Here is a 57671-nt window from a genome sequence, read left to right as displayed (position 1 = left end):
TCCGCTGTGCCTGTTCAACCCGCAGGAAGATGCCAATATTCTGGAAAAAGAATACAACATCCCAACGCGTTATCTCGGCACCATTATGTCGCCGTGGGCAGCGAAGCGCCTGCATGAGTTCGGTGGTGATATCACCAAATTCAAAGTTGTGAAGGTTCGCCCTTCCATACTTGATCAGATTGCCATCGCCAAAACCGAACCGGGCGATGAGAACAACCAGGATATCTCCGCGCTGGTAGGTAAAGTGGATATCCGTAAACTGGAAAACCACGCGCAGAACGACCCTGATGCCTATGGCTATTCCGGTGCCCTGTGCCGGGCCAACCAAGGGATCATGGAGTTCGTCGAGATGTTTAAAGCACCGATTAAAGTGCTGCATCCTCTGCTAACTGCCACCCAGGAAGGTAACTACAACGGGACTGAGGGGATTTCTGCCCTGCCGTTCAGCGGTATTATTCTGGCGCACTCGAACGAATCGGAATGGGTCACCTTCCGTAACAACAAAAACAACGAGGCTTTCCTCGACCGTGTTTACATCGTCAAGGTGCCTTACTGCCTGCGGGTGTCGGAAGAGATAAAAATCTACGACAAACTGCTGGATCACAGTGAGCTGACCCACGCGCCGTGCGCCCCTGGCACGCTGGAAACGCTGGCCCGCTTTACCGTGCTTTCGCGGTTGAAAGAACCTGAAAACTCGAGCATCTACTCGAAAATGCGGGTTTATGACGGTGAAAGCCTGAAAGATACCGATCCGAAGGCCAAGTCGTATCAGGAATACCGTGACTATGCCGGGGTTGATGAAGGGATGAACGGTCTGTCGACCCGCTTCGCCTTCAAAATCCTGTCTCGGGTATTCAACTTTGATCATGTTGAAGTGGCTGCCAACCCGGTTCATCTGTTCTACGTGTTGGAACAGCAGATCGAGCGCGAGCAGTTCCCGCAAGATCAGGCTGAAAAATACCTGGAGCACCTGAAAGGCTATCTGATTCCGAAATACGCCGAGTTTATCGGCAAGGAAATCCAGACCGCCTATCTGGAATCTTACTCCGAATACGGTCAGAACATTTTTGACCGCTACGTGACCTATGCTGACTTCTGGATCCAGGATCAGGAGTACCGTGACCCAGATACCGGCCAACTGTTTGACCGTGAATCTTTGAACGCTGAACTGGAGAAAATCGAAAAACCGGCGGGTATCAGTAACCCGAAAGATTTCCGCAACGAGATCGTCAACTTTGTTCTGCGTGCCCGTGCCAATAACAGCGGCCGGAATCCGAACTGGACCAGTTACGAGAAGCTGCGCACGGTTATCGAGAAGAAAATGTTCTCGAACACCGAAGAGTTGCTGCCGGTCATTTCATTTAATGCTAAAACCTCAACGGATGAGCAGAAGAAGCACGATGACTTCGTCGACCGTATGATGGAGAAAGGCTATACCCGTAAACAAGTTCGCCTGCTGTGCGAATGGTACCTGCGGGTGAGAAAATCCTCATAACGTCTAATGCAGGTTAGCGTTATATACCCTGAGTAATGCGAGTTGCAGGCAGGCGGCAAGTGTGTAAATCCCCAGTCACTTAGACGAATAAGTGACTGGGGTTAGCCCATAAACCCACTATGCTACGGCTTGAAAGTAAAGGGTACGAAAGTTGGCAACGTCGTTTGGGGGAACTATGGCCTATTTCATTGACCGACGGCTGAATGGCAAAAACAAGAGCATGGTGAATCGCCAGCGTTTCTTGCGCCGTTATAAGTCGCAAATCAAACAGTCGATTGCCGAAGCCATCAATAAGCGTTCGGTCACCGATGTAGACAGCGGAGAATCGGTCTCGATTCCTGCTGGGGATATCAACGAACCAATGTTTCATCAAGGACGCGGCGGAACACGTCACCGCGTTCATCCGGGCAACGATCACTTCGTGCAAAATGACCGCGTCGAACGTCCACAAGGTGGCGGCGGCGGCGGTGGTAGCGGGCAAGGTAACGCCAGCCAAGATGGAGAAGGCGAAGATGAGTTCGTCTTCCAGATCTCCAAAGATGAGTATCTCGATCTGTTATTTGAAGATTTGGCGCTGCCAAACCTGAAGAAAAATCAATACAAGCAGTTAACTGAATACAAAACCCATCGTGCCGGTTACACCGCTAACGGTGTGCCAGCCAATATCAGCGTTGTGCGCTCGTTGCAGAATTCACTGGCGCGGCGAACCGCCATGACTGCCGGTAAACGGCGGGCACTGCATGAGCTTGAAGACACTCTCACCCAGTTGGAAAACACCGAACCGGTGCAATTGCTGGAAGAGGAGCGTCTGCGTAAAGAAATTGCCGAACTGCGCAAGAAAATCGCCAGCGTGCCATTTATCGACACCTTCGATCTGCGCTATAAAAACTATGAGCGTCGCCCGGAGCCTTCCAGCCAGGCGGTCATGTTCTGCCTGATGGACGTTTCGGGTTCAATGGATCAGGCCACCAAAGATATGGCCAAACGTTTTTATATTTTGCTCTATTTGTTCCTGAGCCGAACTTATAAGAACGTCGAGGTGGTGTATATTCGCCACCATACGCAGGCCAAAGAGGTAGACGAGCAGGAATTTTTCTACTCGCAAGAGACCGGCGGGACCATTGTTTCCAGCGCGCTGAAGCTGATGGCGGAAGTGGTTGAGGAGCGCTACGACCCGGCACAGTGGAACATCTATGCCGCGCAGGCTTCAGATGGTGATAACTGGGCAGATGACTCACCGCTGTGTCACGAACTGCTGGCGAAACAGATCCTGCCAATGGTGCGTTACTACAGCTATATTGAGATCACACGCCGCGCCCATCAAACGCTGTGGCGAGAATATGAAAACCTGCAGGCAACGTTTGAAAACTTTGCTATGCAGCATATCCGTGAGCCAGAGGATATTTATCCGGTATTCCGGGCACTTTTCCACAAACAAACGGCGTAAACCGATCTTAATCTCAATCAGCCAGATAACTCAGGTTTCTGGCTGATTTTATTTGTAGCTGAATATCTCAACCTAAGGTTAGAAATAATAAACCCCGGCGCAGAGGCCAGGGTTGAAATGTTTGCCGGTCGCTTTCCCGGCTGTCATGGTGTGGCGTAAGCGTTCATCGAACACTCCGGCGTTACACGGCCTGAGCACGGCCCTTTCACAACAGAAAAATATACTTTTTCAATAAACTTTTCTGTTGCTGAAGTATTGAATATTTTGGTGAGTACTTTCGAAGGAGGTGATATTCAACCCCGGTATAGTACCGGGATTGAATAGGTAGTGCGGATTATCGCTTGTCTGCTCCGGTCTGTGCCATCATCGCTATTGCAAGGTTCAACCGCCCTACTTACTGGTTCAGATTACAGCGCGGTAACGTTGCCTGCTGAAGGGCCTTTAGCACCATTTTCAATGGTGAATTCAACCTTCTGACCTTCATCAAGGGTTTTGTAATCGTTACCCTGAATGGCGGAAAAATGCACAAACACATCTTTGCTGCCATCAGCAGGTGAAATAAAACCAAAACCTTTACCAGCGTCAAACCATTTTACTAAACCAGTCATTTTATTAGACATAGATACTTCCTTCATTATTTTTTAGGCCGCCATAGTGGCGAATGAGGTCTGCTAATCAGTGGAAACTTATGGGGCACTAAAGAAGAGAATTCGCGGAAGAAGAGGTATCTGTCGGATATCACTAATACTGAGAACTGCTTTACTAAAACTGCTTTCATAAGGTCTGTGCTACAAACCGATGACGCTATTTACTCATAACCACCTGTTATTAGCAAACTATATTTATAATTATTTTTGATAAGCGCTTTAAAACCATCTTCAAAACCCCCTGAGGAGGCTTCATAAGCCCAAGCAAAGCGTTGCTTGTCGCGGGTTAACCCCCTAAAATGCGCGGCTGAAAAAACAACTAGGATCGGTTTAATGTCATCGCTGTGGGTAACAATGCAATATATTTACTTAATTGGCCTGTTAATTTCTATGATTTTTACCTACTTGGTCAGTCGAGACACCATTAAAATTCGCTGCATAAGTGCGATAGCCATCGGCCTGACTTGGCCACTGAGCCTACCCGTCGTCTTGCTATTTGCCTTGTTCTAGCGATGTAAAAACCCACCTTTTTGGCGTCATCCTACCTCTGAATATGAGGCTCAGAGATATCTACCATGCGGCAAATCTTACTGAAATTATTGGATTTCTCACAGATTTTATCGGTGACAAAAGCACCAAGGTAACCCAGTACCAGCAGATAACCGATCATGCATAAAATGAAGATAAGTGTTCTCAACGCTAGCTACCAAGCCGACAAAATGACGGTGAACATCATACCGTGACTCACTGGCTTTCACCTATTTCAAAGTATGAGCAGAACCTACCGGATTGCACCATGATGCTTCCACAGAGCCGTTTGGATTACTGCCGAGCATCTATCAGGCAGCGTTAACGGTGACCCGCGCCGCCAATCCGGTCAGCAATTCGTAACCCAGCGTGCCAGCCGCAGCAGCAACATTGTCCACTGGCAGGTTCCGCCCCCATAACTCCACCTGGGTGCCAATAGTGGCCTGTGGGCAAGGAGTCAGATTCACCATCATCATATCCATCGAAACGGTACCCAATGTGCCTGTCAGTACGCCATCTACCCACACCGGCGTACCGGTTGGTGCATGGCGCGGATAACCATCAGCATAACCACAAGCCACGATCCCGATACGCTGCGGCCCAGCAGCGGCATAGCGGCCACCATAGCCAACGCGATCGCCCTGCTTCAACGTCTGAATACCAATAATCTCACTACTCAATGTCATCGTCGGTTGCAGGCCCGTGTCAGCGATGTCACGCCAGTGCCCGGTGGGTGACGCACCATAAAGAATAATTCCCGGCCTCACCCAACTGCCATGGGTGACTGGGTGCCACAAAGTGGCGGCAGAGTTTGCTAGGCAGCGTGGCAGCGTGATTGCCGCTGCCGCACGCTCAACCGTTGCCATCTGTTGCGCGACACCTTCGGCACTGTCGGCCGTGGCAAAATGGCTCATCAACGTCATCGAACCGATATTGCGCAGTTCCTGTGCTTGCAGCCAAACATTGTGCAAACGCTCTGGAGCAAACCCCAAGCGATTCATCCCACTATTCAGCTTCAGATAAACATCGACAGGTGCTTGCAGGCGAGCTTCAGCCATTGCCTGCAACTGCCAGTCACTGTTCACGGCGGTAGTTAATCGATAACGGTCGATCAACAATAAATCCGCTGGCTGGAAAAAACCCTCCAACAGCAGAATCGGGCCGCTCCAGCCAGATTCACGCAGCAACACAGCCTCGGCCAGATCGAGCAAGGCAAAACCATCCGTCTGTGCCAGGCTACGCCAGATATTCTTCAAACCATGACCATAGGCATTAGCCTTAACCACCGACCAGACCTTTGCGGTAGGAGCATAACGGCGAACGACCTGTAAATTATTGGCAAATGCGTCTAAATGCAGCGTGGCAGTAATCGGGCGGGGCATCGGTTCTCCTTCGGCCTCCATGGCAAAAGCCGCAGGCAACACCTGCGGCACTCATCAATTTTTAGCGTGCCGGGTGCACGTCTTTCAGAGGGATAGTTGGCCTCTGGCGAAAACTGTTACTGTAACGCGCCACCGCCAAATCGTCAGATGGAATAGCCGGTGTGGTGCCCGAAATCAGATCGGCAAGCAACTGCCCGGAACCACAGGCCATCGTCCAGCCCAAGGTGCCATGCCCGGTATTCAGGTAGAGATTTTTCAGCGCAGTACGGCCAACGATCGGTGTACCATCGGGCGTCATCGGGCGCAAACCGGTCCAGAATGTGGCATCTTCAACCCTGCCACCGTTTGGATACAGATCGCGTACCACCATCTCCAGCGTTTCGCGCCGTTTCTGTTCCAGCTCGGTATTGAAGCCAACAATCTCGGCCATACCACCCACGCGGATACGCTGGTCAAAACGGGTAATGGCGATTTTATAGGTTTCATCCAGCACGGTAGAGAAAGGTGCGGCAGCCTCATCCGTGATCGGGATCGTCAATGAATAGCCTTTCAGCGGATAAACCGGAATGGAAACCAGATCGCGCAATAATGCGGTGGAATAAGCACCAAACGCGACCACATAGCAGTCTGCCTGGATCACTTCGCCATCACATTGCACCCCAGTGATTTTATCCCCCTCCACCAGCAGGCGGTCGACGCTGCGGTTGAACAAGAAATTGACGCCAGCCTGTTGAGCCAGCTTCGCCAATTGCTGCGTAAACAACTGACAATCCCCGGTTTCATCATTGGGTAACTGCAAACCGCCGGTCAGCTTGTGTGCAACCTGCGCCAGTGCTGGCTCAACCGTGGCCAATTGGCTGGCTTCCAGCAGTTTATAAGGCACCCCAGCATCTTCCAGCACGGCGATATCCTTGGCGGCATTCTCGAACTGCTGCTGAGTACGGAATAGCTGCAACGTGCCGCCTTGACGGCCTTCGTACTGAATACCGGTTTCCTGACGCAGCATTTTGATACAGTCACGGCTGTACTCCGCCAAGCGCACCATACGGCCTTTGTTGGTCATATAGTGGGCGGTGTCGCAGTTTCTCAACATCTGCCACATCCAACGTAACTGGAAGCTGCTGCCGTCAAGACGTATCGCCAGCGGCGCATGGCGCTGGAACATCCATTTAATCGCCTTCAGCGGCACACCCGGTGCAGCCCACGGCGCGGCATAGCCCGGTGAGATCTGCCCAGCGTTGGCCGCACTGGTCTCCATTGCTGGCCCCGCTTGACGATCGATAACCGTGACCTCATGACCGGCTTTTGCCAAATACCAGGCACTGGCAACCCCGACCACTCCACTCCCTAAAATGACCACACGCATCATTGACTCCAGCTAAAGTTCTCGAAAAGCATAATCATCTGTTCACAAGAAATTAACCCAGCGTAAAAAACTAGCAAACAACTTGATCGTTAATCGTGACAACATCCACAGTTAATTTATCATTCAAGTAGGTATCTTTTGCAATAGCCACCTATAAATAGCGATAAGCTGTGGCAATAAAGGGCATAAAAGAAGAAAACACACCTTTCACGCTGACATTGACAGCATTGATAGCGCTGCAATAACCTTTGCTGGCAACATTTATTTAACGGTACGTAAATATAAATCCAAGGATAAACACAGAATTTAACACCAGATAAACTTCATTTATTCAAAATATAGTATTGCAAGAATCCCAAGCCTACGCAGCAGAAAAAACTCGCTGCCAAAGAACAGCCTCTCTTATGCCACCAGTTGCACAGCCTTTTGGCCGGACTATACTCGAAAGAGAGAAGAAGCATTTAGCCCAGCACCTTCTCGGCTATAAATCAGCAGCAATAACCGCAGGCTATCCGGATGATCGCGGTAACGAGTAGGTTGAAACCTAAGCCGGTGATAAATCGATAGTGATATGTTGATTTTACTTTGCTGATATATAACGGTTTATTTCAACTTGAACTATGATTGATACAAGGCCTGCCGAAACGAGCAGAGTCCGCTAATAATGAGGGTGCGCTGATGACTACTTCGACACATAAAAAGGTTAAGGAAGATAAACGTCTGAGCGATGGACCGGACTGGACGTTCGAACTGCTACAGGTCTATCTGGAGCAGGTTGACCGGGTAGCCAAACATTACCGGCTCGACACCTATCCGCATCAAATCGAGGTCATTACCTCCGAACAGATGATGGACGCCTACTCCAGCGTCGGCATGCCGATTAACTATACTCACTGGTCATTCGGTAAAAAATTCATTGAAACCGAGCAGCGCTATAAACAAGGTCAGCAAGGCTTGGCCTATGAAATCGTGATCAACTCCAACCCGTGCATTGCCTATTTGATGGAAGAAAATACCATCACCATGCAGGCGCTGGTAATGGCGCACGCCTGCTATGGTCACAACTCGTTTTTCAAGAACAACTATCTGTTCCGCAGTTGGACCGATGCCAGTTCCATCGTGGATTATCTGCTGTTTGCCCGTCACTACATCAGCCAGTGCGAAGAGCGCTATGGCGTTGAGGAAGTGGAAAAACTGCTCGACTCCTGCCATGCGCTGATGAATTACGGCGTTGACCGCTACAAACGTCCGCAAAAAATCTCACTGCTGGAAGAGAAAGCACGGCAGAAAAACCGTGAGGAATACTTGCAGAGCCAGGTTAACTCGCTGTGGAAAACCCTGCCACGCGTAGACCGTGAAGCCCTGCCTGAAGAAGCTCTGCGTTACCCGCGTGAACCACAGGAAAATATTCTCTATTTTATGGAGAAAAACGCCCCGCTGCTTGAACCATGGCAGCGTGAAGTGTTACGCATTGTGCGCAAGGTAAGCCAGTATTTTTATCCGCAAAAACAGACGCAGGTGATGAACGAAGGCTGGGCAACGTTCTGGCATTACACCATTCTTAATCATCTTTATGATGAAGGGCGTGTGACGGATCGCTTTATGATGGAGTTCCTGCACAGCCATACCAATGTGGTGTTCCAGCCGCCGTACAACAGCCCCTATTACAACGGTATTAACCCGTACGCACTGGGCTTTGCCATGTTCCAGGACATCAAACGTATCTGCCAGTCACCGACTGAGGAAGATCGTTACTGGTTCCCTGACATCGCGGGCAAAGACTGGCTGGACACGCTGCATTTCGCCATGCGTGATTTCAAGGACGAGAGCTTTATCAGCCAGTTCCTGTCGCCGAAAGTCATGCGTGACTTCCGCTTGTTCACCGTGCTGGATGACGATCGTAACAATTATCTGGAGATCTCGGCGATCCACAACGAAGAGGGTTACCGCGCGATACGCCAGGAGTTGTCAGCCCAGTACAACCTGAGCAATCATGAACCGAATATTCAGATTTGGAATGTTGATCTGCGCGGCGATCGCTCACTGACGCTGCGTTATATTCCGCAGGATCGCGCGCCACTGGATAAGGGCCGCAGGGAAGTGATGAAGCATCTGCATCGCCTGTGGGGTTTCGATATCATTCTGGAGCAGAAAAACGAAGATGGCAGCGTCGAACTGCTCGATCGCTGCCCGCCAAGACCCACAACGTTATAAACTGCTAAAACAACAAAGGGGCGCATCGAGCGCCCCTTTGACTTGACGTGAAACCGGCTAGCGGCGAGCCTCGGCCAAATCACTCGGCATCGCACCCTGCATGCTGTGCCAGATTGCACCACTCTCTTTACCGTAGTTACGTACACAATCCATCACCTGATCGTACATTTTTTCATGGCACAGGGTAGAAAGCTTGTTGTAGAAGCTGAGCGCCAACTTGCGCGCCTCTGGGTTAGAGAAATAATAACGGCCAACACGCGTGTACAGCCCTTTCAACCCATTGAGAATCAAGCCATAAATCGGGTTACCCGAAGCAAACGCCAACCCACGGAAGATCTCATAGTCAAGGTGATTGAACGCATCAGCCTTATCTTCAACCTGAGTGGCTTTCGCCAGCACTTCCTGCGCCTGCTCTGGGTAGTTGCGCACGGCGGCACGGATAAAGATCGAGGCAATATTAGTGCGCACGGCTAACAGGTTGTCGATCAGTTGCGGCACGCTGTTGTGATCGAGGCGCGCCAGGGTTTCCAGGATATTAAGGCCTGAGGTTTCCCAAAAATTGTTTACTTTGGTGGGTTTGCCATGCTGAATAGTCAGCCAACCATCACGGGCCAATCGCTGTAACACTTCACGTAATGTGGTGCGCGTAACACCAATCAGTTCTGAAAGCTCACGCTCCGCGGGCAAAATAGAGCCAGGGGGGAAGCGATTATTCCAAATACTTTCAATAATATATTCTTCCGCGAAACCGGCAGGACTCTGCGCCTTTATAACCATGTGTTTGACGTTCCGTAGCGACGATAAGCAGTAATAGTAGTCGGCTGATCATACCAGATCGCCGGGGTATCACATAGCGGGAGCAAAAAACATTAAACGAAAGTGTGCATAACCTGGCAAAAAATATGCGAAAACACCGAGTTGCAGAAATATCCCCCGTAAAGCAAAGCTTGGATTGCATCATACCCATGGCCGTTGCTAGGGTATAGCGCGTTAACTCTTTTGAAGGTTCTGCGAAAACAGCATGGATATGACAATACGCTCGGCATTGATAAAAAATTTTCTCGGGTCATCTCCCGACTGGTACAAATTAGCCATCATCAGTTTTCTGGTGATTAATCCGTTAGTGTTCTTCCTGATCAACCCCTTTGTGGCTGGCTGGTTGCTGGTGATTGAGTTTATCTTCACGCTGGCAATGGCGCTGAAGTGCTACCCGTTGCAGCCGGGTGGTCTGTTGGCCATTGAGGCTGTTCTAATTGGAATGACCAGCCCCGCGCACGTCAGTGAGGAGATCAGTAACAACCTTGAAGTGCTGCTGCTGTTGGTGTTTATGGTGGCCGGTATCTATTTTATGAAGCAGTTGCTGCTGTTTGTATTTACCAAACTGCTGCTTAATATCCGCTCAAAAATGCTGCTCTCACTGGCCTTTTGCGTTGCGGCGGCTTTGCTTTCTGCCTTCCTTGATGCCCTGACGGTAGTTGCCGTCGTTATCAGCGTCGGCACCGGTTTCTATTCGATCTACCACGATGTCGCATCCAAAGGTGCCGACAATAATCTCGACGTCAGCGATGACAGCGCCATTGACAACCCAGACCATAAACAGACGCTGGAACAGTTCCGGGCCTTTTTACGCAGCCTGCTGATGCACGCTGGCGTCGGTACTGCTCTTGGTGGCGTCATGACCATGGTAGGTGAACCACAGAACCTGATCATCGCCAAAAGCGCTGGGTGGGGCTTTGGTGAGTTTTTCCTGCGGATGGCACCGGTGACACTGCCAGTGTTTGTCTGCGGCCTGGTGGTCTGTCTGTTGGTTGAACGTTTTGCAGTATTTGGTTACGGCACCAAGTTGCCCGAACGCGTGCGTGAAGTGCTGAAGGAGTTCGATCGGAAAGCTACCGCTAAACGTAACCGCCAGGAAAAGCTGAAACTGGTAATGCAGGCATTGATTGGCGTCTGGCTGGTGATTGCACTGGCTTTCCATTTGGCGGAGGTTGGGTTGATTGGCCTTTCGGTGATCATTCTGGCCACCTCACTATGCGGTATCACCGATGAGCACGCTATCGGCAAAGCGTTCCAAGAGGCCCTGCCTTTTACCGCTCTGTTGACAGTGTTCTTTACCATCGTGGCGGTGATCGTTGAACAACGGCTGTTTACTCCGGTGATTGAGTTTGTCTTGCAGGCAGAACCTTCCGCGCAGCTTTCGCTGTTCTATCTGTTTAACGGCCTGCTTTCATCCGTTTCTGACAACGTTTTTGTTGGCACGGTCTATATTAACGAAGCGCGTGCGGCACTGGAAAGCGGGACTATTTCACTCAAACAATTCGAAATGCTGGCGGTGGCCATCAATACCGGCACCAATCTGCCTTCGGTGGCCACACCCAATGGTCAGGCCGCTTTCCTGTTTCTGCTGACGTCCGCATTAGCACCGTTAGTACGCCTGTCTTACGGCCGCATGGTTTGGATGGCACTGCCTTATACGCTGGTACTGACGCTGGTCGGCCTGTTGTGCGTGCAGCATACGCTGGCTCCGGCTACCGATTTGCTGGCCCAATGGCACTGGTTAACGCTGCCATCGCTTGACGCAGTGGCTCCAACCACTGCACATTAATCACCATAACCGCCCCGCCGCCAGTGACTATTTTTCACTGAATAGCGTCCAGATAGCTGGCAGCGGGGATGAATTGGTTTACACTGCCGGTTCAATTGCTTACTGCATGGAAGAACAAATATATGTTGCAATTCTTTAACCGTTGCTCACAGGGGCGCGGTGCTTGGCTGCTGCTGGCCCTGACTGCATTGGTACTGGAGTTGGTTGCTCTCTATTTTCAGCACGTAATGCTGCTGGAACCTTGTGTGATGTGTATCTACGAACGCGTCGCGCTGTTCGGGATCCTCGGGGCTGCGCTGATAGGTGCAATAGCACCCAAAACGCCGCTGCGTTATGCCGCTATCTTGCTGTGGATATACAGTGCCTGGGCGGGCGTACAGTTGGCCTGGAAGCACACCATGATCCAACTGCACCCGTCACCGTTCAACACCTGTGATTTCTTCGTCAGCTTCCCATCCTGGTTACCGCTCGACAAATGGCTGCCAGCAGTGTTTCACGCTTCAGGTGACTGTTCCGTGCGCCAATGGCAGTTCCTGTCATTGGAAATGCCGCAGTGGTTAGTGGGGATCTTCGCTGCCTACCTGTTAGTCGGTGTACTGGTGTTAATCAGCCAATTTGTTCGTCAGCGCCGGCGTGACCTGTTTGGCCGCTAATAACTCATCTAGTAAAAATGGCGCCCTCTGGCGCCATTTTTAATGAATTGTCTATAACTTCAGAAATCCCCTCACATCAAGTGTGTGTGAAGAAGTAAACGAGCACAATCAGTGCCCCAGCCACGGCAAACAGACGTGCCATCTTCATCATTAAATTCTCATTACTGGGCGGGAGTAACCGACAAACTACCTAACATTGAGCTCAAAAAGAAGCTTAGACAGTGGATTTAGGGTGTAATTTACATAACATTAAGTTGTGCTTGAGTAGAGGTCTGTTTTTCCGCGATACATTTGCCCACCGAAGTATGTTTCAAAAATGTATCTATTTAGTGTTTAGTCATATAAACAGCCCGCAGTTTATTCATTGCAGATATATTTTTACGCAACCTGTTAAGATAAAAACTAATAATTAAGACTCATAACTCACCATCAGATTAACCCTAGGCTATTTATTTATAGCATTATTTACTCTTTGTTTAATCTCGTATAACGGGTATGTTTATAAACATCTATCATAGGTAAAATATAATGCCGTGCTCCAACCTGTTAGGCTATGTAGTCACCAAGCCAGACGCTGTCTTTTGGACAGATAAAACCCGTGAGAAAGGCACGGTACTTTCGTAAGGGAACAAAATGCCAGAAATTAAAATGAATCAGGAAGCTGCCATTATACAGCTTCCCTATCGGGATTGGAGTGCCACCTCTCCTTCCTCTATTGACGCCGTCGCCGCTCTTGAGCAAGGAAAGGTGCTGTTTTTTCCCCATCTGGCCTTTAATCTGACCGACGCTGAGAAAACCTTACTGACGCCTGCGTTGGTCGATCCTAAACGCAAAAATATCAGCTATCAGCCAGAACAACAGAAGTTGACTGGCGTGGCAGTTGAAGACAAACGTGAAGCCGTGCAGAAATTGCTGGCTCGCCATCATCGGGCCTGCCAGGAGTTGGTTATTTCGGTATTGCCTGAATATCGTCATACGCTACATACGCCAACCAACAGCCTGCGTCTGCACCCTATTTCTGCCTGGAAAGCCAGCAATTCATGGCGTAAAGATGACACTCGCCTTCATGTCGATGCTTTCCCTTCGCGCCCTAATTACGGTGAACGTATTCTGCGGATTTTCACCAATATCAATCCCCATGGTGAGAACCGCCTCTGGCGTGTCGGTGAACCGTTCCCAGAGTTGGCGCAGCGCTTCCTGCCTCGGCTCGGGCGTTATTCGCCCTTTATCAGTTGGTTACAGAATAAAGTCGGCATTACTAAAACCCGTCGCAGCCATTACGATCATTTGATGCTACAAATGCATGATGCGATGAAAGCCGATATGGAATACCAGAAGAATGGGCCACAGCAGGCGATTGAATTCCCACCAGGCAGCAGTTGGATTTGCTTTTCCGATCAGACACCGCACGCTGCCATGGCGGGGCAATTTATGCTGGAACAGACCTTCCTGCTGCCGGTGAAGGCGATGAAAACACCACAGAATGCGCCACTGAAAGTATTGGAAACGCTGCTTCACCAACCGCTGATTTAACCTGCGCCACAATGACCGATGCTGGGGAAAACTGACCTGTCAGTGATTACCTGGCCCAGCTTGGCTTATTTAAGATGTGTTCCTGCCAGTCCACCACTTCGCTTTCGCGTACGGCGATATGGCGCACCGTAATGCGTTCACCGTGCATCGCCGCCTTGGAACCGCTGATCAGCGGATGCCAGGAAAATAAAGGTTTGCCCTCACCAATCAGGCGATATGCGCAGGTTGGCGGCAGCCAGTCGAACGTGGTGAGGTTTTCACGTGTCAGCTTGATGCAATCCTCTTCCAGCTCAAACCGACGCTCGTAGTGGCTACACTGGCAGGATTTGATATTGAGCTGATCGCAGGCAACGTTAGTGAAATATATTTCGTCGGTATCTTCGTCGATCAGCTTATTCATGCAGCATTGGCCACAACCGTCGCACAGCGATTCCCACTCTGCTTCAGACATTTCATCCAGCGTTTTCTGTTGCCAAAAAGGGAGTTGTGACATATCTACATCCAAAATAGGTAAATGAACAGAGCACCTGCGTACAGGTTTCAAGGAGGGCACTATATAGACACTCAACGCAAAAGGAAATAAGCAGGCAGTTTCAGCTACCCCCTGCCTACTGCTTCGAGCTGATTCTGCCTGCAACGCCACAATTAACCTTGCAGGCAGCAAGAAATTAAATCACGCGGGTGCTGAGTGCTTTGCCATTAAGAGAGACTTTCAGCATGTCGCCGGAAACCATTGGCCCAACGCCCTGAGGGGTGCCGGTAAGAATGATGTCGCCCGCACGCAGTGTGAAGAAACGGCTCATATATGCGATCAGCGGTAAAATTGGGGTGATCATATCGCGGGTATTACCCTGCTGACGCAGTTGATCATTGACGCTCAACGACAGTTCGGCATTTTGTGGATCGCCAAACTCAGCCACCGGGATAAAGCCGGAGATTGGGCAAGAGCCATCGAAACCCTTGGCTTTCTCCCACGGTTGCCCGGCCTTTTTGAATCCGGCCTGCAACTCACGCAGGGTCAAATCCAGCGCTACACCATATCCGGCGATAGCGCGCGCCACGCGATCTTCATTGGCCTGTTTCAACGGAGTACCGATCAGTACCGCCAACTCGACTTCGTGGTGCACCGAGCCCAAACCTTTGGGGATCGCTACTGGCTGACGAATATCACACAGCGCCGTTTCCGGTTTGATAAATACCACGGGTTCAGGCGATGTCGCACTGCCCATTTCCTTGATATGATCGGCATAGTTGCTGCCAACACAGACCACTTTACTTACCGGGAAATCGAGCAACGCACCTTGCCAGTCTCTATGTTGATACATACCACCTCTCCCAACCACATGTAGGGGCTTAGCCTACAAGCCCATTTTCGAACGGGGCATCACTCCTGATCCCCCCTTTATGACATCGGCATCACTGCCCGATGCCGTCGGCCATCATCCCCACACTGATCGCAAAATAGTACGAGCGATTCCAGTGCATGAGGGTACGAAAATTATCATAAACCAGGAATGCTCGCCCTTGTAGATCATCCGGCGCAATCACCCAACTGGCTAAACGGGAGCGGGGCAACGCGGAACCATCCGGCAACATAACGCCGCGTGCAGCCCATTGATCCACGCGATGCGCCTGCGCATCTTGTAACCCTAGGCTATCGATATTGAATCCTGCGGGCAATTTCACCTCGCGACCCCAGTCAACGCCCGGCTTCCAGCCCTCTGTCGCCAGATAATTGGCCGTGGAGGCAAAGATATCATCAAGATTATTCCAGATATCAATGCGACCATCGCCATCACCATCCACGGCGTAAGTCAGGAACGAAGTCGGCATAAACTGACACTGCCCCATCGCCCCCGCCCACGAGCCTTTCAGTTCATCAGGATTGATATGCCCTTGTTCAATAATACGCAGTGCCGCCATCAACTGCTTACTGAAAAACGCCTCGCGCCGCCCTTCAAACGCCAAGGTCGCCAAGGCTGAAACGACGTCTTCCTTCCCTTGTATTTTACCGAAACCACTTTCCATGCCCCACAGCGCAACAAGATAGCGCTCCGGCACGCCATAGCGCGTGGCCGCTCGTGCCAGCTGTGGTTGATATTGCTGAGCCATTTCACGCCCGCGCTGGATTTTCCAGGCCGGTAATACGCGTTTCAGATAATCGTCCAGCGTGATTTTCTTTTCCAACTGATTGCGATCGGCGGTGACCACCCGATCAACAAAATGCGCGTTGGCAAAAGCGCTATCGACCGTGGTCTGGCTAATACCTTGTGCCAGCGCTTGATGTTTCAACTGTTCAAGATAAGACGGGAACTCAGCCGGATCGCGTCCGGTTTTTGCCAGCGTGCTGCCTTGCACTGATGGAGCCGCCTGCTGCTGCGCAGGCAGCGGGGCCGCGACAATCTGCCGAACGCAGCCACCGAGGATCAGCGCGGTTAATACTATCGACGCTGTCGATAACTTCATCATGACCTTCCCTAACTTTGGTGACCCGCAAGCTGAATCAGAATATTCAAAAAAACGGCGTTTAACTCCACGCTGAAAACCCGTTAGGGTTATTTCTTGCTGTCAGAAAGATGCAGGTTTAATAAGTTTTCCACCGGTGGCGGAAACTGCAGATAAAACCCATCCTGTTTCAACGCTTCTTTCACCGTTTCAATATCTGCCGAGGCCAATTTCTTGCGCCCGTCAAGTGACAGCATCATCGAGAACTGAGGCGTACCAAAGCTTTTCATCAGCTCTTCCGGCACTCGAGAGAAATCGTCTTTTTTTTCGACATAAAGATAAGTTTGATCACGTTTAGAGCTTCTATAGATCACACAAAGCATTTTTTTAACTCTATTTAATTGAGGCAGCGTCTTGCCTGGATATAACTCTGACTATAACATGCTTATAGTACTTCGGAATATCGCACCCCGAGTGGCATTCCGGGGATTTAAAGTTGCTGAGACTGAGTCAGGATAGATGTCACAATCGCCAATTGAGCTAAAAGGCAGCAGTTTTACCCTATCGGTTGTTCATTTGTATAATTCGGAACCCGAGGTAATACGTCAGGCATTGCAAGAGAAGGTGGATCAAGCTCCGGCCTTTCTTAAAAATGCCCCTGTTGTGATCAATATTGCAACGCTAAACGGCGACGCAAACTGGAAAGAAATTCAACAGGCTGTCGCTGCTGCGGGTTTACGTGTGGTCGGTATCAGTGGTTGCAAAGACGAACGGCAAAAACGGGCGATCGCCCGTGCCGGTTTGCCGTTACTGAATGAAGGTAAAGGTCAGAAGATGGCCGCCCCTGTCGCCGCGCCGGTGCCAGAAAATGCCCCCGCCAAAACGCGTATCATCAGTGCTCCTGTCCGTTCCGGCCAACAGATTTATGCCCGCAACAGTGATTTGATCGTCACCAGCAGCGTCAGCGCCGGTGCAGAACTGATTGCCGACGGCAACATTCATGTTTACGGCACGATGCGTGGCCGTGCACTGGCTGGTGCCTCCGGCGATGCTCAGTGCCAGATTTTTTGTACGCACCTGGGTGCTGAGCTAGTCTCTATCGCAGGGCAGTATTGGTTGAGCGATCAGATCCCGTCCGACTTCTTCGGGCAGGCAGCGCGGCTCAGCCTGTTGGATAACGCTTTAACCATACAACCTTTAAATTAAGCCCTTTTGACAAGGAATCCATTTCATGGCACGCATTATTGTTGTTACATCGGGTAAAGGGGGCGTTGGCAAGACCACATCAAGCGCGGCCATTGCTACCGGCTTAGCCCAAAAAGGCAAGAAAACCGTGGTGATCGACTTCGATATCGGTCTGCGCAATCTTGACCTGATCATGGGCTGCGAACGCCGGGTAGTTTATGATTTTGTTAACGTTATTCAGGGTGATGCCACGCTGAACCAGGCGTTAATCAAAGACAAACGCACTGAAAACCTCTACATCCTGCCCGCTTCGCAAACGCGTGATAAAGATGCGCTGACCTTCGAAGGCGTTGAGAAAATCCTCAACGATCTCGACGAGATGGGATTTGAATTTGTGGTCTGTGACTCTCCGGCTGGCATCGAAACCGGCGCGCTGATGGCGCTGTATTTCGCCGATGAAGCCATCATCACCACCAACCCGGAAGTGTCCTCAGTACGTGACTCCGACCGTATCCTTGGTATTCTGGCCTCCAAATCACGCCGTGCCGAGAAAGGTGAACCGCCTATCAAGGAACATCTGCTGCTGACCCGCTACAACCCGGGCCGCGTCAGCCGTGGCGACATGCTGAGTATGGAAGACGTACTGGAAATCCTGCGTATTCCGCTGGTTGGCGTCATTCCGGAAGATCAGTCCGTATTACGTGCCTCCAATCAGGGTGAACCTGTTATCCTTGATAATGAGTCAGACGCCGGTAAGGCCTATGACGATACCGTTCACCGTCTGTTAGGAGAAGAACGCCCATTCCGCTTCATCGAAGAAGAGAAAAAGGGCTTCCTGAAACGCCTTTTTGGGGGATAAACCATGGCTTTGTTAGACTTCTTTCTGTCCCGCAAAAAATCAACAGCCAGTGTAGCCAAGGAACGGCTGCAAATTATCGTCGCAGAACGTCGTCGTGGGGACAGCGAGCCCCACTATCTGCCTGATTTAAAACGCGACATTCTAGCGGTAATTTGTAAATACATTCAAATCGATCCTGAAATGCTGCATGTGCAGTTCGAGCATAAAGGGGACGATATTTCGGTACTTGAACTGAACGTGACGCTACCGGAATCGGAAGAAACACCTAAATGATTGCAGCGCATTAATTACCCCCTGTCTATTTTATGCAGGGGGTAACTGTATATATATCCATGCAATAAGGTAAGAAACACGAATAACGATCGTTCTTGTGTCGAGATAATTCACAATTAATCTGAAGGGATTATTTTTAGTGGTTGTTAAACTTTTCGACCATGTTATTTCTGCAAAAAAATGGAACAGCCTGGCTTACCCTGCCCCATTTTTCTGGCTAACGGTTAATAATTCTTCAAGATATCCTGCAAGGGTGCAGCCAATAAATCACCACGCCAACCACTGATTAATTCGGGCTGACTCTCGTTCCCCTTCAGTTTCCAATGCCAATTTAGCAATTGGTTAATCTGCCGACGTGAGGCCAGCAGTTCGCTGCTTAACCCGCTCTTTTCACTCACTTCGGTTATAACCGCTTTGATTTCCTTGAAGACTTTCTTGTAACCCGGCTGATCGATCAGATTAGTTATCGGTTCCGGCAATGCTGACTCATCAAGCGCGTTAGCTTCTGCCACTAAGGCAATCAGCGTTTTACCATGGTAACGAATCTCCGGCCCGCTCAACCCAAGTGCATCAAGTTCCCCCAGCGACGCTGGCATATAGCGGGCAACGGCCCACAGATTCTCTTCGCGTACCACAAAGTTCACCGCCAGATCGCGTTCACGGGCCTGGCGCAAGCGCCATTCAGCCAGTTTCTGCAAGCAGCCTAACTGACGCGGCCGCAATTGCCAGGCGTTAGTGATCTCGCGGTATGCCAATTCTGGCGCTAACGTTTCACTACGGCGCTGGCATAGCAATAAACATTCACTGTGTGCAGCGGCGGTGCAACCCGCCTCTTCGGTTTCCTGTACCAGTTGCTTGGCCATCGGCAGCAGGTAGAACACATCGGCAGCAGCATAAATACACTGACGCTCCGTCAATGGCCGCGCCAGCCAGTCGGTACGGGATTCACTTTTATCCAGATCGACCTGCATATACTCCGTTACCAGCTTGGCAAAACCGCAAGACAGCGCATGGCCGCTAAACGCCGCCAGGATCTGGGTATCAATCATCGGTGTCGGCAGCGTCTTGAAGGCATTCAGGAAGACTTCCAGGTCTTCACTACCAGCATGCAGGAACTTCACTACGCCGGTATCAGCCAGCAGATCGATAAACGGCTGCCATTGCTTGATGGGCAGTGGATCAATCAGGGAGAGTTGTTCACCATCGTATAACTGGATCAGGCCTAACTGCGGATAATAGGTACGCGTTCTTACGAACTCGGTGTCCAGCGCAATCTGGGCATGGTTTCTTGCCTGCTCGCAGACCTGCTGTAGGCCAGCGTCGGTAGTGATCAACTGATAATTCAAAACGTCATTCTCTTTATCGTTTACCCACTATCCTGCACGAAGGAAATGGGTATTTCATGATTCAAACACAACAACGCCGGCATAAACCGGCGTTGTTAATAAGGAGTTGCAACGACATCACCTAGGCAGCATCAGCTGCTTTCGGCTTTTTTTGCTCGTCACGCAGTTCCCGACGCAAAATTTTGCCAACGTTCGACTTCGGCAATTCGTCACGGAACTCAACAATTTTTGGCACTTTATACCCGGTGAGATGCCGACGGCAGTGGGTTAGCAACTCCTCACTGGTGAGTGAGGCGTCTTTCTTCACTACGCAAATCTTCACGGCTTCACCTGAGGCCCCGCTCGGCACACCGATCGCCGCACACTCCAGGACTTTCGGATGCTGGCTGACCACATCTTCGATTTCGTTCGGATAAACGTTAAATCCGGAAACCAGGATCATATCTTTCTTGCGATCGACGATGCGAATAAAACCTTCATCATCTACTGTAACGACATCTCCGGTCGCGAGCCAGCCATCTTTCAACACTTCATCTGTTGCATCCGGCCGCTGCCAATAGCCTAACATAACTTGCGGGCCTTTGACCCACAGTTCACCGGGTTTACCAGCAGGAACATCTTTGCCATCATCATCCACTAAACGAATATCCGTGGAAGGCACCGGCAGACCAATACTACCACTATAATGCTTCAGATCGTGCGGATTGCCTGACACCAGCGGAGAGCATTCGGTCAGGCCGTAGCCCTCAAGTAAATGCTTGCCAGTCAGTTTTTCCCACCGTTCCGCTACCGCTTTCTGTACCGACATACCACCGCCCACCGACAGCCGCAGCGTGGAAAAATCGAGTTTCTGGAAGTCTTCATTATTCAGCAACGCATTGAATAATGTGTTCACACCGGTCATGGCGGTGAATGGATATTTCGCCAACTCCTTCACCATTCCCGGAATATCACGCGGGTTGGTGATCAGCAGGCTGCGCCCTCCCAGCTCCACAAACAGCAAGCAGTTCACCGTCAAGGCAAAGATGTGATATAGCGGCAGCGCCGTCACCACCAGTTCCTGCCCGTCACGTAGCAAAGGAACATAGGCCGCTTTAGCCTGAGCCAGATTAGCCTGCATATTACGGTGAGTCAGCATTGCGCCTTTGGCCACACCGGTCGTGCCTCCGGTATATTGCAGAAAAGCCAGATCGGTATTGACGACATCCGGTTTGACGTATTGCAAACGACGACCACGCTGCAATGCACTGCGGAAAGAGATGGCGTCCGGCAGATGGTATTTAGGCACCAAACGCTTGATGTATTTCACCACAAAGTTCACCAGCGTGCCTTTGGCCGCAGAGAGCTGATCGCCCATGCGCGTCAAAATCACGTGCTTCACCTGGGTTTTGAACACCACTTTTTCCAGCGTATGAGCAAAGTTGGAAACAATCACGATGGCGCTGGCACCGCTGTCGTTCAACTGATGCTCCAGTTCACGCGGGGTATACAGCGGGTTGACGTTCACCACCACCATGCCAGCACGCAAAATACCAAACAGGGCGATCGGATATTGCAGCAGGTTTGGCATCATCAGCGCGACACGGTCGCCCTTCTTCAGCCCCAGTTCATTTTGCAGATAAGCAGCAAATGCCCGGCTGCGCTCCTCCAACTTGCGGAAGGTCATCACCTCCCCCATGTTGATAAAAGCGGGCTGATCCGCATAACGTAAGGCCGCATTTTCAAATACTTCGATCAAAGATGTGTAGTGATCGGCGTCAATCTCTGCCGGAACATCTGCCGGGTAACGTTTTAACCAGACCTTATCCAAGCTATTACTCCCGAAATTTTTGCTAATTTTCATCGCAGCCCCCCAACTTACGGCCAAGCATTAACAATATTTTAACTCAGCGTACCAGTTTGAGTTTTAAACAATACTCAGGTTGCGATGTAGGTCACTAATTGCTAATGCACACTTGCACAGAAAAGAACAAGGCGGCTATCAAGCCGCCTATCAGAATGACTAAACTCAGGGAACAACCAAGTTCTGTACCCGGGCTGGGCCAGGATTATACCAGCCAGGCCCTCCTCCCCAACCGGGTCCCCAAGGGTCATGACGCGGCCCCCAGGGGCCCCATGGCCCCATCGGTTGCGGTGGCATCACAATCTGCTGAGCAATGCGCCAGCGCTTGAAACCGGTGGCATTCATGGTGACAAAGCGATATGGCGTCATGCCGATTTTGCCTTCACGGACACCGGTAATCGGCCCCACCACCGTGATCAACTGCTGATTGAAATCGACCGGGTCAAGGAAGCCGTTAACCGAAGCCAGCAACCGCCCTTGCGAAGGTTCACCCAGAATAGGACGCGCACCAGCATCCAGCGGCACCGCAGCGATTTCTAGCACCGTACGGCCGCGTTCGTTGGTCATGGCGACTACCGTACCGCCAAAACGCGCTTCAGCACCGGTAAACAGGTGTGGCGCATTTTGCACCGACGACAGTTGATCCACCGGCGTAGCACTCGTTCCCTGAATAGCCTCTGGAATAGTGACACAACCGGAGAGCGCCAACACACTACTGGCAATCGCCAGAGTTAATCGTTTTTTACTCAAAGTGCGGGTCAGCATCGTCGCAATCTCCTGAATTGGCTGTAACTTTGACCGCATTCCTTAGCGCAAGTTGCAGGCGGGCGTATTTCCGACATCAATGACAACACTATAATAATAGTGCAATTATTCGCGCCCCGGCAGTTTCTTCCAGGTGACTTCATTGCGTAGATAGGTGGGTTCAGCGTTTTCGACGCTCACCGCCAGCCCCTGCTGCCAGGCTTGCAACGCCAATGGCAACATATCTTCGGCCTGTGGCAACAGCATTTGCCCATCAGTCAGCTTGAGAGAGCTGCCTGTAACCAGGTCCGGATAGGTTTGCCAACCGGTGCCAGCATGGGCCCAGTTGCCCTGCAAGCGTTGTGCACGCTCCAGCGCCTGCGGCGGCGACAGCACCGCTTCACCTTCGCTCTCCAACCAGCGGCCATCATGCTGACGCTCGAACTGGCCCCAGTAAACTTCGCCCATGCGTGCGTCGATCGCCGCCAGCACGCGCTGTGCACCGGTCATACGCCAAGCGCCTTGCGCCATAGTTTGCAAGGTAGAGATCCCGAGCATGGGGAGATCGGCACCCAGCGCCAACCCTTGGGCGATACCAATGCCGATACGCACACCGGTAAAGCTGCCCGGCCCACGGCCAAAGGCCAGCGCATCAAGCTGAGACAGGGTCAATCCGGCTTCGGCCAGCACTTGCTGCACCAAGGGTAAAATACGCTGAGTGTGTTCACGTGGACACAGTTCGAACAGGGCGTGGATTTCGCCTTGATTCCAGATAGCGACAGAACATGCTTCCGTCGCCGTATCGATCGCTAAAATTCGCGTGGACATGCCAAACCTCAGGCGGGAAAAGTCAGTGGTTTCATACAGGGCGCGCATTGTAGCACAGCCCTGAAGTCGCGCCTATCCGCTAGCGTTCAGCCTTGAGAAAGGCGATTGCCAGTGCCAGATCGCGGGTACGCGGTGTTGGCGGCAGGCTGTTAAGGAACACCTCACCATAGGGTCGCATCACCAAACGGTTGTCACAAATCACCAGCACGCCACGATCGTCGGTATCGCGAATCAAGCGGCCAACGCCCTGTTTCAGGGTAATCACGGCATCCGGTAGCTGCACATCGTTGAACGGATCGCCACCGCGCAGGCGGCAATCCTCAATGCGCGCTTTCAGCAGCGGATCGTCAGGCGAGGTAAACGGCAGTTTATCGATGATCACACAGGAAAGCGCATCACCCCGTACGTCCACCCCTTCCCAGAAGCTGCTGGTGGCCACCAATAGCGCATTGCCCGCTTCAACAAACTGCGCCAACAGCTGGCCCTTACTGGTTTCCCCTTGCAGCAGCACCGGCAGCGTCAGCGTGGCACGGAATTCCTCTGCCAGTTCGCGCATCATCTGGTGTGAGGTACAAAGGAAGAAACAGCGCCCCTGATTGGCTTCAATCAAAGGCCGCAGCATACGCGCCAATTGGCGCGCACCGCCGGGCTGATTGGGCGAAGGCAGGAAACGCGGCACGCACAGCAACGCCTGATTAGCATAGTCAAACGGGCTGGCTAGCAGCAGCGTCTTGGCTTTATTCAACCCCAGACGCTCGGTGAAATGGCCCATCTGCTCGTTAACCGACAGCGTTGCCGAGGTAAAGATCCAACTGCCCGGCTTATCGTCGAGCATTTCACGAAAACGTTCGGCCACCGTCAGCGGGGTCAGCGCCAACACAAAATGGCGCGAATTACATTCATACCAGTAGCTGAATCCTGGTTCGTTGACCTCTTTCAGCCGCTTGAGACGGGCACGATACTGCGTCGCCCGCTCAAACGCGGCATCCAGCAACGCCGAACGACCTAGGGAAAGTTTGACCACGTCGTAACAGAGTTCCAATGCGTCATCGAGCAATACCAGCGCACGCTGAACGTTCGGTTGTGCCAGCACTTCGCGCAGATTGCCGCGAAAACCCGGTTCCCCCAGCGCCAGACGAAAATCCTGGGTGCTTTGGCTGAGACGATCGGCACTTTTTTGCAACTGCGCCGTGTCACGCACTTCGGTACGGTAAGCGATGGTGATATCTTTCGCCAAGTCCAGCAGTTGGCGGCTGGTGAGTTGCTTGCCGAAATACTGGCTGGCGATATCCGGGATCTGATGCGCTTCGTCGAAAATCATCACGTCCGCTTCCGGGATCAGTTCGGCAAAACCGCCCTCTTTGACCACCATATCTGCCAAAAACAGATGGTGGTTCACCACCACGACATCGGCATCCATCGCACGGCGGCGCGCCTTGACCACGAAGCACTCTTTATACAGCGGGCAATCGCTGCCCAGGCAGTTGTCGTTGGTGCTGGTCACCAAGGGCCAGACGAAACTGTCTTCCGCCACGTCGCTACAGGAGCTGATGTCTCCTTCTTCCGTTTGTGACGACCAACTGCGCAAACGCACCAGATCCACCAGCGTTTGCCCCGCCAACTCACCACCGGCCATCGACTGCTGTTCGAGCCGTTCCAGGCACAGGTAGTTGGAGCGCCCTTTCAGCAGCGCCAACTTGCCTTTATATTTTAATGCCTTGGCAACGGTAGGAAGATCGCGCGCATAGAGCTGATCCTGCAAGGCCTTGGAGCCGGTGGAAATAATCACCTTGCGTTTGGAGCGCAGCGCCGGAGCCAGATAGGCATAGGTTTTGCCGGTACCGGTGCCCGCTTCCACCACCAGTTCTTGTTTGAAATTGATCGCTTCTGTCACCGCTTCGGCCATCAAACGCTGCGGTTCACGGGGTTTGAAACCTTTAATTGCCTGCGCCAATGCGCCTTCTGGTGCGAAATCGTCTGCCACGCTATCTCTCAGTTGGTATTATTCAGCGGTGATTATGCCAAGCCAGCTACGTCGCTACCATCGACTTTATTGCAGCACACATCCTGCGATGGCTATGTTACCCTTATGCGGTTGATGATAGGGAGATAATTGAATGAATATCGAACGTATTGATCCAGCGCAGCGCTGGTCTGAAGCCGTGATCCACAATGACACCATTTATTACACCAGCGTACCGGAAAACCTTGATGAGGATGCCATGGCGCAAACCGCCAACGCGCTGGCCGCTATTGATATTTTGCTGACTCGCGTGGGGTCGGACAAAAGCCGGGTATTAGATGCGACCATCTTCCTGGCTGACGGCGATGACTTTGCCGCCATGAATGCCGCCTGGGATGCCTGGGTGGTTGCTGGCAGCGCACCGGTGCGCTGCACCGTGCAGGCCAAGCTGATGAATCCGAAATTCAAAGTCGAAATCAAGATTATCGCAGCACTGTAAAAGAAAACCGCAGGCGACAAACCTGCGGTTTTCTGTTTTTGACTTCAGGCCAGTTTGATAATCACCATACCTACCAGCAGCAACGCTAGGCCAATCCAGCCCTTAGTATTTAACCGCTGCCCGAACAGGATCCAGCCTGCGGCGATCGTGGCGGCGATACCGAAACCACCCCACAGCGCATAGGCCACCGACAGATCGATCCCCTTAACCGCCTGCGCCAGCGCACTGAACGCCCCTAGTACTGTCAGCAGTGATAACAGCCCCAGCCAGACTTTACTGAAACCGTCTGACATTTTCAGAAAGATGTTAGCGATAATCTCAAGCACGATGGCCAATGCCAGGAACCCTATGTGATACCATTCAAGCTGTTGCATGGTTGTCACCTCGAGGGCTGACCTGTTTTCGTGCTTTGCGGGTGCCAGATTTCACCAGCAGGATCCCGGCTATCAATGTCACTAACCCCAGCACTTTCAGCGCAGAAATCGGTTCATCAAACAGCATCACGCTGAACAGGGTAATAAACAGAATGCCGATCCCTTCCCACAACGCATAAGCCACGCCCAGCGCCACGCGTTTTACCGCTAACGACAGCATCACATAGGAACCGGTAATCATCACATACATCACGATATGCCCGGTCATACCTCCGCTGACGCTGGCGTACTTCATGGACAGGGTACCGATAATTTCAGCAACGATGGCAAAGCCTAAAAATATCCAATAAATCATCATTTTTCTCCCAAACGGCGAATAACGCACGCTAAGGCGTATTTATCCCGATTTATCTCGTCAAACAGGCGCACAGCGGCGCTTGAGATGCAGAGATCCCTGGGGATAAACCTACCCGAATGCTGTAAGAACATTGGCCCGGTTACGCCAAATGAGCAGGAGTAAAACCTGTCATCAGCACCGGTTAAGGGAGAAAGACGCTATAGCTCGCTGCACCAGTGATGCTCACTGGCAAGGATGGCAGAAAGGAAAAGCTGGCAAGGAGAAGTTCTGAGGGTGATTCCATTAAGTTTCATCATAATTATTCTCTATCTTCAGCCGCACACCGTGCGATTTGCCCAATATCCTCATGAATGTAATATTTTCAACTACCTTAGTTTTACCACAGCAAAAATGATAAAGCAAACCGCCGTTTTCACAAAATGCAGTGAAAAACGGTTTAAAAATAAGAATGTTAATGTTTTTAAAAATTAAAAAAGCCCGGTATGACACCGAGCTTTGCAGAGGTTAGCAGCCTGAAAAACGCGCTTAGGCGCTAGCACCTTTGACGGCTTCACGCGCCAATTCGGTAATGCGAGCGTAGTCACCTTTTTCCAGCGCATCGGCTGGCACCAACCAGGAACCACCGATGCACAGCACGCTCTTCAGTGCCAGGTAGTCACGGTAGTTGTTTGGGGTGATCCCACCGGTCGGGCAGAAACGGATCTGCGGGAATGGGCCGCCGATCGCCTGCAACGCTTTAACGCCGCCATTGGCTTCTGCCGGGAAGAACTTGAACTCGCGCAGGCCGTGATCCATACCCAGCATCAGTTCAGAAACCGTGCTGATGCCTGGGATCAACGGAATAGTGCCTGCGGTCGCGGCCTTCAGCAGGCTCTCGGTCAAGCCTGGGCTGATAGCAAACTGCGCACCGGCTTCGGTTACTTCGTGCAACTGCTGTGTGTTAATCACCGTTCCCGCACCGATAATGGCGTCCGGGACTTCTTTGGCGATCGCACGGATTGCCTCCATTGCGCAGGCGGTACGCAGCGTCACTTCCAGTACGCGCACGCCACCCGCAACCAGCGCTTTAGCCAGCGGCACCGCATGTTCCAGTTTGTTGATCACAATAACCGGAACGACTGGGCCTGCCGTCAGGATCTGTTCTGCGCTGGTTTTCCAGTTTTTCATCGTCGTTATCTCCACTACTTTCGGTTTGTGTATGGCACGCCCCTGCCACAGGGCTCCGCATCACTGCGGATTCCGACCGTACCGCTAGCCCGCCTGAAGCGGGTAAAAAAACCGGCAGACCCGCTGCCGGCAAAGACTTTACTCGAACTCGTTCCAGGAACGGCCGTCGCGGGTGATCATCGCCACGGAGGCCACCGGGCCCCAGGTACCGGACTGATAAGGTTTAGGAGCTTCGTTGTCCGCTTTCCACGCATCCATGATGGAATCCACCCATTTCCAGGCCTCTTCCACCTCATCGCGGCGCACGAACAGCGCCTGGATACCGCGCATGGTTTCCAGCAGCAGGCGCTCGTAGGCATCCGCCACGTGTTCCTGGTTGAAGGTTTCTGAGAAGCTCAGATCCAGCTTGGTGGTTTGCAGGCGGTGTTTGTGATCCAGACCCGGTACTTTATTCAGCACCTGAATTTCGATCCCTTCATCCGGTTGCAGGCGGATGGTCAGTTTGTTCTGCGGCAACTGCTGGTACGAATCACGGAACAGGTTCAGCGGCGGGTTCTTGAAATACACCACCACTTCCGAGCATTTGGTTGGCAAACGCTTACCGGTACGCAGATAGAACGGCACACCGGCCCATTGCCAGTTGTCGATATCCACACGGATAGAAACGAAGGTTTCGGTGTTGCTGCTCTTGTTGGCGCCTTCCTCTTCCAGATAGCCCGGCACTTTTTTGCCCTGCACAAAACCGGCCGTGTACTGACCGCGCACGGTAGTTTCACGCACATTGGTCTGATTGATACGGCGCAGCGAGCGCAGCACTTTCACTTTCTCGTCACGAATGCGGTCAGTAGTCAAATCTGCCGGCGGTGACATGGCGATCATGGTCAGGATCTGTAGCAGGTGGTTCTGGATCATGTCGCGCATCTGCCCGGCCTGATCGAAATAGCCCCAGCGCCCTTCAATCCCCACCTCTTCTGCCACCGTGATCTGCACGTGATCGATGGTACGGTTATCCCAGTTTGACGCAAACAGGGAGTTGGCAAAACGCAGCGCCAACAGGTTCAGTACCGTTTCTTTACCCAGATAATGGTCGATACGGTAGACCTGACATTCGTTAAAATATTCCGCTACCTGATCGTTGATCACCCTGGAAGAGGCCAGATCGGTACCCAGCGGTTTTTCCATCACCACGCGCGCAGGCTCTTTGTTCAGCTTGGCTTCGCCCAGCCCTTTGCAGATGGCACCAAAGGTGCTTGGCGGCATGGCAAAATAGTTAATGGTGGTGCGATGTTTCTGGTCCAGCATTTTGCCCAAGTTGGCGAAATGTTTGCTGTCATTGACGTCCAGATTGCAAAAATCCAGGCGAGCGCTCAGCGTGGCCCACAGCTCATCGTTCAATTCTTCTTTCATAAAGGTGCCAAGCGCTTCCTTGACCACCTTGGTATAAGCTTCTTTATCCCACTCGGCACGGCCGACACCGATAATACGGGTATCCGGGTGGATGTGACCGGCTTTCTCTAATTGATACAGGGAAGGCAGCAGTTTACGACGCGCCAAATCGCCTTTCGCGCCGAAAATAACCAGGTCGCATGCCTGGGCTGTAGAGGTTACCGCCATGTTCATCTCCTCGTTGCAGGATATTTGTAATTTTCTTACATTACTAATGTACTCTCTTTGACTACGGCCAGTAAACCCAGATCAAAAGCAGAAAAAAAGCCCCATAAACTGCGGTGTTAACCCTGGCATAGCGCGAAGGCCGCTGGCAACAGGAGAAACTGTAATTTTCTGTCTTTTTTGACGATCTTTTACCATTATGAAAGTTAGACACAGGTCATGTTCTGATGAAAAAAACCAGCTTATCCCTGGTCGACACTGCCAACGCTTACCGGCACGTAGTATATTTTCACCAAACTGACATTGATTTCTCCTTTGAATGAAATCGACAAACCCTATGAGTGACTCTCGTTATATGAATACGCTGGAAAAAATCCAGAGCCATCTGGAAATCCTGAGCAAATCTGAAAGGAAAGTCGCCGAGGTGATCCTAGCCTCCCCACAAACCGCCATTCACTCAAGCATCGCCCGGCTGGCCAAAATGGCCGATGTCAGCGAACCTACCGTTAACCGTTTTTGTCGCCGTCTTGATACCAAAGGGTTCCCGGATTTTAAACTGCATCTGGCACAAAGCTTGGCCAATGGCACGCCCTACGTAAACCGTAACGTGGAAGAAAATGACAGCGTCGATGCCTACACCAATAAAATCTTTGAATCCGTAATGGCCAGCCTGGATACAGTAAAGGCAAATCTCGACATTGCCGCGATTAATCGTGCGGTTGATCTGCTGACCCAGGCAAAAAAAATCTCTTTCTTCGGTTTGGGCGCATCGGCCGCCGTCGCGCATGACGCAATGAACAAGTTTTTCCGCTTCAATATCCCGGTGGTGTATTTCGACGACATCGTGATGCAGCGCATGAGCTGCATGAACTCGACGGAAGGCGACGTGGTGGTGCTGATCTCCCATACCGGACGCACCAAAAATCTGGTGGAAATGGCGCATCTGGCGCGTGAAAACGACGCCACGGTCATCGCTATCACTTCACGCGATACCCCACTGGCCAAAGAAGCCACCCTCCCCCTGCTGCTCGATGTGCCGGAAGATACCGATGTTTATATGCCAATGGTGTCGCGGATTGCTCAGTTAACGCTCATCGACGTGCTGGCAACCGGATTTACCTTGCGCCGCGGGGCTAAATTCAGAGATAACTTGAAGCGGGTCAAGGAAGCATTAAAAGAATCGCGCTTTGATAAGGACGTCGTCATTCCCAACAATTTTGATTCATAACGGATTTGAAAACCGCTGTTCAGAGCAATGATTTAAACGGCGGAATTTAAAGTTGTACCGTGTTTTTACACTCATAAGGATAGCCTGTGTGAAACATCTGCCCGCTAAAGTAGCTGTTCTCATCCAGTTTCGTTATCCTAACGTTTAGCAACGCCAATATTTGCTTTACCAGTCAACGGAGTAATACATGTCCAGACGGCTCAGAAGAACCAAAATCGTTACCACACTGGGTCCGGCTACCGACCGCGACAATAATCTGGAAAAGATCATTGCCGCCGGTGCGAACGTAGTTCGGCTTAACTTTTCCCATGGCAGCGCAGAAGACCACCAGGCTCGTGCGAATAAAGTGCGCGAGATTGCTGCTAAATTGGGGCGTCATGTCGCTATTTTAGGCGATCTTCAAGGGCCAAAAATTCGTGTTTCCACCTTTAAGGAAGGCAAAATCTTCCTTAACGTCGGGGACAAATTCCTGCTTGATGCCAACCTGTCGCTAGGCGAAGGTGATAAAGAAAAAGTCGGTATCGACTATAAAGGCCTGCCTGCCGATGTGGTGCCGGGCGATATCCTGCTGCTGGATGATGGCCGCGTACAGCTGAAGATCCTCGAAGTTCAGGGCATGAAAGTGTTCACCGAAGTCACCGTCGGTGGCCCACTGTCGAACAATAAAGGCATCAACAAACTGGGCGGTGGCCTATCTGCTGAAGCCCTGACCGAGAAAGACAAGGCCGATATTATTACCGCCGCCAAAATTGGCGTCGACTATCTGGCTGTATCCTTCCCTCGCACCGGCGAAGACCTGAACTACGCTCGCCGCCTGGCGCGCGATGCAGGCTGTAACGCCAAAATCGTTTCGAAAGTCGAACGTGCCGAAGCGGTGGCCAGTGACGAAGCCATGGACGATATCATTTTGGCTTCCGACGTGGTGATGGTTGCACGTGGTGATTTAGGGGTGGAAATCGGCGATCCGGAACTGGTCGGTATCCAGAAGAAACTGATCCGCCGTGCCCGTACGCTGAATCGCGCCGTGATCACCGCGACCCAGATGATGGAGTCGATGATCACCAACCCGATGCCAACCCGTGCCGAAGTCATGGACGTGGCAAACGCCGTGCTGGATGGTACCGATGCGGTGATGCTGTCTGCCGAAACCGCGGCTGGCCAGTATCCTGCCGAAACCGTCGCCGCGATGGCGCGTGTCTGCCTGGGTGCTGAAAAAATCCCAAGCATCAACGTTTCCAAGCACCGTCTGGATGTGCAGTTCGACAACGTCGAAGAAGCCATTGCCATGTCGACCATGTATGCGGCTAACCACCTGAAAGGGGTTACCGCCATCATCGCCATGACCGAATCTGGCCGCACCGCGCTGATGATGTCACGTATCAGCTCCGGCCTGCCGATCTTCGCCATGTCACGCCATGAACACACGCTGAACCTGACCGCTCTGTACCGTGGCGTTACGCCAGTGTATTTCGGCAGCCACAGTGATGGCGTAGCCGCCGCTAACGACGCGATCACTCGCTTACGTGACAAAGGCTTCCTGGTGTCCGGCGATCTGGTGCTCGTTACCCAAGGTGACGTCATGAGTACCGTTGGCACCACCAATACCACCCGCATCCTGCGCGTAGAATAATTACGCCAAATGCTTCAAGGCCAGTCAGTTAGCTCTGACTGGCCTTTTGTTTTCTTGCTCGCCAACTATCCTACAACCTTCGGAGTTCTTTCATGCTGCATCAACATCATCCGCAACCACTGCCAGAAAACCCTGAAGTGCTGGATCTGGATGGTCAGCGGTTGGAAAAGCTCAATGATGAGAGCCTCTCAGGAACCGCTCTGCAAAAAATCAGCCTGTATAATAATTGCCTGACCACTTTTCCAGAGCAGATCTTCCACCATCGCCATCTGCAGGTGCTGAATATTTCCTGTAATAAAATCACCCAACTGCCAGCGGAGATCGGGCTATTAACTCAATTGAAAATGTTTGATTTCGGCCATAATCAGGCGCGGTTAGTTCCTGCTGAGATAGGGGCGCTATGTGAATTAAACTATCTGTATCTGAGCGATAATAGGTTCAGCGATTTGCCTGATTCAGTGCGGCAGTTGCAAGCACTGCGCTATCTGAATCTGACCGATAATCAACTGGCGATGATACCGGCCGCCGTATTCTCACTGAACGCCTTGCAGGAACTTCGCCTTTACAACAATCAAATTTCTACCATTCCGGCCGAGATCGGCATGTTGCGCCAACTGCGTGAATTACATCTGATGAAGAACCGTATCGAAACACTGCCCGCCGAAATCGCTCAACTCAGCAAACTTATGGTGCTCGATCTGGAAAACAATGCCGTTTCGTGCTTGCCGGATGCCTTTTGCCAGTTGCCTAGCCTGACCACGCTGAATCTGCGCTTCAACAAGCTGGCACAGCTGCCTGATGACTTCGGTGCTTTGGATTCGCTGGTATCATTGGATCTGCGCGCTAACCACTTGAGCGAGTTGCCATCAAGCATGGCGCAAATGAAAAATCTGCGTCGGCTGGATTTACGCTGGAATGACTTTAGCCACTACCCTCAGGTGATCGATCCTCTGATTCAGCAAGGCTGTATGGTTCATTTGTAATTGCCGTAACAAAAAAGCCGAACGGTAACTCCCATTCGGCTTTCGGCAAATAAAACCAGGCTGACACTTAACGATACAAATCGTCGCGCGAGTAAGGTTCAATCTCCCCTTCTTTGCGCGTTTTCAGCAATTTCAGGATCCAGGTGTATTGCTCCGGATTCGGGCCAACCAGGTTCTCAACCTCTTCATTCATGCGGCGGGCAATACGGTTATCGTCCGCTTCTGCCAAGTCGTCCATCGGTTCCCGAATATAGATATCCAGCATGCTGGTTTTACCGTCATACACCGGGAACAGCGGCACAATCGCCGCACGACACACCTTCATCAAACGACCCACTGCTGGCAGCGTGGCTTTATAGGTGGCGAAGAAGTCGACAAATTCACTGTGCTCAGCACCGTGGTCCTGATCCGGCAGATAGTAGCCCCAATACCCTTGACGCACCGAGCTGATAAAGGGCTTGATACCGTCATTACGCGCATGCATGCGACCACCAAATTTGCGGCGCACGGTATTCCACAGATAATCCACCAACGGATTGCTCTGATTATGGAACATGGCGGCCATCGGCTGACCACGCGCAGCCATCAGCATGGCAGGCACATCCACCGCCCAACCGTGCGGCACCAGGAAGATCACGTTACGGCCTTCCTGACGAATTTTATCCAGCACTTCTTCACCGTGCCAACGCACGCGCTTAAGCACTTTTTCCGGATTGGTGCAGGCCAGTTCAGCCATCAGGATCATTGACTGCGGGGCGGTGGCAAACATTTCATCAATAATGTGTTCGCGCTGGTTTTCCGGCACCTCAGGCAGGCAATAAAGCAGGTTGATGCGCGCGCGGCGGCGAGCCCCTTTGGCCACTTTCCCCGCCAGTTTACCGATAGCGCCCAACACCGGATCGCGCATGCGCGCCGGGATCAGAGAAACCCCCGCCATCAATCCGGTTCCCAACCATACTCCCCAATAACGCGGGTGGAAGAAAGCTTTCTGGAATTGTGGAATAAACTCTACGTTCGATTTTTTTTCGTTTTGCATGTACTAACTCTTCACTTAACGCGTTAGGCATAACCATTATTGCAGAAGGCAATTGGGTAATTTACACCGAACAGGCGCCAATATAAAAAACATCGGCCCGAAATCAGGCCGATGTATGATCAAACGTGGCTGAAAGTGTTAATCCAGTTGCAACTGTGGCACCACTTCTTTCACTTGTGCCAGATAATCGCTGCGATCCTTGCCACTTAAACCTTCAGAGCGCGGCAGTTTGGCCGTCACCGGGTTCACCGCCTGCTGGTTAGTCCACAGTTCATAGTGTAAGTGCGGGCCAGTGGAACGACCGGTGTTACCGGAAAGCCCAATGCGATCGCCACGCTTAACTTTTTGCCCTGGCTTAACCAGCCCCTTCTTGAGGTGCATATAGCGGGTGGTGTATTGGCGACCATGGCGGATAGCAACATAGTTACCGGTATCGCTACCGTACTTGGCAGCCACCACTTCACCGTCGCCTACGGCCAACACCGGAGTACCGACCGGCATCGAGAAATCGACCCCTCTATGCGGTGCCACACGCCCGGTGACCGGATTCAAGCGGCGCGGATTGAAGTTGGAAGAAATGCGGAACTGTTTCATGGTTGGGAAACGCATAAAGCCACGCGCCAGACCGGAACCCTGACGATCGTAAAACTTGCCGTCGTCAGCGCGGATCGCATAGTAATCTTTGCCACCGCTGCGCATACGCACACCCAGCAGTTGGCTTTGTTCGCTCTTGCCGTCAAACTCTTCGCGCGACATCAAGACGGCGAATTGATCGCCCTTGCGCAGCTTGCGGAAATCGAGTTGCCATTGCAGTGCTTTGGTCACCGCATTGATTTCCGCACGGTTAAGGCCAGCAGCAGAAGCGCTGCTGACAAAGCTACCGTTCAACTCGCCGCTCAGCACGCTGTTACGCCATTCACCCTTTTGGGTTTCCTGAGATTCTTTGAAGTTGTTACCCACGCGTTCGTAGGTGCGCGTCTCACGGCGCGAAACTTCCCAGGTCAGACGTTGCAGATCGCCATTATCATTCAATGTCCATGACAGTTGCTGACCAATCTTCAGGTTACGCAGATCGCGGTTTTGCGAAGAGAGCAGCGACACATCCGACATTTCGACGCCGTACTGAGTCAGAATGCTGCCCAGCGTATCGCCTGTTGAAACCACATACTCATGCACACCTTCCTCACCGGCGACCTTCTGGTCCAGCTCATCCTGCGGGATGTCATCATCGGGGGTTGGCTGTTCAACATCCATCGGTTCACTGGCCTCTGGTGCCAGAGAGCGTACCTGATTGGACTCTAACTCAACATTTTTAACGATTGGGGTATGTTCTGGGTGATAAACCGAAGGCCGCCAAACGGCGACGGCCAAGGTGACAACGGTCAACGACCCCAGCATAACGCGGTGGGGCCGAGGCAGGTTGTTATACGCCAGAGCGATAGTTCGGACTATCTTCTGCACTCAATAATATCCTCATGATCTTTACTTCAGGCAGCTCACGTACTGGTTAGACAGCGCTGTCAGGAAATTCCCGTAGCTGTCTTTCCCCAGTGCGATGCCGGTGCCTAACGGGTCCAGCGTTCCAGAACGCACCTTGGTACCCTTGGCAACGGCATTGATTACGGCCGGCCTGAATTGTGGTTCAGCAAAAACACAGACTGCTTTCTGCTCAACCAACTGTGTTCGAATTTGATGTAAGCGCTGCGCTCCAGGCTGAATCTCGGGGTTGACGGTAAAATGGCCCAATGGGCTCAAGCCGAAGTGTTTTTCAAAGTAGCCGTAAGCATCATGAAAAACAAAATATCCCCTACCTTGCACAGGCGTAAGCATCTTAACAAGATTTTTGTCGGTTTGCGCTAGCTGATCCTCGAACTGGCGCAGGTTTGCGTCTAATTTGTCCTTCTTTTGCGGCATAAGTTCCAATAATCTGTCGTGAATCGCGATCGCAGTCACTTTCGCCACTTCCGGCGACAGCCAGAGATGCATGTTATATTCGCCATGATGATGGTCATGGCCACTTTCATTCGCTTCATGCTCATGCTCGTGATCGTCGTCGTCGCCTTTCATCAATAGCGGTTGCACGCTGGCCAGTTCACTGATCGACAGCTGCTTATTGGCAGCAACCTGCGTCAATGATTTAGTCAGAAATGCTTCCATATCCGGGCCGACCCACACCACCAGTTCGGCATCTCGCAGGCGTTGAATATCCGACGGGCGCAGGGCGAAGTCATGGGGAGATGCACCATCGGGCAACAACACTTCCGTTGGCGTTACCCCATCAGCAATGGCTGAGGCGATAAAACCCAATGGGCGAATCGAAGTCACTACCGCCGCCGTTGCCTGACCTGCCACCATCAGTGCGCTGGCAAGCAGTGCGCGCTGTAACCATTTATTTTTCTGAATCATCATGAGTTATCCCGTCGTTTTCAACCTAGGAACGTGATATTATAACATTCGGTTAGTTCTGCAAAATGTAATCACAACATGTCTACACTGACAACGCTAAAAAACATTTCTGTTACATTCGGTACCCGACGGGTTCTGACGAATATCTCACTCAGCCTGCAACCGGGCCGTATTCTGACGCTGCTTGGCCCCAATGGCGCGGGCAAATCTACGTTGGTGCGCGTGGTGCTTGGTCTGATCGCGCCCACAGAGGGCACTCTTGAGTGCCAGCCCAACCTGCGTATCGGCTATGTGCCGCAGAAGCTGCACCTTGATGCCACGCTGCCCTTGACCGTCAGCCGCTTTATGCGCCTCAAGCCCGGCGTGAAGAAGGCCGATATTCTGCCAGCGCTGAAACGCGTCCATGCTGCTCATCTGCTGGATCAGCCGATGCAAAAGCTGTCCGGTGGTGAGAACCAGCGCGTATTGCTGGCGCGTGCGCTATTGAACAAGCCACAACTCCTGGTGTTGGATGAACCGACTCAGGGGGTTGACGTCAATGGTCAACTGGCGCTGTACGATCTGATCGACCAACTGCGCCAGGAATTTGGTTGCGCCGTGCTGATGGTGTCCCATGATCTGCACCTGGTGATGGCAAAAACCGACGAGGTACTTTGCCTGAACCAGCACATCTGTTGCTCCGGTACGCCAGAAGTAGTCACCATGCACCCGGAGTTTATTGCCATGTTCGGCAACCGCGGTGCCGAACAACTGGCGATTTATCGCCATCACCATAATCACCGTCACGACCTGCAAGGCAGAATTGTGCTGAAAAAATCCGGGGGCCGTGAGGCATGATTGAACTGTTATTGCCCGGCTGGCTGGCCGGAGCGCTATTGGCCGTCGCTGCGGGCCCATTAGGATCTTTTGTGGTCTGGCGCAGGATGTCTTACTTTGGCGATACCTTGGCGCATGCTTCGCTGCTTGGCGTGGCCTTCGGTCTGTTATTAGACGTCAACCCGTTCTATGCGGTCATTGCCGTCACGCTGCTGCTGGCACTGGTGTTGGTCTGGCTGGAACGCCGCCCGCAGCTTTCAATCGATACCCTGCTCGGCATTATGGCGCACAGTGCGCTGTCGCTTGGCCTAGTGGTGGTGGCGCTGATGTCAAACGTGCGCGTTGATCTGATGGCTTACCTGTTTGGAGATCTGCTGTCGGTAACCCTAAGTGATATCTGGCTGATTGGCACTGGTGTGGTGATTGTGCTGCTGGTGCTCTGGTGGCAATGGCGCGATCTGTTGTCGATGACCATTAGCCCAGAAATGGCCCATGTTGACGGCGTTAATCTGGCGCGTGCGCGCACCATTCTGATGCTGGTGACCGCGTTGACTATTGGTTTGGCGATGAAGTTTGTCGGCGCGCTGATCATTACTTCGCTGTTGATCATCCCGGCCGCCACCGCACGCCGTTTTGCCCGCACGCCAGAGCAGATGGCCGGTTACGCCGTGTTGGTGGGGATTATTGCGGTCACCGGCGGCCTGACGTTCTCGGCATTTTACGATACACCGGCCGGGCCCTCGGTAGTGCTCAGTGCTGCGGTGCTGTTTGTGCTGAGCCTGTCGAAAAAGCAGCAGGCATAAGATCGATATCTGGGCGCATTATTGCGCCCTTGATTCTTACTCTTCCCGCGTGATGCCAAAATGCCTATACGCATGGTTAGTCGCCATGCGGCCACGCGGCGTGCGCTGAATAAAACCCTGCTGAATCAGGAAGGGTTCGATCACATCTTCGATCGTTTCACGCTCTTCACCAATCGCCGCCGCCAGGTTATCCAACCCCACCGGGCCACCGCTGAACTTGTCGATAATCGCCAGCAACAGCTTACGGTCCATATAGTCAAAACCTTCAGCATCGACGTTCAGCATATCCAACGCCTGCATCGCCACTGTGCCGTTAATGATCCCGTCGGCCCGCACCTCGGCGAAGTCGCGCACTCGGCGTAGCAAGCGGTTGGCTATACGCGGGGTACCCCGTGCACGGCGCGCAATTTCATGCGAGCCATCCGCAGACAGATCCAGCCCAAGGCAGTTGGCACTGCGCGATACGATATGCTCGAGATCGGCCACCTGATAAAACTCCAGGCGCTGCACGATACCGAAACGATCGCGCAACGGCGAGGTCAGCGAGCCCGCACGAGTAGTGGCACCAACCAGGGTGAACGGTGGCAGATCGAGCTTGATCGAGCGCGCCGCCGGGCCTTCGCCGATCATGATATCCAGTTGGTAATCTTCCATCGCCGGATACAGCACTTCTTCCACCACCGGTGAAAGGCGGTGGATTTCATCGATAAACAGCACGTCGTGCGGTTCAAGGTTAGTCAGCATCGCCGCCAGATCGCCGGCTTTTTCCAACACCGGGCCGGAGGTGGTGCGCAAGTTGACGCCCATTTCGTTAGCGACAATATTGGCCAGCGTGGTTTTACCCAGCCCCGGCGGGCCGAAGATCAGCAGATGATCCAAGGCATCGCCGCGCTGTTTTGCCGCCTGAATAAAGATTTCCATCTGCTCGCGCACATGCGGTTGGCCGACGTACTCTGTCAGCAACTTGGGGCGGATCGCACGATCCAGCACTTCTTCTTCGTTGAACGGCTCGGCAGAAATCAGGCGGTCTGCTTCAATCATTGTCTACCCCTTTGGCCTTAAAGTGCGGCACGCAGCGCGTCGCGGATCAAGGTTTCGCAATCCGCGCCCGGCTTGGCGATTTTACCGATCATACGGCTGGCTTCCTGCGGTTTGTAGCCCAGAGCCACCAGCGCCGAAGCCGCTTCTGCTTCAACATCCATTTCCGCGGCTTTGGCTGCGGTGGCTGGCAGGCTGATTTCGCTGCTGTTGTTGAACAGATCGCCATTCAGCCCTTTAAAGCGGTCTTTCATTTCTACCACCAGGCGCTCGGCGGTTTTCTTGCCCACGCCCGGCAACTTGATCAGCGTAGTGACCTCTTCACGTTCCACCGCGCTGACAAACTGCTGCGCAGACATGCCGGAGAGGATCGCCAACGCCAGTTTCGGCCCTACGCCGTTCACTTTGATCAATTCGCGGAACAGCGCACGCTCTTGTTTATCATTGAACCCATACAGCAATTGCGCATCTTCACGCACTACAAAGTGGGTAAACACGATCGCCTGTTGCCCCAGCTCCGGCAGTTCGTAAAAGCAGGTCATCGGCATATGCACTTCATACCCGACGCCATTGGCTTCCAGTAACACCAACGGTGGCTGCTTTTCCAGAATAATTCCTCTGAGACGACCTATCATTACCCCTCCTGAATGGATCCTTTAGTGGTGGCTGGCTGCCACACAATGCTGTAAAGCTTATACCATAAAAAAGGCTGGATGAATATCCAGCCCGAGTCTCACATTTAGCACTATTATTTCAACCGGCCACGCGCCAGATCCAACCGCCCTTCGTTCATCCGCAGCACGTTCTGGCTGAGATGGCAGTGGGTAATGGCGATCGCCAACGCATCGGCGGCATCGGCCTGCGGGTTGGCAGGCAGCTTCAGCAAGGCGCGCACCATATGCTGCACCTGTGCTTTTTCTGCCGCACCGGTGCCCACCACCGTCTGCTTAACCTGACGCGCCGCATACTCAAACACTTCCAGGTTCTGGTTCACAGCGGCAACAATCGCCACGCCGCGCGCCTGCCCCAGCTTGAGCGCGGAATCCGGGTTCTTGGCCATAAACACCTGTTCGATGGCGAAGAAGTCCGGACGGAACTGGGTGATAATTTCGCTGACACCGGCATAAATCAGCTTTAACCGCGTCGGCATATCGTCAACCACGGTACGGATACAGCCGCTGGCAACGTAGGTCAGTTGACGGCCCTGCTGGCGGATCAGGCCATAACCGGTAACGCGCGAACCGGGATCGATGCCCAGTATGATCGCCATTGCTACCACCACCCTGCGTTTAATCTTGCCTGGCGCTGCCGGCAGGCAACGCCATTAGTCACCTGCATTACAGCGTAGCGGCGATCTCGTCGGAGATCTCACCGTTGTGGTAAACCTCCTGCACGTCGTCGCAATCTTCCAGCATGTCGATCAGGCGCAGCAGTTTAGGTGCCGTTTCTGCATCCATATCGGCCTTGGTCGATGGGATCATAGAAACTTCAGCCGCTTCCGCTGTAAAACCAGCCGCGGTCAACGCATCTTTCACTTCGCCCAGGTTTTCCCAAGCGGTGTAAACGTCAATCACGCCGTCGTCATAGGTGACGATATCTTCTGCGCCCGCTTCCAGCGCCGCTTCCATCACCGTGTCTTCATCCAGACCCGGAGCGAAAGTGATCACGCCTTTTTTGGTAAACAGGTAAGCAACGGAACCGTCGGTACCGAGGTTGCCACCGCACTTGGTGAAAGCATGGCGCACTTCTGCCACGGTACGGTTACGGTTATCACTCAGGCATTCAATCATTACCGCCGTGCCGCCTGGGCCATAGCCTTCGTAAATGATGGTTTCCATATTGGTATCATCATCACCACCCACACCACGCGCAATCGCACGGTTCAGCGTATCGCGCGTCATGTTGTTGGACAGCGCTTTATCGACGGCCGCACGCAGACGCGGGTTAGCCCCCGGATCGCCACCGCCCAGTTTGGCTGCGGTAACCAGCTCACGAATGATCTTGGTGAAAATCTTACCGCGCTTGGAATCTTGTGCTGCTTTGCGGTGTTTGGTGTTGGCCCATTTACTATGACCTGCCATACAAATATCTCCAAAAATAACGACTGGATATACCCCTCATACTTCAAGGTGCAGGTACGCTGGCATTCCTGCACCTCGAATTATTCAGGGTATAGAATGGATCACAAACTCTTCAATCGCCTGCTGATTGCTCCACGACTTGGTCAGTTTGACGGCGTCCGCCGCCTCAAGCCATTGGTAGGCGTGATGTTCGGTCAATACCGGATCACGCTCTTCGGGCAGCGCCAGGCAAAACCAGTGCTCTTTATTACGCGTGGTTCCTGGCGCATAGCGATGCCGCAAATGGACGAAGAGTTCAAACTCCACACAGCGTTGGCAATCGAGCAGCGGTAAATCTTCTGCGCTGATGTCGATGCCAATTTCTTCTCTGACTTCACGCTGTGCGGCATGCGGCGGCGACTCCCCCTCTTCCAGGCTGCCGGTCACCGACTGCCAGAATTCGGTATCATCACGCCGCTGTAACATCAGCACCCGGCCACTGGATTGCGCATAAATCACCACCAGAATCGACTCGGGCCGCTTGTAATTCATCACTCGCTCTCTTGCTCGGCCGAGGCTTTCTTCACTACGCTGATCGCCAGCTCCTGCAAGGAGGCCGGGTTGGCGAAGCTTGGCGCATCGGTCATCAAGCAGGCCGCAGCGGTGGTTTTCGGGAAGGCGATCACGTCACGGATGTTTTCCGTACCAGTCAGCAACATCACCAAACGATCCAGGCCGAAAGCCAGACCGGCGTGCGGTGGCGTACCGTACTTCAACGCATCCAGCAGGAAGCCGAACTTCTCGCGCTGCTCATGCTCGTTGATGCCGAGAATGCCAAATACCGTCTGCTGCATTTCACCGCGGTGAATACGCACGGAACCACCACCCACTTCGTAGCCGTTCAACACCATGTCGTAGGCGTTAGCGATGGCAGAAGTTGGGTCTTTGGCCAACTCTTCCGGGCTCATATCGCGTGGTGCGGTGAACGGATGGTGCATCGCCGCCAAGCCGCCTTCGCCATCTTCTTCGAACATTGGGAAATCCACCACCCACAGCGGTGCCCAGCTGTCGAGCTTGGTGAGCCCCAGATCGCGGCCCAGTTTCAGACGCAGTGCGCCCATCGCATCGGTGACGATCTTGAAGCTGTCTGCGCCGAAGAACAGGATGTCGCCGGTTTGCGCATTAGTACGCGCCAGCACCGCTTCCAACACTTCTGCACTGAGGAATTTGGCGATTGGGCTTTGTACGCCTTCCATGCCAGCGGCACGGTCGTTAACTTTCAGCCATGCCAACCCTTTAGCACCGTAGATGTTAACAAAAGCACCGTATTCATCGATCTGCTTGCGGGTCAACTGCGCGCCACCCGGCACACAAATCGCCGCTACGCGGCCTTTGGCATCGTTCGCCGGGCCGGAGAACACTTTAAACTCGACGTCTTTGACCAGATCGGCCACGTCCACCAATTCCAGCGGGTTACGCAGGTCGGGTTTATCGGAACCGTAACGGCGCATCGCTTCGGCAAAGGTCATGATCGGGAATGCCCCTAGATCAACGCCCTTCACGTCCAGCCACAGTTCATGTACCAGTTGTTCCATCACTTCACGCACCTGATCGGCGGTCATGAAGGAGGTTTCTACGTCGATCTGGGTGAATTCAGGCTGACGGTCGGCGCGCAGATCTTCGTCGCGGAAGCATTTAACGATCTGATAATAACGATCGAAACCGGACATCATCAGCAGTTGTTTGAACAACTGCGGGGACTGCGGCAGCGCGTAGAACTTGCCTTTATGTACCCGGCTCGGCACCAGATAGTCACGGGCACCTTCTGGCGTGGCTTTGGTCAGCATCGGGGTTTCGATATCGAGGAAACCGTGGCTATCCATAAAGCGGCGCACGAAGCTGGTAATTTTGGCGCGGGTTTTCAGGCGATCGGCCATTTCCGGGCGACGCAGATCCAGATAACGGTATTTCAGGCGTGCTTCTTCGGTGTTGATCTGGTTGGAGTCCAGCGGCAACGGCTCGGAACGGTTGATGATCTCCAGGCCGTGAGCGAACACTTCCACTTCACCGGTAGCCATATCTTTATTGATCTGAGTATCCGGGCGGGCGCGGACGGTGCCAACGATCTGGATACAGAACTCGTTACGCAGTTCGAACGCTTTGTCGAACGCCGTTTTCTGGTCCGGATCGAAAAACACCTGCACGATGCCTGCGCGGTCACGCATATCAATGAAAATCAGGCCACCCAGATCGCGACGACGGTTGACCCAACCGCATAAAGTGACTTCCTGGCCGACATGGGCCAGATTCAACTGCCCGCAATATTCAGTACGCATACGCTATCCTTTTGACTTAAGCCGACTCCGCCGGAATGTTGCATTATTGCTCTTGTCCGCACGGCGGTTATCTATACCTGTCGCAGCGTGATCGCCCGTGTTCAACCAGAGCTGAAACGTGAAATCCGTTGGTATAGGTCGTTGGATTAAAGATTGGTGAAAAAAGGCGGCCATTATAAAGGAAATTCATGCTCCAGATAAGAGCGAACACTGCATTGTTGTAACGCTAAATCGGGCATCCTCTTCAGGCGTAACACATCAATTAACAAATTTTCTACTAACTCACAGCAGTTTTTCACGTAGCCTCAGGCAACGGCTTGCTGCCCAGCCATTGCCCCATGTGCCTGACGGCACAAATTTTATCCACTATGAGACGGATCCCAATGTTGAAACTTGACCCCCAATCCACCGCCTTGGTACTTATCGACTTGCAAGATGGCATTCTGCCCTTCGCCGTTGGCCCGCACAGTGCCAACCAGGTGGTCACCCATGCCGCCCACCTGGCAGGCCGCTTCCGTGCCTTGGGGGCGCCGGTATTTCTGGTGCGCGTCGGCTGGTCAGACTCTTTTGCCGAAGCATTGAAACAGTCGGTGGATAAACCTTCTCCAGCACCGGTCGGCGGCCTGCCAGATTCGTGGTGGCAATTCCCAGAGGAACTGGCGGTGAGCGACAGCGATATCCTGATCACCAAGCGCCAGTGGGGCGCGTTCTACGGCACCGATCTCGATCTGCAACTGCGCCGCCGTGGCATCAAGTCAGTCGTGCTGGGCGGTATTGCCACCAACATCGGCGTGGAATCCACCGCCCGCAACGCCTGGGAACTGGGTTATGAACTGGTGATCGCCGAAGACATGTGCAGCACCTATAGCACCGAGATGCACCAGTTTGCCTTCGACCATATCTTCCCACGCATTGCCCGCGTGCGCAGCACCAGCGAGATCCTGGCGGCACTGTAACGCAATCTGAAAACCTGCTAGGTTGTGGCTTGGAAAACGACGGATATACTAGGAAGACCACAGATTGATGTATATCGGATTACCGCAGTGGCAACACTCAGCCTGGAATCGCATCGGGCTGCGCGATCTGGCAGATTACAGCCGTTATTTTAACTGCGTGGAAGGCAATACCACCTTCTACGCGTTGCCGAAGCTGGAAATAGTCCATCGCTGGCGCGATATGACCAGCGATGATTTCCGCTTTTGTTTCAAATTCCCGTCAGATATCAGCCATAAAGCCGCGCTGCGCAACTGCGCCGCCGAAATCCAGGCATTTTATGATTGCCTGAGCCCGATCCATTCACGCATTGGGCAGCTTTGGCTGCAACTACCTGCCGCTTTCAGCCCTGAGCACTTACCCATCCTGTGGCAGTTTTTCGATGCCCTGCCGCAAGCCTTTACCTACGGCGTGGAAGTGCGCCATCCGGCATTTTTCGCCAAAGGCGAGGACGAATTAGCGCTTAACCAAGGGTTGCATCAGCGCGGCATCAACCGAGTGATCCTGGACAGCCGCCCGGTGCATAATGCCAAGCCAAACACCGCAGCCGTTCGCGATGCACAGCAGAAGAAGCCCAAATTACCGGTACACGCGATCGTCACCGCCAACAATCCGTTGGTGCGCTTTATCGGCGGGGATGTACTGGATGATAATTTGCGCTGGTTTGCGCCCTGGCAGCAGAAGCTCCCGCTCTGGCAGCAACAGCATCAACCTTATCTGTTCATTCATACGCCAGATAACGCTGATTCACCACAGCAGGCACAAAAAATCTGGCAACAGCTGCACCAGACTATTCCGAATTTACCGGCGCCGCCCGACTGGCCAGAACAGAACGCCTTGTTTTGAGCGATAAATCTGACCGATTGCATCAGTTTTTTCCTCGCGACAGTAACCACAATGGCAGCTATCATGCTGGTGGCCTGATTTAATTAGGGAATGGAGTTAAAAATGGTAAGCGCGCTCTATGTGGTGCTCGGCGCATTGTTGTTGATCAAACTCTCTTATGACGTCGTTAGATTAAGAATGCAGTATCGTGTCGCCTACGGCGACGGTGGCTTCTACGAGCTGCAAACCGCGATCCGTGTACATGGCAATGCCGTAGAATACATCCCTATCGCCACCGTCCTGCTGGTGATTATGGAGATGAACGGTGCTGAAGTCTGGATGATTCATCTTTGTGGTCTGCTGCTGATGGCGGGCAGGCTGGTGCACTATTATGGCTTGCGTAACCGCGAGGTCAGTTGGCGCCGTTCAGGAATGGCGGCCACTTATATCTCGTTAATCCTGATGGTCATCGCCAATATCGTCTATCTGCCCTGGGATCTGGTTTTAAGCCTGCATTGATCCCCCCGCTGTACCGCTACAGTTTGAAAGACGACGGGTATACATTATTTCCCGTCTTTTTCTGCTAGTATACGCGCCTTCGAATTCTGACCTGATTTGCCGCTATGCCAAACCGCGATACTCTTTTTTCCGCACCGATCGCCAAATTGGGCGACTGGACCTTCGACGAACGCGTCGCCGAAGTTTTCCCTGACATGATCCAGCGCTCCGTTCCGGGCTATTCCAATATCATCTCGATGATTGGCATGCTGGCCGAACGCTTTGTCCAACCGGGCAGCCAGGTGTATGACCTTGGCTGTTCACTTGGTGCTGCAACGCTGTCGATGCGGCGGAACATCAACGTGGCTGGCTGTAAGATTATCGCCGTCGATAATTCACCGGCGATGGTCGAACGTTGCCGCCGGCACATCGACGCCTTCCGCGCCGAGACGCCCGTCGACGTGGTTGAAGCGGATATTCTGGATATCAACATCGAAAATGCTTCGATGGTGGTGCTGAACTTTACCCTGCAATTCCTTGAGCCAGCCGATCGCCTGCGCCTGCTACAGCAAGTGTACCGTGGGCTGCGGCCCGGCGGCGCGCTGGTGCTGTCGGAGAAATTCAGCTTTGAAGATAGCGACGTGGGTGAACTGCTGTTCAATATGCATCATGACTTCAAGCGTGCTAACGGCTACAGCGAGCTGGAAATCAGCCAAAAGCGCAGCATGTTGGAAAACGTGATGCTGACAGATTCGGTAGAAGCCCATAAAGCACGGCTGCGGCAGGCAGGTTTTGAACACGCAGAAGTCTGGTTCCAATGCTTTAACTTTGGTTCGCTGATCGCTCTGAAATCGGGAGAAACCGCATGATTGAGTTTGGTGATTTTTATCAGCGCATTGCCAAAGGGCCACTCAGCCATTGGCTGGATACCCTGCCCGCGCAAATCAGCGCCTGGCAGCGTGAATCGCTGCATGGCAAGTTCAAACAGTGGTTCAACTCGGTAGAGCATTTGCCGCAACTGACCCCGACGCATCTCGATCTACTGCACGGCGTGCGCGCCGACATGGATCAACCGCTGTCGCCCGGCCAGCTCGAAGGCATCGAGAAGATGCTGCGTACCCTGATGCCGTGGCGCAAAGGGCCGTTTTCTCTGTATGGCATTGATATCGATACCGAATGGCATTCCGACTGGAAATGGGATCGCGTTCTGCCACACATTGCCCCGCTGGCCGGTCGCACCATTCTCGACGTCGGCTGCGGCAGTGGTTATCACCTGTGGCGGATGATCGGCGAAGGCGCCCATCTGGCGGTGGGTATCGACCCGATGCAGTTATTCCTCTGCCAGTTTGAGGCCGTGCGCAAACTGTTGGGCGGAGATCAACGCGCTCATGTACTGCCGCTGGGTATTGAACAACTGCCGGAATTGGCAGCGTTCGACACCGTGTTCTCTATGGGCGTGCTGTATCATCGCCGCTCACCGCTGGATCATCTGTATCAGCTGAAAAACCAACTGGTTGCCGAAGGGGAACTGGTGCTGGAAACGCTGGTGGTAGAAGGCGATCGCCATCAGGTACTGGTACCGGGCGATCGCTATGCGCAGATGCGTAACGTTTACTTTATCCCTTCCGCAGAAGCGCTGAAATGTTGGCTGGAGAAATGTGGTTTTGTCGACGTCAAGATTGCTGACATGTGTATCACCAGCACCGAAGAGCAGCGCCGTACCGGTTGGATGACCAGCGAATCCTTGGCTGAATTCCTTGATCCAAACGATCGCAGCAAGACCATTGAAGGCTACCCAGCGCCACTGCGTGCGGTATTAACCGCGAGAAAACCCTGAACAAGGGTTTTCTCCGGCCAGTTAAGACTCTACCCGTCAGACTTCAAGTTATACCCCCGTAAACTCCTGTCGACTGCGAGCCTCATTATTGAGGCTCGCTCTGTAAGCTGTTCAAATCGCTGCTCGACGGCGCACCTTTCTGCAATTCAAATTATCCAAGATATAGAAGTAGCACTTTACATACAGAACATTTATTGATGTATTTCTCACAGAGTAGCTATTTTTATTTGGATTGTTCTTATCCAATTATTTATACTCAATAGGCTTCATGTTGTATGTAAATGCAATAATTTTCATGCTGAAGTCAAAAACTCATTCATGCCCTGAATAAATCGAGTTGTAGAAAGGCGCTGACATAGCTAATCCTGAGAGGCTTATTAAAATTATAGCAAAGTCTTATCTTTTAGTGTCGGGAAATGCAACGAGCTCTCAATGGCTGAATTAGACCACAAGCAATTCATATAAGGAAATCACAAACATACAAATAAAGAATACATACCTCTACAGCGTGACATGTGGAACTGATATTTTTATCAAAAACAATAAAAGGAATTGAAATAATGCGTGTTATGAAAATTTTAAAACTACTCGTCTTTTCAGTATTAGGAATAGTTTTAAGCATTATATTACCTCTAAATGCGAATGCAGCTGCTTTAGAACCTAATGAGGCTATTTGGCCTGTTCCACATATTTATGAGCAAAGAGACTTTAAAATAAAAGGCAAAGGAATAGCCTCTGAAGTAGCGAGTTCTCAACTGCGTGAATCGTGGGCCACATGGAGCAGATATGAACCAACGGGTATCTATACCAGAGCAAATGAAACATTAACCATTAATGTTTCCTCAAAGGCAAATGTATTTGCTTATATTCAATCCTATGCGTTATATGGTTCATCAAATTCTTGGGATGAAAAATCATTTAAACTACAACCCGGCAAGAACATAATATCATCACCAAAAGGTGGGGTTTTGTATCTTTCTAATGAAGAGGGAACAGGAGATGTTGCTATCTCAGTACAGGGTGGCTCCCATATTCCGGTCTTCGAAAAATATCACCATTCAATGTCTGACTTGATGGCGATGTTAGATAAATATAAAAATGCTCCTTATGTCGAATTTATTAGCGAGCGTGGATTAATTACCGCAACCTACGGTGCTGTCGCCCAATACTATTTACAAAAGAATGCAACCGACCCGGTAACTTTACTGGAAAGGCTTGATATTGTTTTAGCTGCTCAAGATCATACCGCTGGCTATGATGAGCAAAACGGTCCAAACAAACAAGATCACCATTACCGACATATGATTCAAGATACAAAAAGTAGTTTATATATGTACACAAAGACATACCGTACAGCCTATGTAAATAATAGTATAAATGCCGTGTTAGATGGATTTATCTCAAAAGCTTGGGGCCCAATGCATGAAAATGGACATCAGCAGCAAAGCTTGGCGATGAACTTTAATCAAATGACGGAAGTTACCGTCAATATTTATAGTTTAGCCGCAGAAAAACTGCTTGGCCAGACATCGAGATTAGAAAGCGAAGATATTTACGCTAGAATATTCGAATATTTAGACCGCCCTCAGCAAGATAAAGACTATATCCAGATTGAAGACCTATTCGTGAAGTTAGGGATGTTACATCAATTGTCACTAAGCTTCGGGGATCAATTCTATCCACGGTTACACCGTGAGTATCGAGAAAAAAATCGAACTGAAATCAATGTATATGGTAAAGAGCAAATATTTATCTATATGGCCTCAAAAGTATCAGGCTACGACTTGACTCCTTTTTTTGCAATGTGGGGATTATTGCCCTCTAATGATACGAAAGCTGAAATTAAAAAACTAAATCTGGACATATTGACACAAGAGATTTGGAAAAGTACAGACTCTAATCCTGTGATTGTTCCTTCTTTACGTATACAGGCTGATAAAATCAGTTTAACATTGAGTAATGAAGTTTTCTCTAGTAACCAACGATTTGTTGTTTACCATAACGGTCAATATGCTTTTGAGACCTATGCGGGTAAACATTATTATTCTCAGAAAGACACTTCCAACCCTTATGTAACCACTGTGGTGTATGTAAAAAACAAACCCTCTTATGGTGATAAAATAGATGTCTATCTGGTTCCTGGGACACCAGGGCAGCCAATTGATTTCTCTGCGAGCACTCACTTGATATCCAAAATTCATACCGGTGATATAAGCTTAAACGTCAGTGATGCTGGCTTTGAAAGCACAATGGATATTGGTTTATTCAATAGTAAAACAAGAATCCTCTTCTTATATAACGGCAAGTACCTAGGCGAAACATACAATGGCGTTAGTTACTATCTTGCCAATAGCAAGACTAACCAAAAACTCAACATCTTTAATCGCAATCCATTATATGATGGCGATAAAATAGAGATATATAAAGTACCAGGGCAGCCTGGAGAGCGAACCAATATATCAGAGGGAGTACTGTTGGCTTCGCAAGAGCTACTAACAGCACCGGCTACGCCAGAAAAGTTTGACGATATTTCTTTGGATAACATTTCTTTCGATTGGACTGCAACAGGTTTTACAGTTTCGCTACCGTCCGACCTGTTTTATAGCGATCAGCGAGTAGTGCTTACAAAAAACGGGCAGTATCTAGGGGAGTTTTACCAAGGTATAAAGTATTATTTAACCCTAACCCATACTAATCCGAATATTGTAACAATAACCCAAAATGTTTCTCTAAACCCAAAAGACGAAATATTACTATACGTAGCACCAGGTTCACCTGGCATGTCCGCAGATGTCTATCAGATGAGCAACTTATTGTTAAAGAAAGTCTTTAACTAAATGCCTTAAATGCTGTTTATAGTTGGCGCAAACTAAAGGCAGCACAGACGCAACGCCTGTGCTGCCAGCCTTAGGCTACCGTTGACTGCTGCACCCGCTCTTCTTGGGGCATAACCGGCTGCCGGTTATATCCCCATATCCCTTTAGCGAAAATGGCACAGGCGGTGATCAACGCCGGAATCGCAATGATGGCAAATACCTGAGCAAACTCCCACTCCAGCGCCAACATTTGCGCTCCGGCAAAGGCGCTCAGTATGGCACCGGTACGGCCAATGCCGTGCATCCAACTGGAACCGGTAGCGCGTGCTTCGGTGGGGTAATAGCCAGCAGAAAGTGCGTTCATGCCGGTATTGGCACCGTTGAGGCAAAAACCACAGCCGAAGGCCAGCAGCCCCAGTAAGATCTCGCTGTGTGACGCCAAGCCAATCGACAAGGTAAAGGCCGCTCCCACCAGATAAATACACCCCAGCGCCCGATGCGGGTTAACCCGATCCATCATCCAACCGGCAAACAGAGAACCGAAAGTTCCACCCGCCTGATACAGCGCCGTGATCACCGCCGCCTGTGCAACGCTAAGGCCGATCTCTTTCACCAGCGTCGGCAACCAACTGCCCAACAGATAGACCAGAAACAGCGCCATAAAATACCCGATCCACAGCATAACGCTACCGAAGCGGTAATCACGTGAGACAACAATACGCACCGCTCCTTTGCCCTCACCCACCAGCGGCGGTAGCGTAAAGCGGGTTTCTGGGTGGGTGCTGCCCGGTGCCAGTTTTTCAACGATCTTGCGAATGCGCTGTGCGCTGGCGCGTTTAGTGACCAGAAAGCGCACCGATTCCGGCAATTTCAGCAGCAACAATGGCACGCTCAACAACGGCAAAATCCCGCCTAACAGCAGCAGAGAATGCCAGCCGAAGCGCGGGATCAGCCAGGAAGCGGCAAATCCACCGATCGCAGCACCAAAGGTAAAGCCGCAGAACACCACGGTGATCAGGAACGACCGTTTTTTCTCCGGCGCGTATTCGGAGATCAGCGTACCAACATTGGGCATCGCCGCGCCCATGCCCAGCCCGGTCATAAAGCGGAAAAAGATCATCTGATCGATATTCTGCGAGAAGGCGGTGACGATGGTCCAGAACCCGAAGAAAAATACGCTATTGATAATAATTACCCGGCGGCCTAGCCGATCCGCCAGCGGGCCAGAGAGCAGCGCCCCGAGCGTTAACCCGACCAGCGCGGCGCTGATCACCCAACCCAACTGTTGGTTAGCGACACCCCATTGCGATTTCAGCTCCGGCGCAATAAACCCCATCAGGGTAATATCGAAGCCATCTAGGGCAATCACAATGAATCCCAAGCAGATAATCAGCTTTTGAAAACGCCCCAAGGGACGCTGGTTAATCAATTCCCTTACATCTATCTCGTTTGCAGCCACAATATTTCCCTCCGTACATTCGGCTATGCCGCAGACGTTGCTCATCATGAACGCGGTAGAATCTATCTCCGCGTCGTCGAGCCATACACCTGCGAACGATGGCAACAACAACGATAAAGCGGGCGATTATCGCCCGATGATTCGTATATCGTACCTAGAATGTAAGAATTCGCACGGGTGGCAGCAATGGGGTAATGCGATAATTTGGGCGGTTATCGAACTGTTTGGTACGTTTATTTTCGGTTAACTCAGCGTATTTTACAACTAAATAGCTGTTTAATGCATTGAAATTAAATGAAATGATATTTCTTACTTACGCCGTTTATCACAAACGCAAAGGGTAAAAATATTGTTGCAAATATGTGAAGCGCATCATATCCAGTGGCTTGCAGCTTAGTCGACACCTCTGCATCACCTTTGACAGCTGTCACAAATCTCATACCAAACGTTTACACAAAGAACCATATGGTTCATTTTATGATGACACTGGCAACCTAGCCACACCTTGAGACAATCGGAGCTCATCATGAATGCGAACACTACTTTTGCAGCATCGCGCCCACCGCTTTATCTGCTGGCCCTGTTAGGTAAAGATATTCAAGGCTCTCTGTCCCCCCAGTTGTACGAACACGAAGCCCGTCGCCAGGGCTTGCGTTGCAGTTACCAACTACTGGACTTTACCCAGCGTGGCTGGGGCGCAGAAGCCCTGCCGGATGTGTTGCGCAGCCTGGAAACCCTCGGTTTTACCGGCTGTAACGTCACTCACCCGTTCAAACAGCAAATCATCCCTTATCTGGATCAACTCTCACCGCAGGCTAGCGCGATTGGTGCGGTCAATACCGTCCTGTTTCGCCACGGCCAGCGTATCGGTCACAATACCGACTGCCCCGGTTTTATTAGCCATTTCCGCCGCAATCTGCCAGACGTGAATATTGAACACGTGTTGCAGGTTGGCGCTGGCGGCGCAGGCAGCGCCAGTGCCTACGGTCTGTTGGAATATGGCGTCAAACATCTGGCGTTGTACGATCGCGATACGGCACGCAGTGAAGCACTGTATCAGCAGTTGTTACTGCATTTTGGTTCCGATCGCGTCAGCATTACCGAAAACCCGCAGCAGGCATTGGCCAACAGCAGCGGCCTGGTGCAGGCAACGCCGATCGGCATGAGCGGCCACCCCGGCATGCCGATCAATGTTGACTGGTTAACACCGCGCCACTGGGTGGCCGATGTGATTTACGTTCCGCGGGAAACGGAGTTGGTCCTGCGCGCGCGCGCCAAAGGCTGCCAGGCGATTGGCGGCGACGGTATGGTGGTATTCCAGGCCGCCCAAGCGTTTGAGCTTTACACCGGCCTGCAACCGGACCGCGAACATATGCTAGAGATTTTTCAGCAGGCCTGTAATACCGGCGTATAGGCCAGAGCTAACCCTGGCGCATCGCCGCCAGGCGTGCCGCACCATTGGCCGCACCGTACTGGCTATAGCCACCGCGCCTTTCCAGCAGTTCAAAGAAGAAACACCCGCCGGTAAACGGCTGGGTGTAAACATGCAGCAATTCGCCCCCCGCCGGATCGCGATCGTAAAGAATATGGTGCTGCCTCAGGCAAGCAACGAATCCCGCATCCAGGCTAAACCGGGTTGCCAGATCGTCGTAGTAGTTATCTGAGATGGTCAGCAGCGCCACGCCATTTTGCCTGGCGCTAGCCACCGCCTGAAAAATATCGGCCGTAGAGAAAGCCACGTGCTGTAACCCGCTGCCATGATAAGCCTCCACGGTGCGCGCGCTGAGCGTTCCCAGGCTTTGCGAAACGTTCAGCGGTAAACGGATACCGTAGCAAGGCGTATGCAACGCCTTGCTACGTACCAGCCCGTAAGGATCGGGCAGCAACTGCTCGCCATCCGCCTGCATTCCTAGAACGCTGCGCAGGAACATCACCCAGTTCTCCAGCGAACCGGCAGGCATCGCCAAGGCCAGATGATCAATCCCCTGCAACTGCGGGCCTGAAATATCAAGCGGTGGTTGCAGGTGAAAATCATCCTGATACACGTCGCTGGTCTGCTCGCCAAACAGGTAAATCAGGCCGCCATCCGGCGCACAAAGCGCCGGGATCTCATGCTCATTAGGGCCAACCTGCCCCTGATAAGACGGATAGGCAAAATCTCTGGCTCGCTGTAACAATGCCTGAGGGCGATCGCTGCGGCAGGCCAGAGCGCACAGCGAAGCGCCGTGTTGCTCACGGTAGCCAGCGGCAAAGGAGTCTGGCTGCTGGTTAAGCACTACTCTGACCCCACCATTCTGGTAAAGCGCCACGCGCTTGGAACGATGATCGCCGCAGTGGCTGAACCCCAGTTGCCCAAGCCAGCGCGCCAGTTCATCGGATTCTGCGGCATTAACGGCAAACTCCAGAAATTCGATCGCCTGGCGCTGTGGCAACGGCGCACTGCTGAACAATCCGCGCTCGACTCGCCCCTGCGCGGCCTGCGCCTGCTCTTCCAACAGCAATAGCGAACGCAGGCCATCCTGTGCCGTTGCCGCACTGGGCGCTGCGCGGAAACCATCGTTGAACACCTCCAGCGACCACGGGCCACGATATCCTTTGCGTAACAGCGCAGCGGCAAACTCCACCAGCGGCAACGCCCCCTGGCCGGGGAAGCAGCGGAAATGACGGCTCCATTCGATGACCTCCATGTTCAACCACGGAGCATCTGCCAGTTGCAGAAAGGCGATCTTTTCCAGTGGAATATCATCCAACTGATCCAGGTGATCGCCCAACGCTAAGATGTGAAAACTGTCCAATGCCAAGCCCAATGCCGGGCTGTCAACCGCCCGCACCCGCTCCCAAGCCTGCCGATAGCGGTTGACATGCTGGCCCCAGGCCAACGCTTCATAGGCCACCACGATTTCCTGCTGTTGCGCCAAGGCAGCCAACTGCGCCAAGTCCTCGACCTGCTGCTCGAATTGGCCACAACTGTCTGGCGACACATTGCTGCACAACAGCATGCGATCGCACCCCAATTCCTGCATCAGCGCAAACTTGCGCCGCGCGCGTTCCAGATTACCCGCCATCAGTGAACGTGGTGCGCCTTCAAAATCACGAAACGGCTGATACAAGGTAATGGCTAAGCCCAGATCCTGTGCTCGCTGGCGTATTTCTGCCGGTTTACCCGGAAAGTAGAGCAGATCATTTTCGAAAATTTCTACACCATCAAAGCCAGCGGCAGCAATGGCTGCCAGCTTTTCCGGTAAGGTACCCGCAATGGATACCGTGGCAATTGAACGCAGCATAAGACTCCCCCCTATTGATAACCCAAACACCCTCCCGCACCGGGTAAAACACGGCGCCACTCTCTTTTGTACCAAAAGGTTCATATTGTCAAACAGGTTCAAAGCGGCAGTAACAACTCTTTAACAGCGATCACAAAACAACCGGAAAGCGAAGGTTGTATTGGAAGAGTCCGGCAGTTACTCTTGTCGGGTGTTCCCTCAACTGCCAACCTCTTGATGTTAAATCCTATCGACTCACCAAGCGGCAAACGTAAAAACGATCCCCAGGGTTTGAAACTGCGCATTTTTACCAGTGCACTGCTGGAATTTGCCGAATACGGCCTCAAAGGCGCGCGCCTGGAGAATATTGCCCAGCAGGCGGAAACCACCAAACGCATGGTGGTCTATCACTTCAAGAACAAGGAAACGCTGTATCTGGCGGTGCTGGAGCACGTCTACCAGCACATCCGCGATCATGAATCTGGGTTAGCCTTGGATACCCTGCCACCTGCGGAAGCCATCGTCAGGCTGGTGGAGGAGAGCTTTAATTACCACGTCACGCATCCTGACTTTATTCGGTTGATCTGCATGGAAAACATGATGCGCGGTAAATACATCAGCCAATCCCCGCATATCCGAGCGCTCAACCAGAGTGCCCTGACGCTGCTGGAAGATATCCTGGCGCGTGGCAAAGCCAAGCAACTGTTTAATGACGAAGTGAGCGCCCATGACGTCCACCGTTTGATCAGTAGCCTGTGTTTCCACCACGTCTCCAACCAGTACACTTTCAATACGCTTTTTGAAAGTAATCAATCGCCAGAAGAACAGATTACCCATCACCGGAAAATGGCGGTAGTCGCCACAACCCGCTATTTGGCGCGGTAAATAGCACTAACCTTTACCCAGCCACAATAGCATTACATTACTTTTGGCTATGTAAATACGATGTAAATTTCACTTTATTGTAACAACTCGCCACTTATACACTGCCGAGGGTCAAGCCTATTCCCCTCACCTTATCGATAAGGAGTGCCCTATGAGCAGCAGCGAGCTGTATCAACGTAATCGCGATCGCCATCCGCCAACCTACTCGCCGGAATACAAAAGCAGTGTGTTGCGCTCGCCGCGTAATGCGCCGATCTCATTGCAGAATTCGCTTTCCGAGATCACTGGCCCGGTATTTTCCAGCAGTGAACTCGGGCCGTTAGACAACGATCTGATCCTGAATTACGCCAAGCAAGGTATGCCGATTGGCGAGCGGATTATCGTGCACGGCTACGTGCGCGACGAAAACGGCCAACCAATGCGTAATACGCTGGTTGAAGTATGGCAGGCCAACGCCGGTGGTCGTTATCGCCACAAAAAAGATCAGTATCTGGCGCCGATCGACCCTAACTTCGGCGGCTGCGGGCGCATGCTCACCGACGATAAAGGCTACTACGTTTTCCGCACCATCAAGCCCGGCCCCTACCCTTGGCGCAACCGTGTCAATGACTGGCGCCCGGCGCATATCCACTTCTCTCTCTCCGGTGACGCCTTTGCACAACGCTTGATCACCCAGATGTATTTCGAAGGGGATCCGCTGATTGCACACTGCCCGATCGTGCGTTCCATCAATGACGATGACGCGGTGCGCTCACTGATCTCGGTCCTCGATAAATCCGCCTCCGTGCAGCTCGACAGCCTGGCTTATCGCTTTGATCTGGTGCTGCGTGGGCATCGCGCAACGCTGTTTGAAAACCGCTTACAGGGGAAAGCCTAATGTTGAAAGATACCTATCTGCTGGAAACGCCTTCACAAACCGCTGGCCCCTACGTGCATATCGGCCTGGCCCCCCATGCCGCCGGTTTTGACATTTTCGAAAACAACTTTGGCCCGGTGCTGACCAACGCCGAAACCCGCGGCGAGCGTATCCGTATTGAAGGCCGGGTGTTCGACGGCAGCGGTACGCCGCTGCGTGACGTCCTGCTGGAAATGTGGCAGGCCAATGCGGCTGGGCGTTATCAACACCCGCAGGATCGCCAGCATGACAAAAGTCTGGACCCTAACTTTCGCGGTTGGGGGCGAGCCTGCTCCGATTTCACCAGCGGTGTTTATACCTTTGACACCATCAAGCCCGGCGCGGTCATTGGGCGCGATGGCAGGCTGATGGCACCGCATGTCAACCTGTGGATCGTGGCGCGTGGCATCAACCTGGGTCTGCATACCCGCATGTATTTTTCCGATGAGGAAAGTGCTAACCAGGCCGATCCGGTGCTCAATCTGGTCGAACAGGAAGT

54 protein-coding genes (2 of these 54 only partly in view) are annotated in these 57671 nt (G+C 52.2%); 26 read left to right on the top strand and 28 right to left on the bottom strand.

All coding sequences use genetic code 11. The features are described from left to right. Positions 1-1495: the 3' portion of a protein kinase YeaG gene (gene yeaG, locus ACX1CU_RS10760; protein ID WP_459402537.1), read on the top strand. 440 nt of this gene lie to the left of the window's left edge; the window shows 1495 of its 1935 coding nt (coding positions 441-1935); its start codon lies beyond the left edge, outside the window; the stop codon is at positions 1493-1495. Between the two features lie 175 nt (positions 1496-1670). Beyond that, positions 1671-2942 (top strand): YeaH/YhbH family protein, encoded by a 1272-nt coding sequence (locus ACX1CU_RS10755; protein WP_459402536.1) that lies wholly within the window; start codon positions 1671-1673, stop codon positions 2940-2942. 407 nt (positions 2943-3349) lie between these two features. Here the strand turns inward: ACX1CU_RS10755 and cspE are convergent, their stop codons facing one another. Beyond that, the gene (cspE, locus tag ACX1CU_RS10750; protein ID WP_076940257.1) at positions 3350-3562 is read right to left on the bottom strand and encodes a transcription antiterminator/RNA stability regulator CspE; all 213 of its coding nucleotides are present in this window, start codon (positions 3560-3562) and stop codon (positions 3350-3352) included. Positions 3563-3922: 360 nt separating this feature from the next. On the opposite strand from cspE, the gene ACX1CU_RS10745 reads away from it, so the two are divergent. Further along, positions 3923-4099, top strand: coding sequence for a GhoT/OrtT family toxin (locus ACX1CU_RS10745; RefSeq protein WP_459402535.1), 177 nt, complete (start codon positions 3923-3925; stop codon positions 4097-4099). A gap of 329 nt (positions 4100-4428) precedes the next feature. On the opposite strand, the gene dadX is transcribed toward ACX1CU_RS10745, so the two are convergent. Continuing rightward, positions 4429-5499: a catabolic alanine racemase DadX gene (dadX, locus tag ACX1CU_RS10740; protein WP_459402534.1), complete on the bottom strand. Its 1071-nt coding sequence runs from the start codon at positions 5497-5499 to the stop codon at positions 4429-4431. 61 nt (positions 5500-5560) lie between these two features. Next, positions 5561-6865: a D-amino acid dehydrogenase gene (locus ACX1CU_RS10735; RefSeq protein WP_459402782.1), complete on the bottom strand. Its 1305-nt coding sequence runs from the start codon at positions 6863-6865 to the stop codon at positions 5561-5563. A 678-nt stretch (positions 6866-7543) separates the two neighbouring features. Here ACX1CU_RS10735 and ACX1CU_RS10730 point away from each other — a divergent pair. Then, positions 7544-9079, top strand: a complete 1536-nt coding sequence (locus ACX1CU_RS10730; RefSeq protein WP_459402533.1) for a SpoVR family protein — start codon at positions 7544-7546, stop codon at positions 9077-9079. Positions 9080-9136: 57 nt separating this feature from the next. Here ACX1CU_RS10730 and fadR read toward each other — a convergent pair whose 3' ends face one another. Beyond that, positions 9137-9856, bottom strand: a complete 720-nt coding sequence (gene fadR / locus ACX1CU_RS10725; protein WP_459402532.1) for a fatty acid metabolism transcriptional regulator FadR — start codon at positions 9854-9856, stop codon at positions 9137-9139. Positions 9857-10100: 244 nt separating this feature from the next. Here fadR and nhaB point away from each other — a divergent pair, with 244 nt between their 5' ends. The 3 genes from nhaB (at position 10101) to ACX1CU_RS10710 (ending at position 13870) form a co-directional block, all read left to right on the top strand. Further along, complete coding sequence (gene nhaB / locus ACX1CU_RS10720) at positions 10101-11684, top strand: sodium/proton antiporter NhaB (protein WP_459402531.1); 1584 nt, start codon at positions 10101-10103, stop codon at positions 11682-11684. Positions 11685-11806: 122 nt separating this feature from the next. Next, positions 11807-12337: a disulfide bond formation protein DsbB gene (gene dsbB / locus ACX1CU_RS10715; RefSeq protein WP_459402530.1), complete on the top strand. Its 531-nt coding sequence runs from the start codon at positions 11807-11809 to the stop codon at positions 12335-12337. Between the two features lie 633 nt (positions 12338-12970). Continuing rightward, positions 12971-13870, top strand: coding sequence for a Kdo hydroxylase family protein (locus ACX1CU_RS10710; protein ID WP_459402529.1), 900 nt, complete (start codon positions 12971-12973; stop codon positions 13868-13870). Between the two features lie 46 nt (positions 13871-13916). Here the strand turns inward: ACX1CU_RS10710 and ACX1CU_RS10705 are convergent, their stop codons facing one another. From ACX1CU_RS10705 to ACX1CU_RS10690, 4 genes are all read right to left on the bottom strand, one after another. Further along, positions 13917-14363 carry a YcgN family cysteine cluster protein gene (locus tag ACX1CU_RS10705; RefSeq protein WP_459402528.1) on the bottom strand — a complete coding sequence of 149 codons (447 nt, stop codon included), beginning with the start codon at positions 14361-14363 and terminating at the stop codon, positions 13917-13919. Positions 14364-14538: 175 nt separating this feature from the next. Beyond that, entirely contained in the window at positions 14539-15195 is a 657-nt protein-coding gene (locus ACX1CU_RS10700) for a fumarylacetoacetate hydrolase family protein (RefSeq protein WP_459402527.1), read from the bottom strand. Between the two features lie 91 nt (positions 15196-15286). Further along, positions 15287-16336 (bottom strand): lytic murein transglycosylase, encoded by a 1050-nt coding sequence (locus tag ACX1CU_RS10695; RefSeq protein WP_459402781.1) that lies wholly within the window; start codon positions 16334-16336, stop codon positions 15287-15289. Positions 16337-16425: 89 nt separating this feature from the next. Then, on the bottom strand, positions 16426-16698 hold the full coding sequence (locus tag ACX1CU_RS10690) for a YcgL domain-containing protein (RefSeq protein WP_459402526.1): 273 nt from the start codon (positions 16696-16698) through the stop codon (positions 16426-16428). Positions 16699-16834: 136 nt separating this feature from the next. Between ACX1CU_RS10690 and minC the strand changes: the two genes are divergently transcribed. From minC to minE, 3 genes are read left to right on the top strand one after another with little or no spacing between them, the layout of a single operon-like run. Continuing rightward, positions 16835-17521 carry a septum site-determining protein MinC gene (gene minC / locus ACX1CU_RS10685; RefSeq protein ID WP_459402525.1) on the top strand — a complete coding sequence of 229 codons (687 nt, stop codon included), beginning with the start codon at positions 16835-16837 and terminating at the stop codon, positions 17519-17521. Between the two features lie 25 nt (positions 17522-17546). After that, positions 17547-18359, top strand: a complete 813-nt coding sequence (gene minD, locus ACX1CU_RS10680) for a septum site-determining protein MinD (protein ID WP_459402524.1) — start codon at positions 17547-17549, stop codon at positions 18357-18359. A 3-nt stretch (positions 18360-18362) separates the two neighbouring features. After that, positions 18363-18632, top strand: coding sequence for a cell division topological specificity factor MinE (gene minE, locus ACX1CU_RS10675; RefSeq protein ID WP_459402523.1), 270 nt, complete (start codon positions 18363-18365; stop codon positions 18630-18632). Between the two features lie 224 nt (positions 18633-18856). On the opposite strand, the gene rnd is transcribed toward minE, so the two are convergent. The 5 genes from rnd to ACX1CU_RS10650 all read right to left on the bottom strand — a co-directional run bounded on the left by rnd (position 18857) and on the right by ACX1CU_RS10650 (position 25377). Next, complete coding sequence (gene rnd, locus ACX1CU_RS10670) at positions 18857-19978, bottom strand: ribonuclease D (protein WP_459402522.1); 1122 nt, start codon at positions 19976-19978, stop codon at positions 18857-18859. A 121-nt stretch (positions 19979-20099) separates the two neighbouring features. Then, a complete protein-coding gene (gene fadD, locus ACX1CU_RS10665; RefSeq protein WP_459402521.1) occupies positions 20100-21788 on the bottom strand; it encodes a long-chain-fatty-acid--CoA ligase FadD in 1689 nt (562 codons plus the stop codon). A gap of 198 nt (positions 21789-21986) precedes the next feature. Next, positions 21987-22586, bottom strand: coding sequence for a Slp family lipoprotein (locus ACX1CU_RS10660; RefSeq protein WP_459402520.1), 600 nt, complete (start codon positions 22584-22586; stop codon positions 21987-21989). Positions 22587-22691: 105 nt separating this feature from the next. Continuing rightward, on the bottom strand, positions 22692-23393 hold the full coding sequence (gene tsaB / locus ACX1CU_RS10655; protein ID WP_459402519.1) for a tRNA (adenosine(37)-N6)-threonylcarbamoyltransferase complex dimerization subunit type 1 TsaB: 702 nt from the start codon (positions 23391-23393) through the stop codon (positions 22692-22694). A gap of 79 nt (positions 23394-23472) precedes the next feature. After that, positions 23473-25377 carry an ATP-dependent DNA helicase gene (locus tag ACX1CU_RS10650; RefSeq protein ID WP_459402518.1) on the bottom strand — a complete coding sequence of 635 codons (1905 nt, stop codon included), beginning with the start codon at positions 25375-25377 and terminating at the stop codon, positions 23473-23475. Positions 25378-25510: 133 nt separating this feature from the next. Here ACX1CU_RS10650 and ACX1CU_RS10645 point away from each other — a divergent pair, with 133 nt between their 5' ends. Then, on the top strand, positions 25511-25855 hold the full coding sequence (locus ACX1CU_RS10645) for a RidA family protein (RefSeq protein ID WP_459402517.1): 345 nt from the start codon (positions 25511-25513) through the stop codon (positions 25853-25855). Positions 25856-25899: 44 nt separating this feature from the next. On the opposite strand, the gene mdtI is transcribed toward ACX1CU_RS10645, so the two are convergent. The 4 genes from mdtI to zwf all read right to left on the bottom strand — a co-directional run bounded on the left by mdtI (position 25900) and on the right by zwf (position 29368). Beyond that, entirely contained in the window at positions 25900-26229 is a 330-nt protein-coding gene (gene mdtI / locus ACX1CU_RS10640) for a multidrug/spermidine efflux SMR transporter subunit MdtI (protein ID WP_459402516.1), read from the bottom strand. Further along, positions 26216-26584, bottom strand: a complete 369-nt coding sequence (gene mdtJ, locus ACX1CU_RS10635) for a multidrug/spermidine efflux SMR transporter subunit MdtJ (RefSeq protein ID WP_459402780.1) — start codon at positions 26582-26584, stop codon at positions 26216-26218. Before mdtJ ends, mdtI begins: the two co-directional genes overlap by 14 nt. Before the next feature lie 528 nt (positions 26585-27112). Further along, positions 27113-27754: a bifunctional 4-hydroxy-2-oxoglutarate aldolase/2-dehydro-3-deoxy-phosphogluconate aldolase gene (locus tag ACX1CU_RS10630; protein WP_459402515.1), complete on the bottom strand. Its 642-nt coding sequence runs from the start codon at positions 27752-27754 to the stop codon at positions 27113-27115. A 138-nt stretch (positions 27755-27892) separates the two neighbouring features. Then, a complete protein-coding gene (gene zwf / locus ACX1CU_RS10625; RefSeq protein WP_459402514.1) occupies positions 27893-29368 on the bottom strand; it encodes a glucose-6-phosphate dehydrogenase in 1476 nt (491 codons plus the stop codon). Between the two features lie 352 nt (positions 29369-29720). Here zwf and ACX1CU_RS10620 point away from each other — a divergent pair, with 352 nt between their 5' ends. The 3 genes from ACX1CU_RS10620 (at position 29721) to ACX1CU_RS10610 (ending at position 33206) form a co-directional block, all read left to right on the top strand. Next, positions 29721-30593 carry a MurR/RpiR family transcriptional regulator gene (locus ACX1CU_RS10620; RefSeq protein WP_459402513.1) on the top strand — a complete coding sequence of 291 codons (873 nt, stop codon included), beginning with the start codon at positions 29721-29723 and terminating at the stop codon, positions 30591-30593. 187 nt (positions 30594-30780) lie between these two features. Continuing rightward, a complete protein-coding gene (gene pyk / locus ACX1CU_RS10615; protein WP_459402512.1) occupies positions 30781-32223 on the top strand; it encodes a pyruvate kinase in 1443 nt (480 codons plus the stop codon). 92 nt (positions 32224-32315) lie between these two features. After that, positions 32316-33206 carry a leucine-rich repeat domain-containing protein gene (locus ACX1CU_RS10610; RefSeq protein WP_459402511.1) on the top strand — a complete coding sequence of 297 codons (891 nt, stop codon included), beginning with the start codon at positions 32316-32318 and terminating at the stop codon, positions 33204-33206. A 67-nt stretch (positions 33207-33273) separates the two neighbouring features. On the opposite strand, the gene lpxM is transcribed toward ACX1CU_RS10610, so the two are convergent. From lpxM to znuA, 3 genes are all read right to left on the bottom strand, one after another. Then, complete coding sequence (gene lpxM, locus ACX1CU_RS10605) at positions 33274-34242, bottom strand: lauroyl-Kdo(2)-lipid IV(A) myristoyltransferase (protein WP_459402510.1); 969 nt, start codon at positions 34240-34242, stop codon at positions 33274-33276. 138 nt (positions 34243-34380) lie between these two features. Further along, on the bottom strand, positions 34381-35703 hold the full coding sequence (mepM, locus tag ACX1CU_RS10600) for a murein DD-endopeptidase MepM (protein ID WP_459402509.1): 1323 nt from the start codon (positions 35701-35703) through the stop codon (positions 34381-34383). Between the two features lie 21 nt (positions 35704-35724). Continuing rightward, positions 35725-36648, bottom strand: coding sequence for a zinc ABC transporter substrate-binding protein ZnuA (gene znuA, locus ACX1CU_RS10595; RefSeq protein WP_459402779.1), 924 nt, complete (start codon positions 36646-36648; stop codon positions 35725-35727). Between the two features lie 78 nt (positions 36649-36726). On the opposite strand from znuA, the gene znuC reads away from it, so the two are divergent. Then, on the top strand, positions 36727-37485 hold the full coding sequence (znuC, locus tag ACX1CU_RS10590; RefSeq protein WP_459402508.1) for a zinc ABC transporter ATP-binding protein ZnuC: 759 nt from the start codon (positions 36727-36729) through the stop codon (positions 37483-37485). After that, positions 37482-38267: a zinc ABC transporter permease subunit ZnuB gene (gene znuB / locus ACX1CU_RS10585; protein ID WP_459402507.1), complete on the top strand. Its 786-nt coding sequence runs from the start codon at positions 37482-37484 to the stop codon at positions 38265-38267. Before znuC ends, znuB begins: the two co-directional genes overlap by 4 nt. Positions 38268-38303: 36 nt before the next feature. On the opposite strand, the gene ruvB is transcribed toward znuB, so the two are convergent. The 6 genes from ruvB to aspS form a co-directional block, all read right to left on the bottom strand. Then, entirely contained in the window at positions 38304-39308 is a 1005-nt protein-coding gene (ruvB, locus tag ACX1CU_RS10580; RefSeq protein WP_459402506.1) for a Holliday junction branch migration DNA helicase RuvB, read from the bottom strand. A gap of 17 nt (positions 39309-39325) precedes the next feature. Beyond that, positions 39326-39940, bottom strand: a complete 615-nt coding sequence (ruvA, locus tag ACX1CU_RS10575) for a Holliday junction branch migration protein RuvA (protein WP_459402505.1) — start codon at positions 39938-39940, stop codon at positions 39326-39328. Between the two features lie 113 nt (positions 39941-40053). After that, positions 40054-40575, bottom strand: coding sequence for a crossover junction endodeoxyribonuclease RuvC (ruvC, locus tag ACX1CU_RS10570; protein WP_459402504.1), 522 nt, complete (start codon positions 40573-40575; stop codon positions 40054-40056). 67 nt (positions 40576-40642) lie between these two features. Continuing rightward, positions 40643-41386, bottom strand: coding sequence for a YebC/PmpR family DNA-binding transcriptional regulator (locus tag ACX1CU_RS10565; RefSeq protein ID WP_459402503.1), 744 nt, complete (start codon positions 41384-41386; stop codon positions 40643-40645). Positions 41387-41470: 84 nt separating this feature from the next. Continuing rightward, positions 41471-41917 (bottom strand): dihydroneopterin triphosphate diphosphatase, encoded by a 447-nt coding sequence (gene nudB, locus ACX1CU_RS10560; protein ID WP_459402778.1) that lies wholly within the window; start codon positions 41915-41917, stop codon positions 41471-41473. Next, on the bottom strand, positions 41917-43701 hold the full coding sequence (gene aspS, locus ACX1CU_RS10555) for an aspartate--tRNA ligase (protein ID WP_459402502.1): 1785 nt from the start codon (positions 43699-43701) through the stop codon (positions 41917-41919). The genes nudB and aspS overlap by 1 nt, the downstream gene beginning before the upstream one ends. 383 nt (positions 43702-44084) lie before the next feature. On the opposite strand from aspS, the gene ACX1CU_RS10550 reads away from it, so the two are divergent. The 6 genes from ACX1CU_RS10550 (at position 44085) to ACX1CU_RS10525 (ending at position 50691) form a co-directional block, all read left to right on the top strand. Continuing rightward, entirely contained in the window at positions 44085-44657 is a 573-nt protein-coding gene (locus tag ACX1CU_RS10550) for a hydrolase (protein WP_459402501.1), read from the top strand. A 67-nt stretch (positions 44658-44724) separates the two neighbouring features. Beyond that, positions 44725-45540: a DUF72 domain-containing protein gene (locus tag ACX1CU_RS10545; RefSeq protein ID WP_459402500.1), complete on the top strand. Its 816-nt coding sequence runs from the start codon at positions 44725-44727 to the stop codon at positions 45538-45540. Positions 45541-45642: 102 nt separating this feature from the next. Further along, on the top strand, positions 45643-46038 hold the full coding sequence (locus tag ACX1CU_RS10540) for an MAPEG family protein (protein ID WP_459402499.1): 396 nt from the start codon (positions 45643-45645) through the stop codon (positions 46036-46038). A gap of 104 nt (positions 46039-46142) precedes the next feature. Beyond that, positions 46143-46886, top strand: a complete 744-nt coding sequence (cmoA, locus tag ACX1CU_RS10535) for a carboxy-S-adenosyl-L-methionine synthase CmoA (RefSeq protein WP_459402498.1) — start codon at positions 46143-46145, stop codon at positions 46884-46886. Continuing rightward, positions 46883-47854, top strand: a complete 972-nt coding sequence (gene cmoB, locus ACX1CU_RS10530; RefSeq protein ID WP_459402497.1) for a tRNA 5-methoxyuridine(34)/uridine 5-oxyacetic acid(34) synthase CmoB — start codon at positions 46883-46885, stop codon at positions 47852-47854. The genes cmoA and cmoB overlap by 4 nt, the downstream gene beginning before the upstream one ends. Positions 47855-48414: 560 nt before the next feature. Beyond that, the gene (locus ACX1CU_RS10525) at positions 48415-50691 is read left to right on the top strand and encodes a M60 family metallopeptidase (RefSeq protein WP_459402496.1); all 2277 of its coding nucleotides are present in this window, start codon (positions 48415-48417) and stop codon (positions 50689-50691) included. Between the two features lie 70 nt (positions 50692-50761). On the opposite strand, the gene ACX1CU_RS10520 is transcribed toward ACX1CU_RS10525, so the two are convergent. Then, positions 50762-52174 carry an MFS transporter gene (locus tag ACX1CU_RS10520; RefSeq protein ID WP_459402777.1) on the bottom strand — a complete coding sequence of 471 codons (1413 nt, stop codon included), beginning with the start codon at positions 52172-52174 and terminating at the stop codon, positions 50762-50764. Between the two features lie 481 nt (positions 52175-52655). Here ACX1CU_RS10520 and ACX1CU_RS10515 point away from each other — a divergent pair, with 481 nt between their 5' ends. After that, positions 52656-53543: a shikimate dehydrogenase gene (locus tag ACX1CU_RS10515; protein WP_459402495.1), complete on the top strand. Its 888-nt coding sequence runs from the start codon at positions 52656-52658 to the stop codon at positions 53541-53543. Positions 53544-53550: 7 nt separating this feature from the next. Here ACX1CU_RS10515 and ACX1CU_RS10510 read toward each other — a convergent pair whose 3' ends face one another. Then, complete coding sequence (locus tag ACX1CU_RS10510) at positions 53551-55413, bottom strand: bifunctional sugar phosphate isomerase/epimerase/4-hydroxyphenylpyruvate dioxygenase family protein (protein WP_459402494.1); 1863 nt, start codon at positions 55411-55413, stop codon at positions 53551-53553. Positions 55414-55629: 216 nt separating this feature from the next. Here ACX1CU_RS10510 and ACX1CU_RS10505 point away from each other — a divergent pair, with 216 nt between their 5' ends. From ACX1CU_RS10505 to pcaG, 3 genes are all read left to right on the top strand, one after another. After that, a complete protein-coding gene (locus tag ACX1CU_RS10505) occupies positions 55630-56277 on the top strand; it encodes a TetR family transcriptional regulator (RefSeq protein ID WP_459402493.1) in 648 nt (215 codons plus the stop codon). Between the two features lie 151 nt (positions 56278-56428). Continuing rightward, positions 56429-57154: a protocatechuate 3,4-dioxygenase subunit beta gene (gene pcaH, locus ACX1CU_RS10500; RefSeq protein ID WP_459402492.1), complete on the top strand. Its 726-nt coding sequence runs from the start codon at positions 56429-56431 to the stop codon at positions 57152-57154. Beyond that, on the top strand, positions 57154-57671 hold the 5' portion of the coding sequence (gene pcaG, locus ACX1CU_RS10495; protein WP_459402491.1) for a protocatechuate 3,4-dioxygenase subunit alpha. Its footprint extends 109 nt past the window's final position; the window shows 518 of its 627 coding nt (coding positions 1-518); the start codon lies at positions 57154-57156; its stop codon lies off the right edge, out of view. Before pcaH ends, pcaG begins: the two co-directional genes overlap by 1 nt.

It is taken from the genome of Serratia sp. D1N4 (assembly GCF_054552755.1).
This window is presented reverse-complemented; position numbering and strand designations above follow the sequence as displayed.

Coding starts and splice junctions, on each gene's coding strand:
- ACX1CU_RS10755 (WP_459402536.1), top strand. CDS start 1,671: ATGGCCTATTTCATTGACCGACGGCTGAATGGCAAAAACAAGAGCATG.
- cspE (WP_076940257.1), bottom strand. CDS start 3,562: ATGTCTAATAAAATGACTGGTTTAGTAAAATGGTTTGACGCTGGTAAA.
- ACX1CU_RS10745 (WP_459402535.1), top strand. CDS start 3,923: ATGTCATCGCTGTGGGTAACAATGCAATATATTTACTTAATTGGCCTG.
- dadX (WP_459402534.1), bottom strand. CDS start 5,499: ATGCCCCGCCCGATTACTGCCACGCTGCATTTAGACGCATTTGCCAAT.
- ACX1CU_RS10735 (WP_459402782.1), bottom strand. CDS start 6,865: ATGCGTGTGGTCATTTTAGGGAGTGGAGTGGTCGGGGTTGCCAGTGCC.
- ACX1CU_RS10730 (WP_459402533.1), top strand. CDS start 7,544: ATGACTACTTCGACACATAAAAAGGTTAAGGAAGATAAACGTCTGAGC.
- fadR (WP_459402532.1), bottom strand. CDS start 9,856: ATGGTTATAAAGGCGCAGAGTCCTGCCGGTTTCGCGGAAGAATATATT.
- nhaB (WP_459402531.1), top strand. CDS start 10,101: ATGGATATGACAATACGCTCGGCATTGATAAAAAATTTTCTCGGGTCA.
- dsbB (WP_459402530.1), top strand. CDS start 11,807: ATGTTGCAATTCTTTAACCGTTGCTCACAGGGGCGCGGTGCTTGGCTG.
- ACX1CU_RS10710 (WP_459402529.1), top strand. CDS start 12,971: ATGCCAGAAATTAAAATGAATCAGGAAGCTGCCATTATACAGCTTCCC.
- ACX1CU_RS10705 (WP_459402528.1), bottom strand. CDS start 14,363: ATGTCACAACTCCCTTTTTGGCAACAGAAAACGCTGGATGAAATGTCT.
- ACX1CU_RS10700 (WP_459402527.1), bottom strand. CDS start 15,195: ATGTATCAACATAGAGACTGGCAAGGTGCGTTGCTCGATTTCCCGGTA.
- ACX1CU_RS10695 (WP_459402781.1), bottom strand. CDS start 16,336: ATGAAGTTATCGACAGCGTCGATAGTATTAACCGCGCTGATCCTCGGT.
- ACX1CU_RS10690 (WP_459402526.1), bottom strand. CDS start 16,698: ATGCTTTGTGTGATCTATAGAAGCTCTAAACGTGATCAAACTTATCTT.
- minC (WP_459402525.1), top strand. CDS start 16,835: ATGTCACAATCGCCAATTGAGCTAAAAGGCAGCAGTTTTACCCTATCG.
- minD (WP_459402524.1), top strand. CDS start 17,547: ATGGCACGCATTATTGTTGTTACATCGGGTAAAGGGGGCGTTGGCAAG.
- minE (WP_459402523.1), top strand. CDS start 18,363: ATGGCTTTGTTAGACTTCTTTCTGTCCCGCAAAAAATCAACAGCCAGT.
- ACX1CU_RS10660 (WP_459402520.1), bottom strand. CDS start 22,586: ATGCTGACCCGCACTTTGAGTAAAAAACGATTAACTCTGGCGATTGCC.
- tsaB (WP_459402519.1), bottom strand. CDS start 23,393: ATGTCCACGCGAATTTTAGCGATCGATACGGCGACGGAAGCATGTTCT.
- ACX1CU_RS10645 (WP_459402517.1), top strand. CDS start 25,511: ATGAATATCGAACGTATTGATCCAGCGCAGCGCTGGTCTGAAGCCGTG.
- mdtI (WP_459402516.1), bottom strand. CDS start 26,229: ATGCAACAGCTTGAATGGTATCACATAGGGTTCCTGGCATTGGCCATC.
- mdtJ (WP_459402780.1), bottom strand. CDS start 26,584: ATGATTTATTGGATATTTTTAGGCTTTGCCATCGTTGCTGAAATTATC.
- ACX1CU_RS10630 (WP_459402515.1), bottom strand. CDS start 27,754: ATGAAAAACTGGAAAACCAGCGCAGAACAGATCCTGACGGCAGGCCCA.
- zwf (WP_459402514.1), bottom strand. CDS start 29,368: ATGGCGGTAACCTCTACAGCCCAGGCATGCGACCTGGTTATTTTCGGC.
- ACX1CU_RS10620 (WP_459402513.1), top strand. CDS start 29,721: ATGAATACGCTGGAAAAAATCCAGAGCCATCTGGAAATCCTGAGCAAA.
- pyk (WP_459402512.1), top strand. CDS start 30,781: ATGTCCAGACGGCTCAGAAGAACCAAAATCGTTACCACACTGGGTCCG.
- ACX1CU_RS10610 (WP_459402511.1), top strand. CDS start 32,316: ATGCTGCATCAACATCATCCGCAACCACTGCCAGAAAACCCTGAAGTG.
- lpxM (WP_459402510.1), bottom strand. CDS start 34,242: ATGCAAAACGAAAAAAAATCGAACGTAGAGTTTATTCCACAATTCCAG.
- znuA (WP_459402779.1), bottom strand. CDS start 36,648: ATGATTCAGAAAAATAAATGGTTACAGCGCGCACTGCTTGCCAGCGCA.
- znuC (WP_459402508.1), top strand. CDS start 36,727: ATGTCTACACTGACAACGCTAAAAAACATTTCTGTTACATTCGGTACC.
- znuB (WP_459402507.1), top strand. CDS start 37,482: ATGATTGAACTGTTATTGCCCGGCTGGCTGGCCGGAGCGCTATTGGCC.
- ruvB (WP_459402506.1), bottom strand. CDS start 39,308: ATGATTGAAGCAGACCGCCTGATTTCTGCCGAGCCGTTCAACGAAGAA.
- ruvA (WP_459402505.1), bottom strand. CDS start 39,940: ATGATAGGTCGTCTCAGAGGAATTATTCTGGAAAAGCAGCCACCGTTG.
- ruvC (WP_459402504.1), bottom strand. CDS start 40,575: ATGGCGATCATACTGGGCATCGATCCCGGTTCGCGCGTTACCGGTTAT.
- ACX1CU_RS10565 (WP_459402503.1), bottom strand. CDS start 41,386: ATGGCAGGTCATAGTAAATGGGCCAACACCAAACACCGCAAAGCAGCA.
- nudB (WP_459402778.1), bottom strand. CDS start 41,917: ATGAATTACAAGCGGCCCGAGTCGATTCTGGTGGTGATTTATGCGCAA.
- aspS (WP_459402502.1), bottom strand. CDS start 43,701: ATGCGTACTGAATATTGCGGGCAGTTGAATCTGGCCCATGTCGGCCAG.
- ACX1CU_RS10550 (WP_459402501.1), top strand. CDS start 44,085: ATGTTGAAACTTGACCCCCAATCCACCGCCTTGGTACTTATCGACTTG.
- ACX1CU_RS10545 (WP_459402500.1), top strand. CDS start 44,725: ATGTATATCGGATTACCGCAGTGGCAACACTCAGCCTGGAATCGCATC.
- ACX1CU_RS10540 (WP_459402499.1), top strand. CDS start 45,643: ATGGTAAGCGCGCTCTATGTGGTGCTCGGCGCATTGTTGTTGATCAAA.
- cmoA (WP_459402498.1), top strand. CDS start 46,143: ATGCCAAACCGCGATACTCTTTTTTCCGCACCGATCGCCAAATTGGGC.
- cmoB (WP_459402497.1), top strand. CDS start 46,883: ATGATTGAGTTTGGTGATTTTTATCAGCGCATTGCCAAAGGGCCACTC.
- ACX1CU_RS10525 (WP_459402496.1), top strand. CDS start 48,415: ATGCGTGTTATGAAAATTTTAAAACTACTCGTCTTTTCAGTATTAGGA.
- ACX1CU_RS10520 (WP_459402777.1), bottom strand. CDS start 52,174: ATGAGCAACGTCTGCGGCATAGCCGAATGTACGGAGGGAAATATTGTG.
- ACX1CU_RS10515 (WP_459402495.1), top strand. CDS start 52,656: ATGAATGCGAACACTACTTTTGCAGCATCGCGCCCACCGCTTTATCTG.
- ACX1CU_RS10510 (WP_459402494.1), bottom strand. CDS start 55,413: ATGCTGCGTTCAATTGCCACGGTATCCATTGCGGGTACCTTACCGGAA.
- ACX1CU_RS10505 (WP_459402493.1), top strand. CDS start 55,630: ATGTTAAATCCTATCGACTCACCAAGCGGCAAACGTAAAAACGATCCC.
- pcaH (WP_459402492.1), top strand. CDS start 56,429: ATGAGCAGCAGCGAGCTGTATCAACGTAATCGCGATCGCCATCCGCCA.